The following is a 49,166-nucleotide window of genomic DNA, read 5'->3' as shown; positions in this document are numbered from 1 at the left end:
ACGCTTTACTCACCCGTCCGCCACTAACTCCGAAGAGTCCGTTCGACTTGCATGTGTTAAGCATACCGCCAGCGTTCATCCTGAGCCAGGATCAAACTCTCCATTTTGGCTCTCTAGATGTTTTTTTTGGCTTGAGTTTTATTTTCCCCTTGCCGAAACTTCTAGGAGTTGTTTTTTTCCTGTTGTTTCTTTTTGACTTGTGTCTTTTGACTTGTGTCTTTTGACTTGGGGGGTGCTAAAATTCTTTCAAACTATTGATTTTTCGAGGTTCAGCGCACTCGGTGTGGTGTGTTGCCTTCCGTTGCGCGCATTTACCAATATATCCACTTCTCCCTAGGTTGTCAACCCTTTTTTCTAAACTTTTTTTCTCGGCCTTCACTTCATGGGCTGCAATCCCCTCCGCATAAGCTTTTTAGCTGACAAAGTTTTTTTGAATTGGGGGTGGAATGGGGTGTGGGGTGGCTTCTCTGTCTGGGGATGTACATTGCTGGGGGGCTTACCCTTGGGGGGGTAAGATTGATCTTTAAGGCTTTTAAATATGAATGAGGATTTTATAGAATGACTGTTGCTACAGCAATTCCTACGTTTTGTCAAGGAATTCAGTTTTTTGCTGAAACGCTGCCGGGATTTAATGAGTATGGGAAGGAGGGGGCGATCGCACCGGGAGCCACAAAGGTCGATCCCACCCGCTTAGAGTCGGCTTATCAGACGATGTTAATGGCCGATGGGTTGCGCTATTTAACGTTACAAATTACAGCAAGTAAAGAGTCGGGACACCCCGGGGGCTTTGCCAGTGTGGCAGACGGAATTGCAGCTTTAGTGATGTTGGGTCACAAAAACATCATGACTGAAGTAGGGCATCATGCACCGGGATTTTATAGCACAGTCTTTTTAGATCGTTCTCTCGAAGACATGGGGATTACGACGGTTCAGGAATTGCGCGATCGCTTCCGAGAGACTCATGGGCTTCTAGGCCACCTCTCCGGGCAGATTCCGGGGCTTCTCAACCCGGCCGGACCATTAGGGCAAGGACAACATTTTGCGATGGCCGCCGCCAAACTCAACCCCGGAGTATTATTTCCCGTGACCATTGGGGATGGGGGTTTAGGAGAACCTTATATTATGAGCAGTTTTGGCCACTTCCACACGGCCTATCCCGATGTGACTAACTTCCTGCCCATTTTGGTCTGGAATGGCTATTCCCAAGAACATCACAGCATGGTTTCCACCAAAACCAATGATCAAATGCTGGAATATTGGGGAGGCAACGGCTTTGAAAATGTAATTTTAGTCGATGCCAAGGATTTTGATGATGCCAAACAACCGGGAGACTATGTAGATAGCACTAACTTCTCTCTGGAAAAACGCTTGGCCTTTGTGCAGGAAGTCCTGAAACGGACGGAGGAAGCGGCTCAATCTGCTCTCAATGGCAAGTTAACAGTTCTGATTATTAAACAACTCAAAGGGGCTGGAGTTCACAAACGAGGCGCCCAGTCTCATAACCTGTACCCCGGGGATACAGTGGAGCGGGATTATATTGTCAATGCCCTCAAAGAGCGGGCTTTAACTCCCGAAGCTTGGGAATTAGTCCGCACAAACTGTGTCCGGGCTGGGGGAGGTTCTGCTTCTAAAACTGTGGTGACGGAACAAGTGCGCCCCTTAGCGGATTTAGGGCAATTGCCCTTAGAAGAATATGCCGTCGGAGGTGATAAGAAAGTAGCCACTACTGCAATGGGGGCTTTAGTCGTTCATGTGGGACAAAAAGATCCCAGTTTTGTGGTGACTAATGCCGATGGGAATGCGGCCTCGGGGATTAATAACATTAATGTGGGCTTAAATATTGTCCACCCCACCACTGATGAAATCTATTATCAGCAACCTCAAGGTCAGGTGTATGAACCCTTGAGTGAGGATGCTTGTGCAGGTTTAGCGGTCGCTTTATCGTTAATGGGAGCGCGGACGTTGTGGTGTTCCTATGAATCCTTTGCTATCAACGGTTTACCCATTTGGCAGACGGTGACGCAGGCAATGGCTGAATTGCGCCGTCCCACTCCGTCTACTATTACCTTATTTACCGCCGGGGCGTTAGAACAGGGGCGCAATGGTTGGACGCACCAACGACCGGAGATTGAGAATTATTTTGCGGCGATGATGCGCAATGGCAATGTTTTCCCCTTATTCCCTTGTGATGCTAATAGTGTGCAAGTCTGCTATGAGTGGGCTTTAGAGACGAAGAATAAAGGGATTACTATTACAGCATCTAAGTCTCCTTTACCGATTCGGACGACGTTTGAACAGACGCGAGAAGGTTTGGTGAATGGGGGTGTTGTTTTACAAGAAACACCGGGCGAGCAAACGGTTGTGTTTGCTGTCATTGGGGATATGACGTTAATTCCGGTGCTGGAAGCGGTGGAACAATTGCAAGCACAAGGCATCGGTTCAAAGGTGGTGTCTATTATTAATCCTCGTCGTCTTTATCGTCCTTCTGATGTGGCCTGGGATGCTTGTTCAGAATCGGATGGCGATTTCCTCGGTGATGAAGGATTTGCTGAGTTATTCGGTGGGGATGTCTTACTGGGAGTCACGGGAGGCACCAGCGCCATGTTAGAACCTGTGATGTTGCGCAGTACCTCGAAGCGAGATGTTTTTGCTTGGAAACGTGGCGAAACAACGGCCAATGCAGGACAGATTATGGCGTTTAATGGTTTAACGGCTGAGAATTTTGTTAAGCGGGCTGTTGAGCTATTGGGACGTTAAATCTGCATCCCCGACTGAGTTTAATCGATTCCCCCACGCCTTGTGCTGGGGGATGATGGGTCAAAGATGAGTGAAACGATAAGCTAAATGGATTGAGTGAAAGCCTAAACACTAGATACAGTAAGCGTTTAGGTATTATGCGGATGGCGAGACTCGAACTCGCACGGGCTAGCCACACGCCCCTCAAGCGTGCGTGTCTACCAATTCCACCACATCCGCGTATATTCAATGCACAGTATATTCAATGCACATACAGGCGCATACATCTGTTACCGCGTATTGGGTTCTGCCGAATTAGAGGGAATGAAACCAGCATAACCAAGGTCTTATGATAACACATCTAAGCTGACGGGTCAAGAAAAAATTTTTGATCGGAGGGTGAACTAGAGGGCATCAAGTTAGATTTCTTCCTAGACGGTGACGCTTTTAACTCTTCAAGCTAGTTTATGGATGGGGTGAGCATGGCGATCGCACAATGACTAGCACATCACCTCAATCCCAGCGATATCAAAAGATATTAGCTTTATACAGAGATGAACGCCTTTCCTCCCCCCTGAACCCATTAAACCTCTTCCTAGGATACATCACCTCGGAAAGATTGCTATAGAATAGACCCAGATCCATCCCACTAAACAAAAACCTCAAAAACACTCTATGTTAGTCACCCAACAACCCGTTTTTAAACGCTTTTGGTATCCTGTTTTACCCCTCAATCAACTCAAGGATACCCCTCAAAGTTTTCAACTCTTAGGTCAAAAAATTGTACTCTGGTTAGATGAGGTTGGAAAACCTGTCGCTGCTGCCGATCAATGTTGTCATCGTTCCGCCCAACTCTCCCTAGGAAAAGTCGTGAATGGAAACATTGCTTGTCCCTATCATGGTTGGCAGTTTAATCGGACTGGAGCTTGTGTTAAAGTTCCTCAATTAACTGATGATGCTCCCATCCCCACTAAGTATCAAATTCCTACTTATTCCTGTCAAGAACGCTATGGTTATCTTTGGGTTTGTTTAGGCGATCCACTACAACCCATTCCCGAAATACCAGAAGCTAAAGATCCAAATTTTCGGTTAATTCATGAATTTTACGAACCTTGGAATGTCGCTGGAATAAGGGTTATGGAGAACGAACTAGACCTAGCTCATCCAAGTTTTGTTCACACTAGCACGTTTGGTAGTCCTGATCATACTATTCCTGAAGAATTAGAACTGACGGAAACAGACTATGGTTTGACAGGTCAAGCCATTCTAGGTGTAGTTAATCCAGAATTACAACAAAAAAACCTAAAAATGGGCGAAGGAAAAACCACTCGTTATTTTGAGTTAGATTGGTTTCTTCCCTTCACTTGTCGCTTGCGGATTCGCTATCCTAATGGCTTGGTTCATGTGATTGTTAATACAACTACTCCCATTAGTGATTCTTCCTCCCAAATTGTGCAGTTTTGCCTAAGAAATGACACAGAAGCAGATACATCTGCTGCTGATGTAATCGCCTTTGACCGTCAGGTAACATTAGAAGATAAACGCATTTTAGAAACCACGAATTATGATGTTCCTTTAGAGATGAGCCGAGAACAACATATGATGACCGATAAACCCGGTCTATTAATTCGGCGCAGATTTGCAACCTTGTTAAAAGAACATGGGGAAACTGAACAAACCCTACAAACTGTGTAGATAATTGCAGCGAATCCAGATTAGAGCAAAACGAAGAATAGAACATGGAAGTTATCCCAGCCATTGATTTACTCCAAGGTCGTTGTGTGCGTCTCTATCAAGGGGACTATAGCCAGTCCGAGGTTTTTAATGAAAATCCTGTTGAAGTGGCTCGACAGTGGGAACAGGAAGGGGCGACCCGCCTTCATTTGGTAGACTTAGATGGGGCAAAAGAGGGGAAGTCGGTTAATTTAGATGCGATCGCCTCTGTCACCCAAGCCATCTCGATTCCCGTGGAAGTGGGGGGTGGACTGCGGGACAAAGCCACCATTGAGCGCCTATTTGAGGTGGGAGTGCGCTATGCGATCGTCGGTACTATTGCCGTGGAAAACCCCGCCTTAGTCCAACAACTCTGTCACGATTTCCCCGACCAGATTATTGTGGGGATTGATGCACGCAACGGCAAAGTCGCCACTCGGGGATGGCTAGAAACCTCGGAAATCAACGCCACCGACCTCGCCCAACAAATGGCCGGTTTTGGCGCAAGTACGATTATTTACACCGATATCCACCGAGATGGTACTCTCATCGGCCCGAACATGGAAGCACTGCGAGAAATGGCTCAAGCGGTGGAGATTCCCGTTATTGCCTCGGGGGGAGTAAGTTCACTAACAGACCTCTTGAGTTTATTGGCTTTGGAGCCTTTAGGGGTCATCGGTGCAATTGTCGGTCGTGCCTTATACACTGGGGATGTGTCCCTCTCAGAAGCGGTGCGTGCTGTGGGTCAAGGTCGTTGGCAAGATGTCCCCCCAGACCCTCCTCGATTTGCTTAAAATGGGTGAGAGGAGGATGTTGGGAGCAGTTAATAGTTGTATAAATTATAACTATTAATGGTTAAGAGTTCTGCGTCCTGCCTCTTGTTGATTCCCTAGGCTAAAGATTATGACAGTTTCTACTCTCTCCCAACTGGAATATCCAGAAAGCGACGGACAACCCTTGGCTGATAATACATTACAATTCCGACTGATTGTCACCCTACAAGGGGGACTCGATGCCTTATTTCAAGATAATCCCAATGTTTTTGTCGCGGGGGACTTACTCTGGTATCCCGTAGAAGGAGAACCTTGGACTCGTGTTGCTCCTGATGTGTTAGTAGCCATTGGTCGTCCCAAAGGCGATCGCGGATCTTATCTACAATGGCGGGAGGATAACATCCCCCCCCAAGTCGTCTTTGAAATTGCCTCCCCCAGCAATACCCGTCAAGAATTAGAAGTGACAAAACACCACTTTTATCAACGCTACGGGGTAGAAGAATATTATCTGTTCTACCCTGAACAGGGGGAATTAAAGGGATGGCTGCGCTCCGGAGCAATTCTCGCTCCCATCCCCACTATGGACAACTGGATTAGTCCTCGACTCGGCATCCGTTTCACCGTAGTTGAGGAACAGTTAGTGGTGTATCACCCGACAGGAGAACGTTTCACCAGTTTTGTGGAATTAGTTGCTCAAAACCAACAAATCCGACAGGAAGCTGAACAAGCTAGACTACAGGCCGAACAAGCTAGACTACGGGCAGAACAAGCCGAACAAGCCCAACTTAACGCCATTTCCCAACTTTTAGACCGGGGAATGACTGTGGAACAAGTGGCTCAAGTGCTTTCCTTGCCTGTGGAGAGAGTGGCAAATTGGCGCGATCGCCAAAACTGAGGGGACTGAATCTTACCACAAAAAGGGGGTAAAAATAACACAATTTAATAGAAATTTACCCCGTTAAAGTAAGGCTTCAAAGTTTAGTAAAGTTTAGTATCAAACCCTTGGTTATTTGAGCGAAACTCGCTAGATTAATAAGTGAAGCTACTGAAGCTTCCCTGGCAGATAAAACAGCCAAACCCGAAGGATAACGCTAGTTCATGTACAAAGAGAGGTAAGAACGCTGTTTAATTTTATATCTGTCTCGTGTCAGTCCAAAAGCAGTAACTCCAAGCAAAGCTCCGATTTCCTTAATTAGTTTTATGGGGAGCAACACAAGAATAATTTTAGTTCTTTGTGACTCCGCACAGGCTCAACCCAGAAAAGGAGAGAAAGGCTTTCTAGATAGAGTTACTGCTTTTGCGTTGGGGAGATAACTCAGCAAAAATTTTGGGCGATCGCAGCAGCAGTGGGATAATTACCCCAGGAGTCTGGTACAACCCCACCAATCCCTGATTCTCTGGGATACCTTAGAACTGTGTCAAAGATGACAGACAAGCTTTTGTGAACTCTATAGTTTGAGAAATAGGCGGGAAAATTGTCCTACTACAAAACTATACTGTTGATTAACACAGATGGAAAGGGATGGTATTGCCCAATGTTGACCGCAGAACATAGGATAATCTACTCTACAGACTTCATGTTCTCTTGAACCCTAAATTTTGATTAATGTTTAATATTGTGCAGTTCCCTCTTTTGAGAAAAAGCCCTATTTTGAGCAATGGGATTATTGCCACCCTTGTAGTCATAATTGTTCTACTGTTCAACTTATGGTTTAAATTTGATGGCAATATTACAGGCTTTTTTCGCATTGGTAGTGAATTCCCCCTTTCTCCCTATCTCAACCCAGAAACCACTTTTATTTATCCCAACGAAGTAGGGCATGATGGACAACAATTCTTAACCATTGCCTTAGATCCAACCTTACAAAATTTGGATAGCATTAACGCATTAGACGCTCCTCATTATCGCTATCGACGCATTTTATATCCCCTGTTAGGCTATGTTTTTGGGTTAGGACAATCTCGCCTCATTCCTTGGGCAATGGTCATCTTAAATGGGATTTTAATTGTTTTATTAGTTCTCTTAATCAGTGTCACTCTACAAGCTTATAATTATTCACCACATTATGGCTTATGGGTGTTATCTATTCCCAGTGTTTGGATGGCTTTTGTTCTATCAACTGCCGATTTATTAAGTGGATTTTTATTGGTTTTATCGATTTATTTTTACCGCAAAAGTAGCCCAATTTTAACGTCAATTTCCATTGCGTACCTTTGTTTAACTCGGGAGAATTTACTAATTATTTGGCTGGCTTTTGTTTTATGTAGTATCTGGGAGCGTCGCTGGAGGCAATTGGTACATTTGGGTTGGTCATGGCTACCTATTGCCCTGTGGAGTTTTGTTATCTCTCGTCGTTCCGATTTTCCAGAATCCTCGGTTTTAGAACAAGTTTTTACCTATCCTTTGGGGGGAGTTTTGAATAAAATCAGCTTACTTTTCTCACAAGAGATAGTGGCTAAAACTCTATTTGAGTGGTATAATTTCATATTACTAATAGTAGTATTAAGCGCAACATTTTGGTTTTGTTTTCGGCAAATAAAATTTAATAAAATTGTTTTAATTTGCACAGCAATCTTAACGGGGCTATTCCTGATTAGTAGTGCCAAAATATTAGGATATTATTTGGACTATTTACGAGTTTATATGCCTGCTTACTTTTTGTTGCTTTTAACCCTAGAAGCTCATCAAATTAAAACAGGAATATTGGGGGCGGTAAGTTTATCGAGTATTGCCTTTCTTGTTTTGCATAATTAGGGTAAAAGATTATACTTAAATATACAAAAAATTGCCCAAAAGCCATCTTTCCAGCCAATTTTTTTACCCTCTTTATAGGTACGCCCATAATAGGAAATACCGACTTCGTAGATTATACAATTGAGTTTAGCTACTTTGGCGGTAATTTCTGGTTCAAAGCCAAAGCGATTTTCTTGGATTCTCAGAGACTGAATAATTTCCCGTCGAAATGCTTTATAACAAGTCTCCATGTCCGTTAGGTTTATATTGGTCAACATATTAGACAAAAGGGTTAAAAATTTATTCCCTACCATGTGCCAAAAATAAACAACTCGATGAGGTCTTCCCCCTTGAAAACGAGAGCCAAAAACCACATCTGCTTTGCCTTTAAGAATGGGTTCTATCATTAAGGGATATTCTTGGGGATCATATTCTAAATCGGCATCTTGAACAATGACAATTTCCCCTGTTGCGGCTGCAAATCCTGTGCGTAATGCTGCCCCTTTGCCTCGGTTTCTGGGGTGATAAATGACTTGATCAACGATGGATTCGATTTGAGATTCTAAAACTTGTCTCGTGCCATCAGTTGAACAATCATCGACAATGATAATTTCACAATCAACGGGGGATTTTTTGACGGCTTCGATGACTTGAGAAATTGTGCCAACTTCGTTATAACAAGGGATGATAACGGATAATTTCATGGGGCAGAGTCGTGATAGGGTAAAGGATAGCAAAAGTTATATAGCGTTCCCATTTGAGTTGTGTAATCTACAAGGGAAAGCAAAGGGAACACCGGATCTGGGAAGAGTATACAAGGGTTACAAGGAGCTTGAAGTATTATGAGAAACTTCTCTGAGAGTTCATCAATGATTTGGAAACGCTATAGTAAGGGGTGGTGCTTTAGGGGGAGGGGATCTTTTTTTGACCACAGTGCAAAAGTTATTCATCCCTAGTTGAAAGTATTGGTGATAAAAGTCTTGAAATCCAGCTTGAATAACTAGAGATTGTTTTAGTTTTTGTCGATTATAGTATCTTTTGTGATCACGAATTTCGGCTTCACTGACTAATTTTAAGCGATAGGCTAAAAATTCTAAAATGGGCTGGGACCAGAGGGAGGGAACAGTAAGTATTAGTTTTCCGTTAGGGATGAGAACGCGATAAATTTCTTGCAGAATAGCCTGTTCATGTTCGATGTGTTCTAGAACGGCTAACATGGTGACAATTTCAAAGCTTTGGTCAGGAAAGGGGAGTTGATGATCTAGTTTAAGTTGTAGGGTTTCAATATTACCTGTTTTGCGGGGTTCAACTTTAAAATCCACTCCAACCCCTTGTTTAATGTGATGAGAAATGGACTGTAAAAAACGTCCAGAGACTCCACAACCAATGTCTAATAGGGTGGAGTGGGGAGGAATATGTCGAAGGACTCGTTGAGCGCGAAATTGCCTTAAAAGGGGTTCGAGAAGAGGTTCTGTCATGGGCAAGAGGGAGGTTTAGATGTGTTGGTGGATAAAGTATTGTTCTGCTTGACTGGGGGTGAATTGGAGTAATGCGCGATCGCCTAATTCCAGAACTATACTAGGGGAAAAGGGCGTAACTTGCAGCGCAGCGATCGCCTGTTGTCCAATGGCACGACCTAACAACGGAGGCACAGAATTCCCCACCTGTCGGAATCCGTGCCACTTCGTCACATGAAACCCAAACCAATCGGGAAACGAATGTAAACGCGCTGCTTCCCGCACCGAAATCACCCGTTCATACTCCGGATGTAAAGGACGGGCTGAGGTATGTCTCCCCCGTTCCGAAGGAGTCCCCGCCCGCAGCGTACAACAGTATTCATCCCAGCCCAACTTGCGCAAACGACTAATCTCCTCCCGTTGCCCCGCAGGAGTTTGGCGGAAGCGTTCAATCGTGCTAGCCTCGTGTTGAGTGCGACGAAACCCCGTTAAGCAATGGGGATTCCAGCGACGGGGATAGGCCAAGTTTCCCCCATCCCCCTTACCCCGTAATCGTTCCCCATAGGGGCTTATCGTCTCATCTAACGCCCTTAATTCCTCCTGAGAGAGCCACAACTCATCACTCTGGTTGAGATGGGGAAAATCGTCTAAATTGGGTAAATCCTGCAACGCATCGCGCACCGTAGGGGGATTCTTTTGAGGAGGAGGATAACAAAATTTAACCGCCCCCTCTCGACGGCCCAACAAAAACAACCGTTTCCGAGTTTGAGGAACCCCAAAATCCACCGCATTGAGGATTCTAACCCGTTCGGTAATTTGATACCCAGCCCCTCTCAACTCCCGTTTTAACCGTCGTAACAGGGACTGGTTTTTGGGTTGTTTCAGTCCGGGGACATTTTCCAACACAAAATAACGCGGTTGCAACTCCCTCACCAAGCGACAAAATTCAAAGATCAACTGGTTGCGCTTATCCTTGGGATTGCGGGGGCCGATGATGGAAAATCCTTGACAAGGTGGCCCCCCAAAGATGAGATCAATTTGTTGGAACTGGGGGACTTGTTGCTGCACTAAATGGACAATATCTGCCCCGGAAATGGTGGTGATATCAGCACATAAAACCCGTGTCTGGGGGAAATTATAGGTATAAGCGGCGGCGTGAATGGGGTCTTTTTCCACGGCAACCACTACATCAAACCCCGCTTGTTCCATACCTAAAGAAAATCCCCCCACTCCGGCAAATAAATCCACCGCAATAGGTCGTCTGAAAGGAGACAAGGGAACAGTAGGGGCATTCATGAAGCAATACTTGAATAATAGACCTAATGATTTTTTAGCAGGGATTGACCAGAGTTAAGAGTTCGGAAAATCGCCCTCCTCCCCTTTCCGCAACTGCTCTGTTTCCTCTGGAGTCAGACAGGTATAGTATTCCCAGACATAATCCTCCCCTCCCTCAAAATTCATCCGTTCTTCCCAATCAAAGCGCCAATACGTCCCACAATGACGACAGCGCTGTAAATTTTGTCCGTGGGATGGCATCCAGCAAAGTTGCTGGACAATGGTTAAATGGGGGTTTGGGCAACAGTTTGGCTGTGGCTGCATGATCAATCCTTCCGGTTTAATGATTTCAGGGTTTCTCTAGCTTGCAATAACCGTTTCCTCTCTGATCTAGCCGCCTCGGGGCTAAAATCACATCCATTCTGGGAGGGGGTGGACAGTTCTAACTTTTTGTAGTATATTGTGTAATACGCAAGTTACACAATAGGTAAGAGGGTCATGAATCAGTATGAACGGGCAGGGGAAACCTGCTGACGCTAGATACAGAGCTATTTTCTCCCAAGATCACTAGATATAGGGCTGGTTTCAAAAAGGTCAAATTCCTTTACCTTTTTTTTCGCCAAGGTTTTAGCATAGAGGGGTGATTGAAATAGACTCTCCCTTAAATTCACTCCAGTCGGGCTGCTGGTTCAAACTCATTTGTGGGGCTAGTTTTCAGCACCTTCCGGCTATCCGAAATCTTACCTTGGCTTATGCGCTGGGTGGTGCGGATTGTATTGATGTGGCCGCCGATCCGGCCGTCATTGCCGCGACCCAAGAAGCCATAGGGGTGGCTTGTGCTTTGCAACAAGAAGCCCAAGCGCGGGGGTTTTTGTGGAAAACTAAACCATGGTTAATGGTGAGCTTGAATGATGGGGAAGATCCCCATTTTCGCAAGGCGGTGTTTGATCCCCAATCCTGTCCACCCCATTGTCCTCGCCCTTGCGAGGGGATTTGTCCGGCCGAGGCGATCGCCTTTGGGGAAAATCCGGGGGTGATAGAAGCCCTCTGTTATGGTTGCGGGCGGTGTTTGCCCGTTTGCCCAAGTCAGTTAATTACGGCCCAATCCTACGTTTCTACCCCAGAAATTGTGGTGCCGCTCCTGTTTGACCAGGGGATTGATGCCCTAGAAATTCATACCCAAACGGGTCATTTTGAGGGCTTCCAACGACTTTGGCAGGCGATCGCACCCTATCAAGACCAACTCAAGATATTAGCCATCAGTTGCCCCGATCATCAGGATCTCATCCCCTACCTCAAAACCCTTTATCACTGGGTTTCCCCCTTACCTTGTCCCCTGATTTGGCAAACCGACGGTCGGCCCATGAGTGGAGACATTGGCAAGGGCACCACTCGTGCTGCCGTGAAATTGGCCGCGAAAGTCTTGGCTGCCCACCTGCCCGGTTATGTCCAACTGGCCGGAGGCACGAATCAGCAAACTGTGGAAAAACTGCGACAGGCAAAACTCCTCAATTTTAACCCATCTCTGATATCCTCAGAGCAAACCATTGCGGGAGTCGCCTATGGCAGTTATGCCCGCACTCAACTGACTTCCCTCCTCCACCAACTGGAGGAACGCAGTCAGTCCCCTTGCGGTAAACCCCAACTAGAACACCATCCTGATTTACTCTGGCAAGCTGTCGCCCTTGCTCATCAGTTGGTTGCTCCCCTCAAAGGGAGTCCACCTGTGTCCCGTCAGGAGGGAGAAAATCCGGGAGTCGTGTTGTCCTAACCTTTCCCCATTCCCCCCTGTAACTTGAACGCACAAATCTGTTCCTAACCTCAAGGTGGTATGACAAATCCCCAAAAAATACAATCCTTTCCTGAACCTGTTTTTACATCAACGCCTACTGCTAAACCTCACGATTCAAAACTCTTGAAACGCACAGAAATCGCCGATAACTTAGACCAACTCCTAGAGATGTTGCCCCCCAGCATTGGGGAAAAACTCGCCCAACATCCCTCCCGCGATATTGTGATTGAAGTGGTGATGGACTTAGGCCGCTTGCCGGAAGTTCGTTTTCCCCACGGGGCCGAGTATCTCGCTGAAATGCCCATTACTCGCGAAGATTTAAAATATAGCATCAACCGGGTGGGTAGTTTTAGCGGAGACAATCGCGCTGGCATTGAGCGCACCTTGCACCGCATCAGCGCCATGCGTAACCGAAGCGGGGATATTATCGGCTTGACCTGCCGGGTCGGTCGTGCGGTTTATGGCACCATTGGCATGATTCGGGATTTGGTCGAAACGGGACAGTCTATCTTGCTCTTGGGTCGTCCGGGGGTGGGGAAAACCACGGTGTTGCGGGAGATTGCCCGGGTGCTGGCTGATGAGTTACATAAACGAGTGGTGATCATCGACACCTCTAACGAAATCGCCGGGGATGGGGATATTCCCCATCCGGCCATTGGTCGCGCTCGTCGGATGCAGGTGGCTCGGCCGGAGTTACAACATCAGGTGATGATTGAAGCGGTGGAAAATCATACCCCCCAAGTGATTGTCATTGATGAAATCGGGACGGAATTGGAGGCGCTGGCCGCTCGAACCATTGCGGAACGGGGGGTGCAGTTGGTGGGAACCGCTCACGGGAATCAAATTGAAAACCTGATTAAAAACCCCACCTTAGCTGACCTGATTGGGGGCATTCAAGCGGTAACACTGGGGGATGATGAAGCCCGACGACGGGGTTCTCAGAAGACGGTGTTAGAACGAAAAGCACCCCCCACCTTTGAAATTGCAGTGGAAATGCAGGAACGTCAGCGCTGGGTGGTTCATCCTAATGTATCGGATACGGTGGACTTGTTACTGCGGGGTCAGGAACCCTCGCCCCAAATTCGCACCCAAAGCGATTCGGGAGAGGTGGAAATTAGCCAAAAACCAGCGTTACAGCCTTTGCCCGGTCGTCAGGGGTTGAGTGTAGCACCTCCGGCACAACCGGGGGGCTGGCGGGCTTCTGGGCGGATGCGTCCGGTGCCGAGTGGGAAACCAACGGTGGTTAATGCGGAGTTTGAGCAGATGTTAGATCAAGCTTGGCAACAGCCGGATCTGGTGGAGGATAAGGTACGAACTCCCGGACCCAATGGGGAGGATTGGCCGGTGTATGTTTATCCCTATGGGGTGGGGCGATCGCAACTTGAACAGGTGGTGGAGTTGTTGAACTTGCCTGTGGTGTTAACCAAGGATATGAATAGTGCAGATATTGTGTTAGCGCTGCGATCGCAAATCAAAAACCATTCCAAACTGCGCCAAATCGCCAAAGCCCGCCAACTTCCCATTCATGCCGTCAAATCCAGCACCATCCCCCAAATTACCAAAGCCCTCCGTCGCGCTTTAGGGATGGATGATTTCAACAGTTCAGAAGCCCTCGATTTGCGCTTATTTAGCCATCAGGGCAGTGATGATGAGTTAGAAGCCCTAGAGGAAGCCCGGTTAGCTGTTGAGCAGATTGTCATTCCCAAAGGGCAACCTGTCGAATTATTACCCCGCTCCCCCAAAGTCCGTAAAATGCAGCACGAATTAGTAGAACACTATCGGCTACAATCCGACAGTTTTGGGGAAGAACCCAACCGTCGTTTACGGATTTACCCGGCTTGAATTGAGGGCGATTTAGGAGACAAAGGGCGAGACAATCTCGCCCTTTTGTTTGAGGTGTTCTGGAATAGGGAATCAGAGGAATGGTTCAATCCTCAATTCCTCCCCTGTTTTAAATACCAACGACAGGCCAGAGAACCGCCAATCAAGGCCCCCATAAAGATGACTGGGTTAGCCAGTCCTAACACCAATGCCACAATCCCCGGACCCGGACAATAGCCTGCAATGCCCCAACCAATGCCAAAAATCGCCGCCCCCATCAGTAACCGTCCGTCAATATCTCGCCGTGTAGGGAGTTCAAACCGTTCCGCCAAAAAGGGATGAGGACGAGGCAAAATAAAGCGAAATGTAATCAGAGTCACACCAACCGCACCCCCCAAAACAAAGACCAGGGTAGGATCCCAGTCTCCCATCAAGTCTAAAAATCCTAACACGCGATCGCGGTCAATCATTTGAGATAAACCCAAACCAAAACCAAACAAAATTCCCGATAGCACAACAATGACATTCTGTAGATTCTCTTTCATCAAAACCTCAAAGCCCTAAAACATGACGCATCATCCCAACCGTTGCGATCGCCGTCGCCATAAAGACTAACACCGCAACGAGCGATCGCAACGACAACCGCCCCAACCCACAAACCCCATGCCCACTCGTGCAACCATTCCCCAAACGAGTCCCAAACCCCACCAAAAAACCCCCCACCATCATCATCCAAGGCGCAAACTCCCCCCGAGGAGTCCCCTCACTCGCCCAACCATACTCATACAAAGCCCCCCCAATCACCATCCCCAACAAAAACAACCAGCGCCACCGCTCCCCTGCCGCCCCCGTCAGCACCCCATTCACCATCCCACTAATCCCCGCAATCCGCCCATTAAACCCCAACAACAGCGTCGCACTCAACCCAATTAAACCGCCCCCCACCAAAGCCGACACCCAAGGCACATCCGTTAGCATCAAACCCTAAACTCCTTCAACTCACATTCAACCACCCCCATTTTAAGGGATGACCCACCTTCACAAAATCATCACAACAACTCACTAGAATCCCCACTCAGTGCAGATGAGCCCATCCGAGATTTCCTCCCCTTCCCCTCAAGCCACCAAAAGCCCTTCCTGCAAACGCTCCAACCAAAACCGTTTCTCCAACCCAATAATCGTCAACGGATAGCTAAACAAATACCCCTGAGCCACCCCATACCCCTGTTGTCCACAAAATTGAAGTTGCTGTTCCGTCTCCACCCCCTCCAGAATCACCTCCAAATTCAGACGACGGCTTAAATCCAAAATCGACAGCAAAACCTCATAATTCTTCGCATCCATCGTTGAACTTTGAATAAAACAACGATCCACCTTCACCCCATTAAACGGGAAATGCAGCAACCAAAACAAATTAGAATAACCCCGCCCAAAATCATCTAAATAAATCTTAACCCCCAACTCCTGCACCTCCCGCATCACCCGAACCGCCTGTTGCACATCATGAATCATCACCCCTTCCGTTAATTCCAACACCAAAGAACATGGATCAATTCCCGTCTCTTCCAACACCTCAGCAATCATCCGAGGCAAATACTTATGATTAAAATGACTCGCCGAAAGATTCACCGCCACACTCATCCCAAATCCTAGCCGATGTAACTCATGGATATCCTGACAAGCTTTTTTCAGTACCAAACCATCAATTTCCGAAATGACCCCAGTTGTTTCCGCAAACGGCAGAAAAAACAAGGGAGCCAGTAACCCTAACTCCGGATGTTGCCAACGAACTAACGCTTCTACCCCCACAATCTTTTGTTGTAAAACATTAACCTGTGGCTGATAATAAGGAACAAACTCCTCCCGTAAAATGGCTTGCTCAATGCGTTGTAGGGAAAACATAAAAATATCCTCTTGACAAATCATAACGGCTTATTTTATTCTGTTACAACAAACACAAATCATTTTGTTTTTTCAGCAAGATTTCATATTTAATTTAGATTTAACCTTACCCAAAAACTTAGCCTTAAAATCTAGCGAGAAGATGTAGCCTTATCCCTCCGTTTTGTTGTAAAATCTTCTTTGTTGTAAAATCTTCCCCTCTGGAGACTCTCAAAACAGTCCATTAAACAAACGTCCATTAAACTAAACAAACTTTGATAACCCTCATGAATTGACATTCGATATCACCTCTAAAGGACAGCAAGGAAATAGCTTAGGAATTTCGACTACAAACTCCGTCCCATAACCCGGTTTAGACCGACAAAACAAAGCCCCTTGATGTTTTTCTACTATGATAGAATAAGCAATTGAAAGACCTAAACCAGTCCCTTTTCCCGGTGGCTTCGTCGTAAAAAATGGGTTAAACAAATGCTGTTGCGTGCCTTCATCAATACCAACCCCATTATCAATAATCCGAATCTGTACCCGGTCAACTAAATCCTCCGTAAAGATCCAGATCGTCGGTCTGATGATCTCAGGATCTAACACCGTGAAACTTTCCCCCACCCCAAACTCATCCAAGGCGTCAATTGCATTAGCCATCAAATTCATAAACACTTGATTTAATAACCCCGCATAACATTCAACATGGGGTAAATTGCCATAATTCTTAATGACCTGAATTGTCCCTTGATTATAGTTAGACTTTAAGCGATGGTTCAAAATCAACAGAGTCCCATCCAAACCCTCATGAATATCAACCCGTTTCTTTTCCGACTGATCCAAACGGGAAAAATTACGCAGCGACTTCACAATCTCCGTAATCCGTTCCGTCCCCATTTGCATACTAGACAACAGCTTAGGTAAATCTTCCTGCAAAAAATTAAACTCAATTTCTGCACAATACCCTTGAATCTCTGGATCTTGATCAAACCCTTTGGCTTTATACAAGTCCATTAACTTGAACAGATGCTCAATATACTCCATCGCGTAGGATAAATTGCCATGAATAAAACACACAGGATTATTAATTTCATGGGCAATTCCCGCCACCATTCCCCCCAGAGCCGACATTTTTTCCACCTGAATTAACTGCGCTTGGGTCTTCTGTAACTCCGCCAAGGCATTTTGTAATTGACTCGCTTTCTCCCGTTCTCTGGCCTGAGATAACCTCAATTCAGCCTCAATTTGTTTGCGATCAGAAATATCCCGAATAATCACAATCACTTCTTGAGTCCCACAGGGAACATAACGCGCCTCATAATATCGCCAAGCCTCTTGATGAGGTAATACATACTCACTATGTTGCACTTGCTGAGTTTCTAAAGCTTGGGTAATAAAATAGCGAGTTAAGGCCGCCAAATCCACAGACCAAATTTCCTCAACTGTTTTGCCGACTAAATCCCCATTAGAAGATGCTGCAACGTTTTGTTCTGAAGGAAAATATTCTAAACAAACACCCTCTCTATTAAAGTGAATTAAGGAATCAGGCATGGCGAGCAAGAGCTTTTGATATTTCGTCTCTTGCTCTTCTAACAACTTTTTCGCGGCGAGAATTTCACGAATATTCACTTTCTTGGCAGAGAGATTAGGTTTTTGAGCGTTGTTCTGATGGGAAGTGGGAACGCCAGAATTAGACTCTTGAACAGACTTTCGCTCTTTCAAGCTATCCTTCGATGACGTATCATGTTGTGGCGCATGGGAGAAGGGGGCGTTTTGCCAAAGTGGTTGGGGGCTAAACATAAAATCTCTCCGTGATTACGTCCTGTCTATTCCCAATGTACATAAATAAATTGTGTAGAGACATCGGAAAAACTAGGGAACTTTTATCCGTAGAAACACTTAAATTAATTTTCAGTATATTTACTGATATTGAATTTTAGTCAAAAAACCCGTTAAAGATCAACTCTTGAATTTATTGTTAAATCCCTTCAATTTACAACAAAAATGTTGTTTTACTCAACGACATTAAGTCAGAAATACGGATTGAAAGGAGTGATCAATATCACATAAAACTGATGATTTGAACAGTAGCCCTGAAAAAATATAGCACAATACCGGGATTTAGTAACAAATTACACCGTTTTTGATTTGACCCAAAAAAGAGCATCTATCTAGGGGGATAGATGCTCTTTTTCGTCAAAAATTAGAGGCTGAATTAACGACGTACAACGGGTTCAAAACTCGGAACAACTAATTCCTTATCTTGCTTCGTTAACTTGTTATACAGCTTCTCAGTGTTCGGGAAGTTGGCCGCAGGTAAGGTGGGGAAACGACGGTAGGGAACCACATCTTCCCCAAACAGTTGGAGATACTCCATCCCGTTGACCATTGCCCCGATAAAAGCGCGAATCCCGGAACTCGCCAGAATTTGATTATAGGTTTGAATCTCCTTCTGATTTAACGGCGCACGACCGAGGAAATGCTTGGTGCCTAACTCAATGACCTTAGTATTGGGATAGGGGGTGTAGAACTCTTTGATATACAACTCAGAACAGCCTAACCCTTCGATAAACTCTTTAACGGTGATCTCACCATTGCTCAGTTTACTTTCTAAGCCCGTGAACTGAGTTTGAATCACATAAGGAGCTAAATCCCGTTCAAAGATTTGGCGATAAGCGGCAGCAATCAGATTTTTCACCGCCACTTTATCACCGCGATCGGTCAACTTAAACAGCTTGGTTTGTTGACGTTGAACCGATACTCCTTGACCCACACGGGTGTTAATATCCGGGTTAGTCCGAGTTTCCGTAACTTGTCCCAACTCCACAAAACGAGGTGTAGTTTCAACGGTCACTTTGGTGGCATAATCAGCCCGTAACGCACCGGGACGAGCCATCCGTAACTGCATCCCGGCCGGAGTTAAATAACGCTCAAACGGAACGGTATCCTCACCAAAGGCTTCGGTATACTCTGGGCTATCGACTAAGGCATCAATCAGGGCATAGAAGCCTTTCTTGGCGCACAAATCGAAATAGCTGTTGATTTCCTGACGGCCATAGGTCGGACGACCCAGTAAACGACGGTGAATATATTCCACCGCTTTACAGACATAGAGAGAAGACCAGTAGAGATTGCGGAATACATCGGATTTCGCCAAAATCTTGACGAACTCCCGCACTGTAATGTCACCATTCTCTAGCTTGATTTCCGCTACTTTCTGGCGTTGTCCATCATAGACATCCCGCCCGAACACTTGACGATAAGCGGCCGAGATCAGTTTTTGGGTGGAGCTTTCTGAATACTTGACGCTGGCTCCGTTACTGCTGCCGGGAAGTTGGTCTAAGCGGAAAACTTTTGGTCCCAGGGTGCCGGGGAACTCTCCACGAGCGCGAGGGTTTCCGGTTTGGTTGTTGGTGGCCGGTCCTCGGTGGATGAGGATGCGGCGAGTATCTTTGCCAAAGGGGGCCGGACGAGTGTTCGGATTCCGGGTTTCTTTGGGGAAGATTGCCCCAAACTGGATTTCTAAGGGGTCGTTGCCTGCGCCGTAAACGTGCTGATCCGGTAGGGGTCGATTGTATTGGGCGAAGGTGGTAATAAACTGAGGAACTTTGCGGAAGGGTGCGCTGTAGTTAAACAGGTCTTGCTGCATCCCCCAGTTACGAGATTCTTGGGCTTCTTGACCCAAACCGCGCAGATAGGGAACGGTTTCCTCGCCGAAGTAATCGGAATATTCCTGAGAGTCCACCAGTGCATCTACTAAAGCGGAAAGTCCCCCTTGAGACACGATGGCAAAGTAGCTTTGGACTTCTTCTCTGGAAGAGGGGCCTCGACCGAGGATATGGCGGAATGCCAATTCTAGAGCGCGGCTGTTGATAAAGGGTTCAAAAAACTGTTTGCGATAGAGGGGGGATTTGGCCAAACGACGGACAAACTCTTTCATGGAGATGTCACCGTTTTTGACCTGAGACTCTAAGTAGGAGATGGATTGGCTATAAGCGCGGGTGATGTCCCGTTCAAAAATCTGCCGATAGGCGGCCTTGACCACGGACTGTTTCTCTAGGGCAGAGAGTCCGGGTTTCATGACAAATTTTTTCCGTCTTTCCGCAGCATTGAAGTAGCTTTGGGGCAGTTGCAGACCTTGCTGGTCGGCAGAGGGCCGTTGACGGAGTTTGTCGGAAGGACTGGGCGCTTGGAATTCGGTGACGAGGACATCAAAGTAATCGGTGACGATACTTTGAGCTTCTTCGTCGGCTTGGAAATACTTCCGGGCCGATACTTTCATTTCCTGTAAGGCGACGAGGGTGGCGGCGCTCGAACAGGCATTCTCGATCACTTCTCGCAGACCGCGCACGTTCACGGTGAGGATGTTGGGATCTCCGGCGACGATGGCGTAGGTGACATAACGCAACATCCAGGATAAGTCCCGCAGGGATTTCTGCATATTGCTCGGGCCATAACGAGCAATGTTAATGGGACGGAATCCTGCGGGGACGGCTACTTTATTGCCTGTGCTGAGGAAGATGGAACGGATTCCATCGAGAATCCCTCCCCCCCCACTTTCAACGTAGGTCACGGTGCCGAGGGTCATCCCTTTTTTTACGTCCAATCCTTCGCCAATGGCACTGGCGGTGACGGTTTCCGGTTTTGCGTCTACGGGGGGTTTTTCTAAGAATGCCATAGGCGAACCCCCGGTAAAGATCCGGTTAGCGGCTCTGGAGACAATCAGATCCGCATTTTTGGTGATGATTTGGGCAATCTCTATGCGTTTATTGCCGGATTCAAAAAAAGATTTTAATTCGCCTAGCTCTCGACCGTCGGGAAAGCGGTCTTGTTGTTCCGCTTGGGCGATCGTAGAGGTGGGAACGGTTTGATACAGTTGAGGACGCGCAACTGAACTTCCACCACTTGCCGTAATACTCATGGTTAGCTCAACTATCTCCTATCCAAGTTTGTTACAGTCTACAGGCTATTGGTACTTCGTTATCCCCTGAGTTGAATTCGGGGGATAGGTTCAGGATTAGTAGCCTACAGTCTGCTGATTAAAGGAATCTTTATCAGTTTTGGTCAGCTTTTAGATTAAACCGTTTCCGGCTTCCTTAGCGACATTGTTAAGAAGTGTGTAGGAATTCTCAACATAACTATAACTGGATGTGACTCCTGAAGGAGGGGAACTGGTGGCCGGGAGTTGGATGGGGGGGAGGGCTAGAGTTCCCATTCCATGATTTCCTGCAAGGCAGCGATCGCCTGTTGATCTGTCACCTTGGGCAACCGATTGGTAAAATACTGTTCTGTGATGCCCAATGAATCGGCTCTCCACTGCTCCATGCCGTCGAGGAGTTGGGGTTCGGAAGATACCCAAAACCAATCTCGATCCCAGAAGATGATGTCAGCTAAATCGGCGATCGCATCTTCCCAACATCTCAGATCCTTGCTCTTATACTTTTCCCCATAAAAAGGATTGATTGCAACCAAGGGTTCTTCATGAGGGTTATCCTTCTCATATTGCATCAAATCAGGCAATATGAGAGCATCAAATCCCTCCCAACACATCCTCCTGTAACGGTAAACATATTCTTCTTCCTCTATTTGATTTTGGCTTTCTAGACACTTTTCACCCTCCAACTCTTCCCAAACCATTTGCTCCAAATAACCAAAAGGATAGTAGGCCGCTGCCTCTAAAAGATGGTTCAACTCAGGCATTGGAACTTCAGGCTTTAACAGCGCATTTAAACAAAAATTAATCAAAAATATTTGCTGATTAAAACTGGCTTTATCAAAAAAAACATTCCCCGTAGAACCCCACAGATTAAAATCAGAAAGGTTATATTCCCAATCATTGTAGACTAAAGTAGACCTAAAAGAATCTTGCAAAAGACCTAAATAAAATCGGGATTCCACCTCATCCAGAACTCGATCTCCCGTCTTCATATGCCAAACCATTCTTACTTTTCTCCGACAAAACTTCAGTTCAAACACATCTCAGAGTTTTGTTCAATGAAATAGTCAAGGATTTCTGAACTAATTTAAGCACAACCCACCCCGTACAGCAGAAAACTATAATTTTTCCATCCCTATCACATATAACTAACCTGAGATCAAGAATAATTCTAATTTAGCTAATCCTTAAAAAACTAAGACCGTTCCCCAGTAACTCCCCTAGCCCACCCCTTACAATAAAATAGCAAATGGAACACACTAGAGGAGAATATAAGAATCAATGCTCCAAGAATATCGCCAACACGCCGCAGAACGCGCCCAACTAGGCATTCCCCCCCTCCCCCTCAACGCCCAACAAACCGCCCAACTCTGTGAACTGCTTAAAAACCCACCCGAAGCCGAAAAAGAAGAACTCTTGATGCTCCTACGGGACCGCGTACCCCCCGGAGTCGATGAAGCCGCCTACGTCAAAGCAGGCTTCCTCACCGCCATTGCTAAAGGAGAAATTGAATGTTCCCTCATCTCCCACCAAGGCGCAGTAGACCTCCTCGGGACCATGATAGGCGGCTATAATGTCCAATCATTAGTAGACCTCCTCAAATCCAGAGACAGCAACCTCGCCGCCGAAGCCGCCAACGCCCTCAGCAAAACCCTCTTAGTCTTTGATGCCTTCAACGAGGTTTTAGCCCTCTCCGACATCAACCCCCACGCCAAACAAGTCGTAGACGCTTGGGCCGAGGGAGATTGGTTCTTAAATAAACCCAAAGTCCCCGAAACCATCACCGTCACCGTCTTTAAAGTCCCCGGCGAAACCAACACCGACGACCTTTCCCCCGCCCCCCACGCCACCACCCGGCCAGACATTCCCCTCCACGCCCTCGCCATGCTGGAGTCGAAAATGCCCGACGGCCTCCAAACCATTGCCCAACTCAAAGCAAAAGGGCATCCCGTCGCCTATGTGGGGGACGTAGTAGGCACCGGTTCCTCCCGGAAATCCGCCATCAACTCCGTCCTTTGGCACATCGGCCATGATATCCCCTTCGTCCCCAACAAGCGGGCAGGCGGCTATATCTTGGGTGGAAAAATTGCCCCCATCTTCTTCAACACCGCCGAAGACTCCGGCGCCTTACCCATTGAATGTGATGTCACAAAACTAAACACCGGGGATATCATCACCATTCACCCCTACGAAGGCAAAATCACCAACGAAGCCGGAGAAACTATCTCCACCTTCCAACTCAAACCCGACACCATCCTAGATGAAGTTCGTGCCGGAGGACGCATTCCCCTCCTCATTGGTCGCGCCCTCACCGATAAAGCCCGACAAACATTAGGTCTTGAACCGACCTCCCTTTTTGTCCGGCCTTCCCTGCCAGAAGACACCGGCAAGGGCTTCACCCTCGCCCAGAAAATGGTCGGCAAAGCCTGCGGTTTAGAAGGCGTGCGCCCCGGTACATCCTGCGAACCTATCATGACCACCGTCGGTTCCCAAGACACCACCGGCCCCATGACACGGGATGAATTAAAAGAGTTAGCCTGTTTAGGGTTCAATGCAGACTTAACCCTGCAAACCTTCTGTCACACGGCGGCTTATCCCAAACCCGTAGACATCAAAACCCACAAAGAATTACCCGACTTCTTCTCCACCCGTGGCGGTGTGGCTCTGCGTCCGGGAGACGGCATCATCCACTCCTGGTTAAACCGGATGTTACTCCCCGATACCGTAGGCACTGGGGGCGACTCCCACACCCGTTTTCCCTTGGGGATTTCCTTCCCCGCCGGTTCGGGTTTAGTGGCCTTTGCGGCGGCTTTAGGGGTCATGCCTTTAGATATGCCAGAATCGGTATTAGTGAAGTTTACGGGTGAATTACAGCCCGGTGTGACGTTACGCGATATTGTAAACGCCATTCCTTGGGTGGCTATGCAGCAAGGGAAACTCACCGTCGGCAAAGAGAACAAAATCAACGTTTTCAACGGCCGCATCATGGAAATGGAAGGTTTACCCGATTTGAAGGTAGAACAGGCCTTTGAACTCACAGACGCGACCGCAGAACGCTCTTGTTCGGGCAGTACCATCAAGCTGAGTGAGGAAACGGTGGCGGAATATTTGCGTTCCAATATCGTGCTAATGAAAAACATGATTGCACGGGGGTATCAAGATGCTCGTACCCTGTTACGTCGCATTGCCAAAATGGAACAATGGTTAGCTAATCCTAGCTTAATGTCGGCAGACCCGGATGCGGAATATGTAGACACTATTGAGGTGAATTTAAATGAGATTAAAGAACCCATTGTGGCGGCTCCCAATGACCCGGATAATGTCAAGTTAATGAGTGAATGTGCGGGGGATAAGGTAGATGAGGTGTTTATTGGTTCATGTATGACTAATATTGGCCATTATCGCGCTGCGGCGAAGATTTTAGAAGGGGCTGGCCGTATTAAGTCGGTGTTATGGGTTTGTCCTCCCACTCGGATGGATGAACAACAGTTACGAGAAGAGGGAGTTTATGGCATTTTTGCGGCCGCAGGTGCGCGGACAGAGATGCCGGGATGTTCTCTGTGTATGGGGAATCAAGCACGGGTAGAAGATAATGCGACGGTGTTTTCTACTTCGACTCGCAACTTCAATAATCGTATGGGGAAAGGAGCGCGGGTTTACTTGGGTTCTGCGGAGTTGGCGGCCGTTTGTGCGTTGTTAGGTAAGATGCCAACGGTGGAGGAATATTTGGCTATTGTGGCGGAAAAAGTTGACCCGTTTAAGGGGGATTTATACCGCTATCTCAATTTCAATGAAATTGAAGGTTTTGAGAATTTTGGGCGGGTTGTCCCTGAGAGTGAGATGCCTAAGTTAGAGGAGGTTGGGGTATAGTGTAGTATAAGGGTGAGTCTTTTTAGGCTCACCTTGATCGTAAATCTTACTTAAACTTAATTTTTTTTAACTTAGAAGCAATCTCTAAACTTGTACCTGATCCCGCAAAACAATCAAGAATCAAATCATTATCATTAGAAGATGTTTGCATAATTCTTGCTAACAGATTAGGATTTTTTTCTGTAGGATAGCCTGTGATTTTAATATTTTGATTATGAGGATCTTTATAATCTAACCAAATATCTTGAACTGGAATACCTTACACTTGAAACCGGGTTTCCTCGACAGAAACCCGGTTATTCACATCGAAACCATTAGAAAGTTCAGAACTTAATGACCAATTCCGACATAGCGGAAACCAGCCGCTTCTGCGGCCTCGCGGTCTAAATAATTCCGACCATCGATGATGATTTTGGTATTAACCAAGGTGGCTAATTTGCCATAGTCCAGATGGGCGAATTGTTTCCAATCGGTCACTAACACCAGCGCATCACAACCATCGGCCAAGCGTTCTGGGTCTGTTTCTACAATGACATGGGATAGGCCGCTACTCATGCCGGATTGGGACACAATGGGGTCGTAGGCCTTGACTTTAGCCCCTAAACGGTTCAACTGTTCAATTAAGTCTAAAGCGGGTGCGTCACGCATATCGTCGGTGTCGGGTTTAAAGGTTAACCCTAACAGTCCCACGACTTTTCCTTTGAGGATTTTTAACTCGTGTTGTAGTTTCTCAATGATAATCAGCCGTTGCCGTTGGTTGACACTAACGGCTGCTTTGAGTAATTCGGCATCATAACCGTAGTCATCGGCTGTATGAATGAGGGCGGAAACGTCTTTGGGGAAACAAGATCCCCCCCAACCTAAGCCTGCTTGGAGGAATTTTGTCCCAATTCGGGAGTCTAAACCAATGCCTTTGGCCACTTGGGTGACATCGGCTCCGACGCGATCGCAAATATTGGCAATCTCATTGACAAAACTAATCTTGGTCGCGAGGAAGGAATTGGCTGCGTATTTAATCATCTCCGCCGAATTCAAATCCGTTAACACCAACGGAACCGGTGGTAAGTTTTGATCTTCAGCAAAGGTGCGATCTACCAAAGGCTGATAGAGTTGCTGCATCATTTCTAGGGCTTTTTTGCTGTTACTGCCCAAAACAATGCGGTCGGGGTTAAAGGTATCGTAAACCGCCGAACCTTCCCGCAGGAATTCTGGGTTACTCACCACATCAAACTGGGCTGTAATTTCCGTGGTTTCGTCACCACCTCCCCCAGCACCCACTAGGGTTTTTTGGCGTTCCGCGACCCCATCTAAAACAATCATCCGCACCCAATCCCCAGACCCGATGGGAACTGTAGACTTGTTGACAATGACCTTATAACCGTCGTTAAGATGGGTTCCAATGCCTCGCGCTACGGCTTCGACATAACGGGTGTCACTTTCTCCGTTAGGTAGGGCAGGAGTTCCCACAGCGATAAAGAGAATATCGCTATTTTGTACCCCATACTCTAAATCTACTGTAAATTCCAAACGTCCGGCGGTCATACAGGACTGCATCAATTCTGAAAGTCCGGGTTCATAGATGGGGGTTTGCCCAGCCTTCATGAGTTTGACCTTATCTTCATTGTTGTCTATACAAATCACATTATGGCCAATTTGAGAAAGACAGACACCCGTCACTAAACCGACATAGCCTGTACCGATGACACATACGCGCATAAGATTAATCCTCAAAAAAAGTGGGTAGAATTCGCAAGGTTGATTCCCCTAGAAGCTTAGGGCTAAAGCTTGTTTTTGGGTTAAAGGTCTTGGCTTAGGCGATCGCGAAAATAATCAATCGTCTGCTTTAAACCCTCTTGTAGATGCACCGTCGGCTCCCAGCCCAATAAATTTTTAGCACGAGTAATATCCGGCTGACGTTGTTTAGGGTCATCTTGGGGCAGAGGTTCATAGATTAATTCCGCATTGGGGTTAATCATGCCCTGAATCGCTTGGGCTAACTCCAAAATGGTGTATTCCCCCGGATTGCCGATATTCACCGGATCCGTATAATCACTATTCATCAGTCGGATAAACCCCTCAATCAAATCCGACACATAACAAAAACTACGAGTTTGGGAACCATCCCCATACACCGTCAGGGGTTTACCTTGTAGTGCCTGCACAATAAAATTACTCACCACCCGCCCATCATTAGGCAACATTCGCGGTCCATAGGTGTTGAAAATCCGCACCACCCGCACATCTACCCCATTTTGCCGATGATAGTCATAGGTCAGGGTTTCCGCCACCCGTTTCCCCTCATCATAACAAGCCCGAATACCATTACAGTTCACATTCCCCCGATAGTCCTCCGTTTGGGGGTGAACCGTGGGATCTCCATACACTTCCGAAGTTGAGGCTAAGAAAAAGCGCGCTTTCACCCGTTTAGCCAGTCCCAACATATTCAACGTCCCCATGACATTGGTTTTAATCGTCTTCACGGGGTTGTATTGATAGTGGACCGGAGAGGCCGGACAAGCTAAATGGTAAATCTGATCTACTTCTAAACGAATCGGTTCCGTAATATCATGGCGCACTAACTCAAAATAGGGATTGTCCAGCCAGTGTAAGATATTGCGTTTGCGACCCGTGTAAAAATTGTCCAAGCAAATGACTTCATGACCTGCTGCCATCAGGCGGTCGATGAGGTGGGATCCTAAAAAGCCAGCACCACCTGTAACAAGGATTCTCATAAGGTTGATTTTTGGGACTTTGAGTTTAATCTTAAGGCAATTTTGCCCCGGTCTACTATTTAGATTGGCTTCCCAGATGTAAAGTTTTTGTTAAGATGTGCATTGATAATTAATAATTGTTCGCCATTCCCCATGACCGATTCCCAGCAAAACTTACAACAACGCCCCCCCACAACTAGAACCCGACCCCGCCGTACAACCATAACAATAGGCGGCGGTTTGAATCCTTTTAATTTGGTCTAAGTTATTGAATTCGAGGAGCTTTTGAATCGTTAATTTTTGCCCCTTACTATCCCGTGCGGGTAAATTTTCCATCTGATTAAAATCGCAATCGTAAATATTGCCTAAATAATCGATTGATAATTCATGGCGACACATCAAATTACTCACGGTTTCTGGGTTGTAATTATCCTCTAGGAATTGCAGATAACCCTGGGTTAGTTGGCGGCGTTCTAAATATTGCTTTGTTCGTCCAATGGGTAAATTAGTAATGGTCAAAAGTTGATTAAAGTCAATGGCAAAATGTTCCTTTAAATACGCCTTATAATCCCGTTCTAACTTTTTCTGTTCGGGGGGTAATGTAAATTTATTTGATTTGGGGAGGGGAGGATTATAGACTAAATCAAGGATGAGATTGGGATGAATACCATAGCCTTGTTCATTCAAGCGTTTTAAGGCCTCAATAGATTTTTGATAAACCCCTGCCCCTCTTTGCCCGTCTACGTTCGCTTCTAAGTAGCAAGGCAGAGATGCCACCACTCGCACCTGATGTTCCGCAAAATATTCCGGCAGGTCTGTAAATTCAGGTTCAAAGAAAATCGTTAAATTCGACCGCACAATAATTTCTTTATGATATCGCCTTGCCTGTTCAACGAGAGGACGAAACCCATAGTTCATTTCTGGCGCACCTCCGGTTAAATCAACGGTTTGAATTTGGGGGAAGCGGGCAATGATTTCTAGGAGTTGTTGACAAATTTCTGGGGTGAGTTCTTCGGTGCGTTGGGGGCCGGCTTCAACATGGCAATGGGTACAGGCTAAATTGCAGCGTTTCCCGAGGTTAATTTGGAGAACGGTAATGGTGGATTTGGTGAGGGGAGAGGAGAGTTTTTGCTGAAAGGGGGTGATGGTTGTGAGAGATTGAATCATGGGGTTTTCTGCTAACAATTTCTGAGGGAGAAGCGATGACAACTTATTTTAACAAACAAGAAATATCTGAGTTTTTCCTGAGTGAGGATTAAACAGTTCCTGAAGCGCCCTTAACGCAGTGCTAGACGACGGAGGGCGAGATAACTACTGATTAAGCCAATTCCTCCCCCACCGCTTAATAAAATGAGGGGGAGGAGGGACATTTGCAGGGAGGTGAGGGTGAGTTGTTCGGTGAGAAACCGTAAAAATTCTTGTTCTGTAAAGAGGAATTGAGCGATTAAGGTTCTCAAGGTTGTGATGAGGATGAGGGATAGAATCCCCCCGGCTAATCCAAATAAAATACCTTGACAAATGAAGGGAATTATGATCCAGACTTTGGTTGCTCCGACCAGTTGCATAATTTCCAGTTCATTGCGTCGAGCAACGGCGATTAAGTGGAGGGTGGTGGTGACAACGGCGATCGCTGTAATCGATAAAATACTAATCAAAGACAGACTGACCCAGCTTAGACCCGCTTGTAATTGTTCAAACTGTTCTCGCGCCTCATTGATATAAACACAATAATCCACTTGAGGCAAGGTCGTTAAGCGTTCGACTAGATTAGGGACTGATTGGGGGGAATAGGCCGTTACTTTCAATTCATCGACTAGGGGATTGCCTTCCAGTTGTTGGGTGGCATAATCCGGGTCGGCCACGCGCAATTCATAAAGGAGAGACTGCCAAGCTTCCTCCTTGGAGACAACGCGCACCTCCTGAACGGTGGGAAACGCTTGTACTTGATCAATAACATCTTGACCGGATATATCAGGCTGAAGATAGACAGAAATTTCTAACTGACTGCCAAAATGGGCAAGGAGTGCATCGAGTTGCCAACTGGTTTGGAGAGAAAGACCAAACAGGAATAACGAGACGGTGACGGTACTAATGGCCGCCCAATTCATCCATCCCCCTCGTTGTAAACCCGAGAGGGTTTCGCGGCACAGATAACGGAGTTTGGTGAGAATTTGCAACATGAATGGTGGAACACAATGGGCTAATCGTACAAGACAAGGGCGGGAAATGACCAGAATTTTTGGTCAACTGCTCCCTGTGAACCAACCTCTCTCGCGAAGTAGCTGTTAAGATCGGAGAAGTTCTTAAAACACTGTCCCTGTCTGATAATTCTATGACTTCTGCTGTTCTGGTTGAAAAGAAAAAGTTAAAACAACCGCCTTTAGAGATTCACTATCTTGGCGATCGCGTCTTACGTCAACCCGCTAAACGAATTAGCCGGGTGGATGAGACGGTGCGGCAAATGGCGCGGGAAATGCTGCAAACTATGTATAGTTCCGATGGCATTGGTTTAGCGGCTCCTCAAGTGGCCATCCACAAACAGTTAATCGTCATCGACTGTGAACCGGACAATGCCGCCACCCCTCCCATCGTTCTCATTAACCCTCAAATTGTCGGAGCTAGTCCAGAAGTCTGTACGGCGGAAGAAGGGTGTTTGAGTATTCCGGGGGTGTATTTAGAGGTGGTGCGGCCCCAAGTGATTGAAGTGAGTTATAAAGACCAACAAGGTCGCCCCCAACGGATGAAAGCCAAGGGATTACTCTCTCGGGCGATTCAACACGAAATGGATCACCTGACGGGGGTTTTATTCGTGGATCGGGTTCAAAATGGGTTAGTCTTAGCAGAAGCATTGAATAAGCACCATTTTTCAATGCAAGCTGTTCGTCCCATTCAGTGAGGGGAAGGGAAATTTTATGGGCATGACACCGAAAAGCGGCGTTTTTTTGATGGGGTCTTGTATTTGTGCGATCGCCGCCGTAGGTTCTATCTTTGAACTAGCCTACGGACACCCCACCTATGGCGTGGCCGCCACCACCGCCATTTTAATCGCCAGCATTCCCCTAACCGGACTCTTTTTCTGGGTAGCGGTACAAGATACCAAAGCCAATCAAAATCAATAATCTACAACCAATAGTCTGAGGGGGGATTGGTTTCCCCACCCGTCTATACGGTGGGGTAGTTCATAAACACCTTAAAAACACCCCCCCCAACTTTGGCCTCAGCTGAGTTGGGGGTTCTGCGTACTTCTAGAATCAGCACCGGGAGACTGTCACGACTTTAGGGTTAACAGGCCCTTTTCCACTTGCAGGGGTAGGACATTCAATAAATCGGTTTGAGCGCAATACTTGATATCATCAAGCAGGTCTAAACGTAACAGCCGTTGACCGTGACTAGCTTGGCAAAATAACTCCACTAACTGATCTTGCCATTGACGATATAGACTGACGGCCCCTAATACTTCGTCATTGCCAACGATGGCGGGGTTTTGTTCATAAAAAGGCAGTGCGATCGCCCCCGCGCAGACCGTATCCTCTAAAGAATAGGCCCCTTCCCAACCCGATCCCACTAACCAAACCGTCTCCGGCTGATGTTGGCTCAAATAGTCTACAACAGCCTGACGGTTCACCTGCGCCCCCGTTAACACAACAGGCGCATTTTCCACCCGTTGTAAGGTTCGGGTGCCATTAGTGGTACTAATAAACAACCGTTTCCCTTGCACTTGTTCCGGGGTACACAACAGGGGCGAATTTCCCATATCGCAGCCTTCCACCTGTTTACCGCCCCTTTCTCCAGCCCGAATGCGCCGATCTGCCGCCCAGGCCTCACTCACTGTCATTAACTGGTTAATATCACTAAAAGCTTGTACCGCTTCAGCACCTGCATTCAAGGCAGTTGCAATCGTGGTTGTGGCACGCAAGACATCAATCACAACAGCACAATCGGGATTGTGATCGGTGGGGGTTAATTCAGGGGTATGGTAAACGAAAAGTTTCACGTTGCTCTGGTTGTTGGATATGGTGTTTTGGAGTGACGAGCTATGATTTTATCATAATTGAAGAAGGCAAACTTAATTTACCGAAAATAACCCCGATGAACTATGAGCAAATTACTCCTCGTGAACTACAACCTAACGCCTATCTCCCCAGTGGGGAGATAGCTCTACAGGGTGAATCGCCGCAACGCTCTGAATATTTTCTTAAGTCTTATCGATGTGAACTTCATTGACAATGTTCACGACTTGTTGAATCGCAATCGCCTGTTGATTTGCCGTTAGAGAAATTTGTTCATTATTGACAACAATTTTCTCAATAGAATTCAAAACTCCGGTAAAAGCTGAGGCGGTTTGTTCCACAACCTGCACATTCTCCGTAACGGTTTGAATTCCTTGTTCTGTCACCGTTGAAGTCTTTTGAACAGCGTTTTGAATTTGGGACACTAAAAGATTAATGGTTTCAGCATAGGTTTTACTTTGATCAGCCAGTTTGCGAATCTCACTGGCGACTACTCCAAAACCTCGACCATATTCTCCAGCATTCACCGCTTCAATGGCAGCATTTAACGCGAGCATATTGGTTTGATTCGCCAAGTCTTTGACCAAGCCAGAAATATCTGCAATTTGACTAGCTTTTTGTTGAGTATTCACAATTTCTAAACCAATTGCTGTAACGTTTTCTTCTAACTGGGTCATCACCTGTTGACTATGGGCAACGGTTACAGTTCCTTTCTGACAAAGATTTAAGGCTTTTTGTGCTTGCTGATCGGCGGCGGTTGCTTGTTGAGCGGTACTATTAGAAGAAGCCGCTAACTCATTCATAGAGGTTGTAATTTTAGTAAAGGTTTTTTGCAGTTGAAGGGCTAAACTTTCCTGTTGTTGTACTTTAAGTTCAAGCTCATCCAAAGTCTGTTTTAAGGATGCTTCGGCTTGACTTCGACGTAAATCAATATGGCTCATTGTGAGAGAGTTCCACCAAATTAAAACCGCAAAAATAATGATGTTTAAAATTCCTAAAATGGAAATTCCCATTTCGGGGCTATAAACATCTTGACGAAAGCCAACTAAAACCAGCCAGCAGAGGGTAGGGGGAAAAAGAATAGCCGTAGGTAGGAGGCGTTGAGCGATAATACTTCCGGCATGATCTCCTGTAATTACAGTCATGATTCCCTGATTATATGTGCCGATAAGACCAATGCAGATCCCAATAAAAGAAAGTTAAATGCACTGTTAGGAGCCATACGTCCGGGGGTAGCTGTTGCTACAGCATCGAAAGATTCTTTGAAAAACAGTTCATCAATCCCGAAATTGACCTGAAAACCATATTGCTTGAGAGTGAGTAAACCAATTAATAATACAATCACAGCGCAAATTAAAGCATTAGGACTCCACTGGGATGATTTTTGTTGTTGATGCCAGAAAAATAAAGAAGCCCCCCCAAAAATAAAACCAATGGCGGTGTTGGCTTTCATAGTGACTAAACCGGGGAGAACACTTTTTAGGAGGGGAATGCCAAATATCCAGCCAACAATGACGAAACCCCCAATGAGCATGACGATCAAACTGGCGACCCAAGAAAGGGACTGAAAACGGGATCTGCTGCATTGATAGGGGTGCAAGTTTGGGGAAAATTGCTGATAGTTATTCATGGAATACTTGAAGTCAATAAAACTAGGTCTATGCTATTGATTGGGAGTAGAATTAAATGTTGTTTTAACTACCAAGATGTTGGTTGAGGAGAAAATTCAGCGCTTTTTCTGATGCCCGAGGTACTATGAGGGACGGATTTAGTGGTAGAATCTCCGTTATCCCTTTCGACTATCCCCCCGTGGCACAGGTGTTTAATCGGCGGAAAAAACGGCAATCCTTGGGTTCTTCCGCTCTCCTGAAAATTGAACGTTCCCTATTACAGGCTTTGGCTTCTCGTCAGTCCCGTTTATTGGCGCTGTGGATGATGAGCGGTTTGGCGTTGGTGTTCCTGTTGGTGTGGAACTGGAAACTGACGCTGGCGACGGGAACGGGAGGAGGTGTGATGTGGTTGGTGTTTGTGGGACAGGGGTGGGATTGGTCGAAGTATTGGTTACGGGTGCAAAGGTTTTTAAACAGTCCTCAGCGTCCTTTAGCGATTGCGGTGGGGAGTGGAGGACTGGCGGCGGTGGGGACTTATCTGGTGGCTTCGATTTGGGTAGATACGGAGAATCGTTGGTTGGCTACGGGTGCGATCGCACAAGGTCTAGGAACATTACTCACCCTGGGTTTATTGGGGTGGCAGATGACCCACCAGAAAACCCAAAGTCATGAAGGCCGTTATGAGCGATTATTGCAGGAATTGACCCAGCCCGATCCCCTGAAACGGTTGATCGGGGTGCGACAATTAACCCGACTGAGTGAACAGTTAGACAACACGCAAAAACGGCAACTGATGGAATATTTTCAACTGTTGTTATTACGGGAAGAAGATCCCACAGTACGTCAAGGGATTTTAGATGGACTGCAACAGTGGCACTTTTCCCCGGTGAAGGCTCAACCTCTCTCTCCCCTACAAATGCCGTTACAGTTTAAAGCGTCTCGTCCCCTCAGTGGTCTAGAAATCTCGGGGGGTGAAGTGTTGGAGCAACAACAAGGGAATGCGCGCTAATAGTCGTCCTGTTACCAGTTCACAAACGACGGTTTACAGTGCTTTAGAAAAGGTGGTGCAGAAGCATCTGGCCCATCGGTTTCGCAAACCTATCCCGGATTATCAACGGGAGATTTTTCAGCAGGCGATCGCACAAATTCCCCCCCAGACTCCCCTGATTCTGGATTCGGGGTGTGGTGTGGGAGAAAGTACCCGTCACCTCGCTCAACAGTTCCCCCACTGCTTCATTTTAGGGGTAGATCAATCTTTACACCGTTTGAGCAAAAGTGACCCCCAAGGGGAGAATTATCGTCTGATTCGCGCCGATTTAGTGGATTTTTGGCGTTTAATGGCCGAGGCATCCATCCCCCTAACTCGTCATTATCTCTTGTATCCCAATCCCTACCCTAAACCTGTCCATTTTAAGCGGCGCTGGCATGGCCACCCCGTCTTTCCCACCCTGTTACAACTGGGGGGAGTGTTGGAATTGCGCAGTAACTGGCGGATTTATGTCGCTGAATTTGCGCAAGCGTTCCAGTTGGCCACTGGGACTCCCGGACAATGGGAAATGTTCACCCCCTCCTCACCCCTGACTCCCTTTGAGCGCAAATATTATGAAAGTGGTCATCAACTTTGGCGTTTTTGGGGGTTGATCTCCTCATCCCACCCAGTTAAAGATTATGGTGGGAGAATCCCCGAAGGGAGCAGATAATGTGTAGTATCTTGTTGGGTTGCGCTGTCGCTTCACCCAACCTACAGATTGCTCAACAATTATCAATGATTAATTATCAATTCTTTTGTTGGGTTGCGCTGTCGCTTCACCCAACCTACAAATCGCTCAACAATTATCAATGATTAATTACTAATTATTGATGATTAAAATAATAGAGAAGATGCAATCTATCACATTAGATAATGGTGAAACCTTAGCCTATCGGGAATCTGGACAAGGGGAGCGAGTATTATTATTGATTCATGGTAACTTGTCCTCCTCTCAGTATTGGGATGTGCTGATGGAACAATTACCGGAGGATTATCATGTTTTTGCGCCAGACTTGCGCGGTTTTGGCAATTCGTCCTACCATCACCCTATTGAGTCTATTTCAGATTTCGCCGAGGATCTACAAGCTTTTATCCGCCAACTTCAGCTAAAACGGCCGATGATCCTAGGGTGGTCTTTGGGGGGTGCGATCGCCTTACAATTAGCCTGTGATACCCCTCAACTCCTCAGTCGTTTAATCTTACTCGCTTCTGTCAATCCCCAAGGATTCCCCCTGCCCAAACGGGATATCTATGGCCGACCCATTCCCGGAGAATTTTTCCAAACCAAAACCGAACTTGCACAAGATCCCCTTGTCATCCTGCCCATTTTAAAGGCTTTTGAAACCCAAGACCAAAGCTTTTTTAAATCCCTTTGGAATCAAGTCGTTTACACCCAAAACAAACCCGATGCTCAACAGTATCGTCGTTACCTCAGAGCCACCTTAAAACAACGGAACTATTTAGATGTAATTTACGCGCTCAGTTGTTTTAACTTATCCTCTCACCATAATGGTGTAGTGCCAGGAACAGGCGCAATTAAAAGGCTAAAATCTCCCACTTTAATTATACATGGAGATCGAGATTATGTCATCCCTAAAAGTAAGGCATTAGAAGGGGTAAAAATGCTAGAAAATCAGCCTAAGTTAGTGATCCTGAAAAAGGCAGGACATTCGCCATTAGTAGATAATTTAGAGGGTTTAGTTACTGAAATTAAAGCCTTTTGGGATAGCTAAGATTTGCTCAGTGGGGGTTAATTAGGGCTTGCTGAATAACTTCGGGAGTCGGGAGTCGGGGAGAGGGGGAGCAGGGGAGCAGGGGGGCAGGGGAGCAGGGGAGCAGGGGAGCAGGGGAGCAGGGGAGAGGGGGAACAATTATCAATTACCTATTCCCCATTCCCTATTCCCTATTCCCTTGTGGATTACAAAACTCAAATGGAAACGCTATAGTATAGAATAGGTTTACTCCAGATTTGGGGCGGCAAATTCCCGATTATTTTCGCCCAACATTTTTGACCTAAAATTTATTGGACTTCTGACTATGACTAACAGTTTATCTCAGGCTAACATTTTATTTCATCTCGCCATTCCCATTAATAATATTGAACAGGCCAAAACTTTTTATGTGGAAGGTTTAGGCTGTGAAGTGGGTAGAGAATCCCCTCAAGCGATGATTTTAAACTTCCACGGCCATCAAGTAGTTGCCCACATGACTAAAGAGCCTTTAACACGACAAAAGGGTATTTATCCCCGCCATTTTGGCTTAATTTTTACCCAAGAACAGGATTGGGAAAATTTGTTAAGTCGAGTGCAAGAGAAACACCTGACCTTTTATCAAGAACCGAAACGGCGGTTTCCGGGGGAGTTAACAGAACATCGCACGTTCTTTTTAGAAGACCCCTTTTATAATTACCTCGAATTTAAGTATTATTGCCATTATGAGGCCATCTTTGGCGGTCGGGAATTAGCGGCTGTGGGCGATCGCTAAACCCATCTCAGTTTACGGCTGAATAAGATCCTGTAAGCGGAATTGGGCGATTTTGAGGATTTGTGCGATCGCCTCCTGCCGCTCCTCCTCCAGAGAACACCCCAGACGCAAGCGCAACTGATCCCGAATTTCCCCCGCCGTTTTCCCCTTAACAGCCATGACAAACGGGAAACCAAACCGTTGTTTATAGGCCCCATTGAGACGATGAAACTCCTCAAACTCAGTCACTGTCAGTTGATCCAGTCCTGCCGATTTTTGTTCCAGCGTTGAGAATTGCCCGATTTTAGCTTTCGTGCCTAAGTCGGGATGAGCGCGAATCAGTGCCAGTTGCGCCTCAGTGTTGAGATTAGCCACCCCTTGGGTCATTTTGGCGTAAAGATCGGCAAAGTCGAGAAAAGGGCGTTCTTGAGCCACCTGCTCCATCAATTCCGGTGTATTTTCAAAAATATGCCCCACTGTAGCCATAAACGCCTCATGCTCCATTGAGTTGAGTTCAGCAATTGAAAGCAAGGTGATTCCTCCTGACTAACGACAAAAAGAAACGGGGTTGACTTCATGCTCTCCTGAGCGACAAAAAGAAACGGGGTTGCGTTCATCCTCTCCTGAGTGCCTCCAAACCCTCTCAAAAACCCGGTTTCTGACCTCAAGCTTGAAACCGGGTGTCTTGACAGCCTCCCTGAAATCGGCTTTCTTTCCCTTTTAGCTGACCGCAGAGAAGCCCCGCATCGTACCCGTAGGGTCGATCTCGGGAGTCGTCACTCTAAACCCAAGTTTCCCCGTAAGCTTTTAAAACTAAGAGTTTCGGTCAAGCGGATATAGAGATGCTTAAAGGTAGAGCGCACCACCCGAGGCAGACCAAAATCAATGGGAACAAGGTTTTTCGGTAACTTCCAATCCGTCACCACCAGATCCTCCGGTTGTAGCAGGGGAAACTCAATTTCCGAGAGATCCGGACAAACCCCTAACCGTTGGGAGGCCGCCACCGTGGGAATCTGTTGGGGATCGGCCTGCAACAAAGCCACCCAAGTGCGGTCAAGGGCAAAAACATCATCGGATGCCCCTAAAATGCCTAGAAAGCGCGGATCTCCCCCACTCGGGCCGTTTCCTTCATGGCCGATAATGCCATCCATAATCGTTAACTGAGGTTGGATCGCTCGGGCGGTTTCTACCAGCATTTCCCCAAAGCGGTTGGCATCTTTTCCCGCTTCCATGTGCCACCAGGCTTTCATTTTCCCCGGCACACAACCAAAGAGATTTTTAACCCCCAAGGTCAAAGTGAGTTGAACATGGGATTTTACTTTGGGCAGATTAATCACTACATCGGCCTCTAGGGCTTCTTTCGACAGACGCAAATGGGAAAAACTGTCATTGTCAATGGTGCAGCGTTGGCCATGAAATTCCACAATCGGAATATCGAGTTGTTCTAAATAGGGTAAATAGCCATTATTGGCCGCTACCCCCTTAGCACTGCCAAAAGCGGGACTATCCCCTAAAAAGGGTTTTCCCCCTGCTTCTTGAACCAGTTGGGCGACACAGAACACGATTTCCGGGCGAGTGATACATTCCCGTTGGGGTTGACTGCCTGTAAGAAGGTTGGGTTTGAGGAGAACGCGATCGCCTGATTTCACAAAAGCCCCCATCCCACCCCAAGGGGCTAGCAATTCCTCAATGGACTGACGAAGAGCGGCGAGATCGTAAGATTCCCCACGAATTAAACTAACAGTAGACATCGAACTTTATACTTTGCTTGTAAAATTTCTCTTAAGCTATCACGGTTTTTCGAGAAGCGGAGGAGAACCGTCCGTATAACTACTTACTTCGCTTACCAAATTCTAAAATTTGGTTCCCCTCTCGACAGACCTCGTTAAAATAACAAATAAGTCAACTAGAGGTGCAGAAGGCTGGATGAACTTTGATTTTGAACGGGATCACCAACGCTGCTTAGATAAGCTGATCTGGGCAACTCGCCAGCTTAACATCAACACGACGGAACGGGATCTTTCCAAGATCGCCGAGTTGATTGTTCAGGCCATGACTGGACGCTGGCGTTCTTTCCATACCCCAGATCATATTTTTGAGGTGGGGGGGTCAGACAACCCGATTGAGGTACTGGCGGCTTTGTTCCATGATCTGGTGTATGTGCAAGTGGATCAAAGTGTTCATTTTAACCTCACGTTTTATATCACGCCTTTTGTGCGAGAGTTTCGAGAAAATCTATATATTCGCGATCGCGAAGACCTAGGCAACGACCCCATGTTTGACCTAGTGATGGAGGTCTTTGGGTTTACTCCCAGTCAACAGCTATCCCCCTTTGGCGGACAAAATGAGTTCCTCAGTGCTTTAGTCGCCGTTAAAGTCCTAGAGTCTTTTATTCCCCCGTCCCTGATTTTACAAATCATCGCCTGTATTGAGGCCACCATTCCCTTCCGTCCCCATAAAGATGGAGTGAGTCCGGCCGCCCGTCTTCATGAACGACTGATTGCAGTCAACGAGTCCTTTCAGCTGGGGCTATCTCCCGAGGAATTGGTGGAGGCTGTCCGTCAATCTGTCCGCATGGCGAATCGAGACGTGGGGAGTTTTGCCAATCCAAATCCCAAAATCTTTCTTGATGGCACTTGGGACCTCTTACCGGAAACGAATCACAATCTCCGGTTTACCAACTCCTACACCGTGAATCAATATCGGGTAGCTCTGCAAAAAATGGAAGGGTTTATGAACTTCCTCAAACCAGATTTAGTATTCCAAGATTATGCAGGAGAACCCAACGCGGAAACCTATCAAAGTCTACTCACTAGAGCCGGGAAAAACTTAGAAACGGCTCGTTTATATTTAGGGAGTAAATTATTCACCATTGCCCTATTAGAGGCTTTATCCCAACGCTTTGGACGCAATATTCCCCTCTCTACCATCATGGGTGAGTTAAACCCGGAAGGGTTAAATGTCGGGAAATTGGAGGATTTTTTACCCGATATTTCCAATAATTACCCGCCCCAAAATAGTTTAGAAGAAGATGTTTTTGAACTGTTGGAAAAAGGGCGTTATAGCGCCTCGTCCTATGATTTAAAAAACTCGCCTTTAACAACCTTAATGGTTAAAATCATGGGGTTTGAACGGATTCAACAGTTACATGATAACGCCAAAGAGTTTTTTGAGGGTAAGCTCGATGGAGAGTCTTTCTTAGCCGTTTGTGACCCGATGGTAGTGGAAATTATTACCAATAGCTTGATTAAGCTATTTGATAATCGCAAAGCGGCTTTAATGCGGGCGAGTTGAGGGAGGTGGGGAATAGGTAATAGGTAATGGGGAATAGGTAATAGGTAATAGGTAATGGGGAATAGGGAGCAATTATCAATTAACAATTATTAATAATTAATTATCAATTATTAATTTCCATATGTTACTGTTTACTGACTAATAAGGGGCAGTTCAAAAACTAGCAATGTCGTTTATTCACTGTATTAACCCAGATTGTCCTGCCCCCTATCCCCAACCTCAACATCACAAGTTTTGTCAACGTTGTGGTACTTCCTTATGCTTACAAAATCGTTATATCCCCCTAGAACGCTTGGGAGCAGGGGGGTTTTCGGCCATTTATACCGTTTGGGATCTCGAACAACAAGAAGAAAAGGTCTTAAAGGTCTTGACAGTTGTTTCTGACAAAGCTCTACAGTTATTTGCTCAGGAAGCGTTAGTTTTACGAACTCTACGACATCCGGGGGTTCCCTTAGTGGAAACTCACAATAGTTTTTTTGAAATCCGCACCCCAAAGCGGGGGATTTACTGCTTGGTGATGGAAAAAATCAAGGGGAAAAATTTGGAGGAGTTTCTCCAAGAATATTATCCCGGAGGTTGTCCTGAAACGTTAGTTTATCATTGGTTAGGGCAAGCTCTGTCTATTTTGGAGGAGTTGCACAAACGCCACATTGTCCACCGGGATATTAAACCCTCTAATTTAATGTTACAAACAGCCGGGAGTGGTGTGGGTGGGGGAATTCCTTTGGTGTTAATTGACTTTGGGGGGGCGAAACAAATGGACTCGGCCCCAAGTTCCACCCGCTTATTTTCCTCGGGGTATAGTCCCCCAGAACAGGTGATCGGGGGTGGGGTGGAATCGACGGCGGATATTTATGCCCTTGGACGCACGATGATCCATTTGTTAACTGGGAAATATCCAACAAATATGGAAGATATTAATACGGGGGAGTTGAATTGGCGACCTTTTGCCCGGGTTTCTCCAGCTTTTGCCGATTTATTGGATGATATGGTGCGTTTAGACCCTAAATTACGCCCCCAAAATGTGCGACGGGTGAAAAAACGCTGGCGGAAGTTGTCGGAGGTGAAACAACAGGCCCGGAGTGAGGCGATCGCCCGTTGGTTGGAATCAGTCCAGAATAACCTTGTGTGGGGCTTACACTGGGGACAGGATACCCTTGCCCAGATGGGTCATTGGAGTTGGGAGTTTGTAAAATATCTGGGGCAGGCGAGTTTCCATACACTCACGGAAATGGTGTCTGGGGGGATTGGGGCGGTTTTTGGCTCTTCTATCGGTTTTATGATTCTCCAAGTCCCTAGCTTGAGGGATTGGCTGCTGTATCAGATTAACGACGAATTCTTAGGCCGTTTGCAGGGCTTAGAGTTAAAAGTAGAGGCCGGGATTTTGGTTTGTGCGATCGCCGGATTGGGGACAGGATGGGGATTAGCCAAAGCCGGTCGTTTTGGACAACGGGGTTATGCTTTGTTTTGTGCGATCGCCGGATTTTTAGGCTATGGCCTCGCTTGGATTCTCTATCAGTCCCTAACCGTCTCCGACCTCTACCGTTTCCTAACATTAATTGGCGTTTCCGCCACCATCCTCACCCTTAGTTTAGGCTTAACCCGTCACCACTGGCTACATTTAACCATCGTTCTTTTAGCCACTGGGGGCATCTTTGGCAGTCTAACCTACCTCAATCAAATTGAATTCTTTATCACAATTCTAGAGTTTTCAGACCTCATTCAAACCGTCGCCTTTTTCTCCCTCATCGGAATGTCCATCGGTTTCGCATTGGGTCTAAGTCACTACATCTTTTTACCCCTACTTCATTGGTTCACACGGGAATCCATTAATCGTTAATGAGGGCTTGCGGAATCTCGTCAAGATCCAAGTCGATCAAGTAGCATAGTTTCTGGAGAACTTTAGATCCCCCTTCCCCCACAAAACCCATTCCTGGTCTTGTCAATGACTGATGTAGCGCCCTTAATTGAACTCAAACAGGTCAGCAAAGCCTTCGGTCAGGCTTTGATCTTAGATGCCGTAGACCTTTCAATCTATAATGGTGAGGCCCTTGTGATTATTGGCCCATCGGGTACAGGCAAATCCACCATTTTACGGATCATTGCCGGATTGTTAGCCCCCGACGCTGGAGAAGTCTATATCAAAGGGCAACGTCGGGAAGGATTAGCCGAAGATGGCAACGATCCTATTACCATTAGTATGGTCTTCCAACAAGCCGCCCTATTTGATTCTCTGACCGTTGAGGAAAATGTGGGGTTCAGTTTGTTTCAACATTCCAACTTAGACCGCCAGACCATCCGCCATCTGGTAGAGGAAAAACTAAAAACCGTGGGATTAGAAGGTATTGCCGATCGTTATCCCGCCCAATTATCCGGGGGGATGCGCAAACGAGTTAGTTTTGCCCGGGCTATTATGTCCAATCCAGCCGATCCCACCACAAATCCGGAAATTATCCTTTATGATGAACCCACGGCAGGCTTAGATCCCATTGCCTCAACCGTGATTGAAGACTTGGTGCGTCAACTTCAGTGTGTGGATGGAAAGTGTGGGAGTTACGTCATGGTGACACACCAAGAAAGCACAATTCGCCGCACGGCTGATCGGGTGGTGTTTTTGTATGGTGGAAAGGTGCAGTGGGAAGGACGAGTAGAAGACATCGACCGGACAGAGAACCCCCTCGTCCGCCAATTTTTTAGCGCCAGTACCCAAGGCCCCATCCGTGTTATCAACTAATTAGGCTGTGCAGGAGGTTTTATGAGATTCATCCGAAACATTGCACCCACCCGACTAATGCGGGAAGGGGCTTTGGGACTATTTATCCTACTGGGTTTAATTGCCTTTGGGGGGTTTTCCCTATGGTTGCGTCGTCTCACCATTGGTCAAGAGAGTTACCGGGTGAATGTGCGGTTTGATAATTCCAATGGGATGAATATTGGGGGGGCGGTGCGTTATCGGGGGGTGAAGGTGGGTAGTATTACTAGGATTGTGCCAACGACAAACGGCATTTCTGTCACGCTGGAAATTGCGCCCACGGATTTACGCATTCCCAAGGATGTGTTAATTGAAGCCAATCAATCGGGTTTAATTAGTGAAACCATTATTGATATTTCCCCTCGGTCCGTTTTGGTCAATGCCGAGGAGTTGGAGAAGCCCCTCAGTCGTCGTTGCAATGCGGCGCTGATTATTTGTCATGATGACGAGATGGAGGGGGTGATTGGGGTGAGTTTGGATGATGCTATGCGCAGTATGATACAAATTGGCGATAGTTTGACTAATCCTGAACTATTGGGCAATGTGACGGAATTAACGGCAAATGCCAGTAAAGCGGCGGAAGAGGTGGCTAAGTTGGGGAATGAGTTAACGTTGCTTTCTCGGGCAGTGCGGGGGGAAATCCGGGGGTTTTCGGGGGCGGCCCAGAGTGTGGCTAATGTGGCGGAGTCTACCACAGACCAAGTGAATCGTACTATGCGGGAGTATCAATTAACGGCGGTTCAACTCAATCGTTTAGTGGAGAGTCTGAATGGGGCGGTGGTGGATAATCGGGCGAGTGTGTCGCAAACTTTGAGTAGTATTAGCCAAACGAGCGATCGCCTCAGTGAGTTGGCTGGAACACTCAATACTACTGTAGCTACGGTGCAAGGACGCTTTGATAATGTGCAGATTGAACAACTGGTTCAAAATTTAGAGCAGTTAACGGCTAATTCGGCGGAAGCTTCGGCCAATTTACGGGATATGACTCAGGCGTTTAATGATCCCGCCAATATTCTGGCACTGCAACGCACCTTAGATTCAGCCCGGGCTACTTTTGAAAATGCCCAAAAAATTACCTCTGATTTGGATGAGTTAACGGGAAATCCTGAGTTTCGCCAGAATTTGTTACGCTTGGTCAATGGGTTAAGTGGTTTGGTGTCTTCGACGGAACAGTTAGAGCAGCAAATCCGCACGGCCCAAGAATTAGAACCAGTGAAGGAGGCCTTAGAACAAGCCCAATTGATGACCGCCCCAAAATCGCCTCCTGTGCAGTCTTCTCAACCCCCAGAACCTACGTTAGTCACGCCCCGCCTCTCCCGCCCGACTCCCTCAGCCCAGCCTTCTCCTGACGCTCCTAGGCCTCTCCCAGTTGGTCCGGTAATTCAAGGGCGACGGGCTAACCCCTAGGAAGGGTCTGCTTGGGGAATCGGGAGCAGGGGAGAGGGGGAGCCGGGAATAATTGTCAATTGTCAATTATCAATTCTCACTTCTCTATTCGCGGGGGAGTCGGGGAATTAAGAATTATTGCCTCTTGCCCCTTGCCACCTCAAAACTGATCAAAGGGTAGGTCTTGCTCTGGGGGGGTTAATTGCAATAACACCCGCTCAACAGCCGCTTGTAAATCGGCCCGTTCCGGACTAATAGAAAGGGCTTCCCGATAGGCAACTAGGGCGGCCTCATAGCGTCTGAGGGCGGCGAGCGCCTCCCCTTTGGCAAACCAGGCTAGGGTAGATTGGGGGTTAAGGGCAAGGGCTTGATCGGCGGCGCGAATGGCTCCGGCATAGTCCCTCAGATGCCAGAGGATCACACTCCGATTCGCCCAAGCGACATCACTCTGGGGGTCAATACTCAGGGCTTGATCGTAGGCTATCAAGGCTTCGTTGTAGCGTTGGAGGGAAAGGAAGACGCGACCGCGATTGAGCCAAGCTTGGACGTAACGAGGGTTGAGGGCTATGGCGCGGTCGTAGGAGGCGAGGCTCTCATTGTAGCGTCCGAGGTACCAGTAGGGAACGCCTCGGTTGTTCCAAGCTTCGGCAAAGTCGGGCTGAAACCCGACGGCCCGGTTGGCTGTGGCGATCGCATCTTCATAACGTCCCAGTTGAGTTAGGGTGATGGTCAGTTGATCCCAAGCTTCGGCTACCCCCAATTTATCCCAACTGCCATCCCCGGCCAAGGCTTGTTCACAGGCCTTGAGAGCGGCCTCATAGCGTTGTAACTTATTGAGGGCCGTGCATTGTTTGACTAGGGCTAGGGTGTAATCTGGCTTAATATTAACGGCCTGGGTGAAGGAAAGCAGGGCTTCGGGGTAGTTTTTTTGCTGGGCTAATAACATCCCCTGTTGCGCCCAGAGGATGGGATTGCGGGGACTCCGTTTGAGCGCTTGGTCTAGGGATGCGATCGCCTGTACATCCCCTTGGAGTTGCTCAAAGGCCAGAGCGCGATTGCCCCAAGCTAGACTTTCGTTGAGGGTTCCCCAGTTTTCATTTCGGGCTAAGGCCGCATCACAGGAGGTTAGGGCTTCTAGAGGGCGTTGGAGTTGAGAGAGGGCTTCACACTGACGGGCAAGGGCGAGGGAATATTCCGGTTCAATGACCAGCGCCCGTTCATAGGACACCACAGCATCCTCATGACGACCTAAGCGGGTGAGACTCTCCCCCCGGAAAAACCAAGCCTCAGCAGGGTTAGTATTGCGCCAATGGGCATCAGCCAGCAGGGCATCCTCACAAGCGTCTACAGCCTCCTCATCCCGATTTAGCCCGGCAAAACCCAGACAGCGCCAAGTTTGCGCCTCGGAATAGTTCGCCCGAAACCGGATAGCATTTTCCGCCGAGGCCACCCCTTCAGCGTAACGGTTCAGACGCAACAAGACATAACTCCGATCTGACCAGATATCAGGGTCTTTAGGTTCAATTAAAATGGCCTCATCACAAGCTTCTAGGGCTTCGGTAAAGGCTTCTGCTTTAGTCTGGAGGCGGCATAAGTTCGCCCAGTAGTCAAAATCTTCTAATTCCCGAAAAGGCTGTTGTAATCTGATTCTGGGGGGTAAAGCTAGAACCGCTTGTGAGGCCGCACACCAGACCATGACGGTTAAAATAAATTGGGTTAAAGGCGATCTCTTCGAGACGCTACGCGAACGCATTTTTATCACCAACTCCTCCACTACACACCATTTGCTGTTAATTTATGCCATTGTCTAATGTTTGCCCCGGAAAAATAGCATTAGAATACGATGCAACTGACACACCCATCCAAATTAAACCCTAAAACTTCCCTATGATGCTCCGTTTTCTTCCTCTTCTCACTCTATGCAGCTTTCTCTGTGGAGTCTATCCTGCTTTTGGCTACAATCGAAACCACCTCACCCAACTCAACGAAACCCGGGATTGTCGAGGGTGTAATCTAGAAGGGGTGGAATTGCGCGATCGCTATCTCCAAAGCGCCGACCTCCGAGACGTAAACCTAAGCAACGCCGACCTCCGAGGCACCGACCTCCGCAACGCCATCCTCCGCAACGCCAACCTCCAAAACACCGACCTCCGACACGCCGACCTTCGAGGAGCCGACCTCCGCAACGCCAACCTCGACCGCGTAGACCTCCGAGGCGTAAAACTCGACCGTCACACCCTCATCGCCCCCAAATGGTTAGAAGTCTGGGAAGTCGTCAACCGTCCCATCCCCGACCCCTCCGCCCCCCCACCCCAACCCCTCAACCTCAACAGTCGAGACTTCCGCAACGCCAACCTCCGAGGCGCTGACCTCACCAACGCCGAACTCACCTCCATTAACCTCGCAGGCGCCGACCTACAAGGCGCCCGTCTCACCAACAGCAGCCTCCGTCTCGCCCGACTCTCTCAAGCCAACCTCGCCCTAGCCGACATCCAAAACACCGACCTCACCCGCACCAGTCTACAACAGTCCAGTTTCTTCGCCAGCGATCTCCGCAACGCCAACCTCAGCCGCGCCAACCTCACCAGCACCAACCTCACCAACAGTTTATTTACAGGCGCAACCCTCGACAGCGTAAGATTTAGCCCCAATACAGCATTTCGCCGCGCTAACTTCAACGAAACCACCATTCTGGATAGCAATCTAAACACCGATGATTTAATTGTCACCCCCTTCCGAGAAAGTCGGGTCAATAATCCCGCCCTACCCAGTATTTCTTTAGAAGGAGTAAACCTCAGTGAAGCAGACCTCAGTGAACGGCAATTCATCAATGCCAATTTGCGCCATGCCAATCTACGACGGAGTAACTTAACCAACGCCTATTTTGAAAATACAGACCTCACCGGAGCAGATTTACAATCCGCCAATTTAAGGGGGGCAGTTCTACGCAATGTTATCTTAGATGGGGCTAATTTACGCGATGCCGATTTAAGCGAAACCGGACTAATTAATGTTACCTTTTGCGGTACAACCTTACCCGATGGTAACATAGAACGCTGTAGAAATCAACCCTAAAAAACATGAAATAACGAATAACTAACTGAGAAATATAAGCAAAATATAATGATTTCAACACAGCTGAACTATCCGTGATAAAAGCCAAAAAAAACCTAAGAGTTTGATAAAAATTAATTAACAAGGAGACTTAAAATAATGCCAGACTGTCCCGTATGTCAAACCCAATATACCGAAGGACAAAACCATTGCCATGTGTGTGGATGGTATTTACAGGATTCCGTTCCCACCACCCCCAGCGTGGTTCTATTTAGCCAAAAAATACCAGAACCCTATCAATCTCAAGTAAAAGCTTGGGCAAAATATGTCTGGAAAGAACAACAGAAGTATCTATCAGAACTTTCTAAATTAAAATCCCAAATTAAAACGATTAAGCAAGAACGAGAACAAACAAAATATCAACTTGAAAAACTAACGGATGCTTACCATAATATTCAAAGTTTAGCCCCCAGTTTAGACAGTCTCCCAGAACTCCCTAGTAGTCCTGAATCCTCCTTAGAACAAGTCCCTCCCTTCCTGGAAGGCGAACATCCTGTTTTGGGACAAGACGAACTGATTCAGTTATTTTATGAGTGGACAAAGACACAAAATGAGCAAGAATTTATTAAAGAACAATTAGGGCAAGCGAGACAAGATTATCAGACCATTAATGAGCAATTAAAACATTTCAGTGTTATTGAACACGAATTAAATGCCTTGTCAGATGAACGAGTAAAAATTCAAGTCAAGTTGAAGCACATTGAAGAGGAATTACAGCAAGAAAAACAGGAACGTTTAAATCTGACGGATTTAATACAACAAAAAGAACATGAGATTCACTCCCTGCGAGGACTTGTCGAGCAATATCAAGAACAACTTCCCCAAGTGCCTTTATTTCTAAGTCAGCTTGAGTCTGTCGATGAACTGTATCAGTTGATACAAGCGCCGACGGAATTATGGGTAAAGAGTCAGTTAAAATCACAGGAAGCGTCTATTTTAAGTTACTGGGAAACCCAAGTTTCTGCGTTACGGGAAGAATTCACCCCCCTTGTTACACAAATGGAAGAAGTCACTACATCTCAGCAACAACTGGTGACGACAGTAGATAACATCCAAAGTGAGTTCACCACTCAACAGCAACAACTGGATAACATCCAACAAGAAGTCAATCCTCTTGTTACACAAATAGGAGAAGTTACCACATCTCACCGACAACTGGTGACGACAGTAGATAACATCCAACAAGAAGTCAATCCTCTTGTTACACAAATGGAAGAAGTCACTACATCTCAGCAACAACTGGTGACGACAGTAGATAACATCCAAAGTGAGTTCACCACTCAACAGCAACAACTGGATAACATCCAACAAGAAATCAATCCTCTTGTTACACAAATGGAAGAAGTCACTACATCTCAGCAACAACTGGTGACGACAGTAGATAACATCCAAAGTGAGTTCACCACTCAACAGCAACAACTGGATAACATCCAACAAGAAATCAATCCTCTTGTTACACAAATGGAAGAAGTCACTACATCTCAGCAACAACTGGTGACGACAGTAGATAACATCCAAAGTGAGTTCACCACTCAACAGCAACAACTGGAGAACATCCAACAAGAAATCAATCCTCTTGTTACACAAATAGGAGAAGTCACTACATCTCAGCAACAACTGGTGACGACAGTGGATAACATCCAAAGTGAGTTCACCACTCAACAGCAACAACTGGAGAACATCCAACAAGAAATCAATCCTCTTGTTACACAAATGGAAGAAGTCACTACATCTCAGCAACAACTGGTGACGACAGTAGATAACATCCAAAGTGAGTTCACCACTCAACAGCAACAACTGGAGAA

At 46.9% G+C, this 49,166-nt stretch carries 40 protein-coding genes, 1 tRNA gene, 1 rRNA gene and 1 pseudogene; 20 read left to right on the top strand and 23 right to left on the bottom strand.

Annotated elements, in window-relative coordinates; translation table 11 throughout:
* Positions 1-107: ribosomal RNA gene (locus K4A83_RS06325) — 16S ribosomal RNA — on the bottom strand; the annotation flags it as partial.
* Between the two features lie 451 nt (positions 108-558).
* Here K4A83_RS06325 and K4A83_RS06320 point away from each other — a divergent pair.
* Positions 559-2,757, top strand: a complete 2,199-nt coding sequence (locus tag K4A83_RS06320; protein ID WP_265263601.1) for a phosphoketolase family protein — start codon at positions 559-561, stop codon at positions 2,755-2,757.
* Between the two features lie 138 nt (positions 2,758-2,895).
* Here K4A83_RS06320 and K4A83_RS06315 read toward each other — a convergent pair.
* Positions 2,896-2,976 (bottom strand) — tRNA-Leu (locus K4A83_RS06315).
* Positions 2,977-3,411: 435 nt separating this feature from the next.
* On the opposite strand from K4A83_RS06315, the gene K4A83_RS06310 reads away from it, so the two are divergent.
* The 4 genes from K4A83_RS06310 (at position 3,412) to K4A83_RS06295 (ending at position 7,977) form a co-directional block, all read left to right on the top strand.
* Positions 3,412-4,431: an aromatic ring-hydroxylating dioxygenase subunit alpha gene (locus tag K4A83_RS06310; RefSeq protein WP_265263600.1), complete on the top strand. Its 1,020-nt coding sequence runs from the start codon at positions 3,412-3,414 to the stop codon at positions 4,429-4,431.
* A 44-nt stretch (positions 4,432-4,475) separates the two neighbouring features.
* Complete coding sequence (gene hisA / locus K4A83_RS06305) at positions 4,476-5,243, top strand: 1-(5-phosphoribosyl)-5-[(5-phosphoribosylamino)methylideneamino]imidazole-4-carboxamide isomerase (protein ID WP_265263599.1); 768 nt, start codon at positions 4,476-4,478, stop codon at positions 5,241-5,243.
* A 109-nt stretch (positions 5,244-5,352) separates the two neighbouring features.
* Positions 5,353-6,117, top strand: coding sequence for a Uma2 family endonuclease (locus tag K4A83_RS06300; protein ID WP_265263598.1), 765 nt, complete (start codon positions 5,353-5,355; stop codon positions 6,115-6,117).
* Positions 6,118-6,840: 723 nt separating this feature from the next.
* Positions 6,841-7,977: an AZOBR_p60025 family cell surface glycopolymer formation protein gene (locus tag K4A83_RS06295; protein WP_265263597.1), complete on the top strand. Its 1,137-nt coding sequence runs from the start codon at positions 6,841-6,843 to the stop codon at positions 7,975-7,977.
* Here K4A83_RS06295 and K4A83_RS06290 read toward each other — a convergent pair.
* The 4 genes from K4A83_RS06290 to K4A83_RS06275 form a co-directional block, all read right to left on the bottom strand.
* Positions 7,974-8,660, bottom strand: a complete 687-nt coding sequence (locus K4A83_RS06290) for a glycosyltransferase family 2 protein (protein ID WP_265263596.1) — start codon at positions 8,658-8,660, stop codon at positions 7,974-7,976. The two genes, K4A83_RS06295 and K4A83_RS06290, sit on opposite strands and share 4 nt — an antisense overlap.
* 162 nt (positions 8,661-8,822) lie before the next feature.
* Complete coding sequence (locus K4A83_RS06285; protein ID WP_265263595.1) at positions 8,823-9,434, bottom strand: class I SAM-dependent methyltransferase; 612 nt, start codon at positions 9,432-9,434, stop codon at positions 8,823-8,825.
* 15 nt (positions 9,435-9,449) lie between these two features.
* Entirely contained in the window at positions 9,450-10,709 is a 1,260-nt protein-coding gene (locus tag K4A83_RS06280; RefSeq protein WP_265263594.1) for a DNA cytosine methyltransferase, read from the bottom strand.
* Positions 10,710-10,763: 54 nt separating this feature from the next.
* Positions 10,764-11,012, bottom strand: coding sequence for a hypothetical protein (locus K4A83_RS06275; protein WP_265263593.1), 249 nt, complete (start codon positions 11,010-11,012; stop codon positions 10,764-10,766).
* Between the two features lie 316 nt (positions 11,013-11,328).
* Here K4A83_RS06275 and ldpA point away from each other — a divergent pair, with 316 nt between their 5' ends.
* On the top strand, positions 11,329-12,459 hold the full coding sequence (gene ldpA, locus K4A83_RS06270) for a circadian clock protein LdpA (protein WP_407809896.1): 1,131 nt from the start codon (positions 11,329-11,331) through the stop codon (positions 12,457-12,459).
* A gap of 189 nt (positions 12,460-12,648) precedes the next feature.
* Complete coding sequence (locus K4A83_RS06265) at positions 12,649-14,322, top strand: R3H domain-containing nucleic acid-binding protein (protein WP_407809900.1); 1,674 nt, start codon at positions 12,649-12,651, stop codon at positions 14,320-14,322.
* Between the two features lie 92 nt (positions 14,323-14,414).
* Here the strand turns inward: K4A83_RS06265 and K4A83_RS06260 are convergent, their stop codons facing one another.
* From K4A83_RS06260 to K4A83_RS06235, 6 genes are all read right to left on the bottom strand, one after another.
* Positions 14,415-14,846, bottom strand: a complete 432-nt coding sequence (locus K4A83_RS06260; RefSeq protein ID WP_265263590.1) for a DUF6691 family protein — start codon at positions 14,844-14,846, stop codon at positions 14,415-14,417.
* A gap of 7 nt (positions 14,847-14,853) precedes the next feature.
* On the bottom strand, positions 14,854-15,279 hold the full coding sequence (locus tag K4A83_RS06255; RefSeq protein ID WP_265263589.1) for a YeeE/YedE family protein: 426 nt from the start codon (positions 15,277-15,279) through the stop codon (positions 14,854-14,856).
* Positions 15,280-15,417: 138 nt separating this feature from the next.
* Positions 15,418-16,203: an EAL domain-containing protein gene (locus K4A83_RS06250; protein WP_265263588.1), complete on the bottom strand. Its 786-nt coding sequence runs from the start codon at positions 16,201-16,203 to the stop codon at positions 15,418-15,420.
* Between the two features lie 264 nt (positions 16,204-16,467).
* On the bottom strand, positions 16,468-17,985 hold the full coding sequence (locus K4A83_RS06245) for a sensor histidine kinase (RefSeq protein WP_265263587.1): 1,518 nt from the start codon (positions 17,983-17,985) through the stop codon (positions 16,468-16,470).
* 415 nt (positions 17,986-18,400) lie between these two features.
* A complete protein-coding gene (locus K4A83_RS06240) occupies positions 18,401-21,106 on the bottom strand; it encodes a phycobilisome rod-core linker polypeptide (RefSeq protein ID WP_265263586.1) in 2,706 nt (901 codons plus the stop codon).
* A 281-nt stretch (positions 21,107-21,387) separates the two neighbouring features.
* The gene (locus K4A83_RS06235; protein ID WP_265263585.1) at positions 21,388-22,125 is read right to left on the bottom strand and encodes a hypothetical protein; all 738 of its coding nucleotides are present in this window, start codon (positions 22,123-22,125) and stop codon (positions 21,388-21,390) included.
* Between the two features lie 277 nt (positions 22,126-22,402).
* On the opposite strand from K4A83_RS06235, the gene acnB reads away from it, so the two are divergent.
* Positions 22,403-24,991 (top strand): bifunctional aconitate hydratase 2/2-methylisocitrate dehydratase, encoded by a 2,589-nt coding sequence (gene acnB / locus K4A83_RS06230; protein WP_265263584.1) that lies wholly within the window; start codon positions 22,403-22,405, stop codon positions 24,989-24,991.
* 67 nt (positions 24,992-25,058) lie between these two features.
* Here acnB and K4A83_RS06225 read toward each other — a convergent pair.
* From K4A83_RS06225 to K4A83_RS06205, 5 genes and pseudogenes are all read right to left on the bottom strand, one after another.
* Positions 25,059-25,250: pseudogene (locus K4A83_RS06225) on the bottom strand (DNA methyltransferase); the annotation flags it as partial.
* Between the two features lie 71 nt (positions 25,251-25,321).
* Complete coding sequence (locus tag K4A83_RS06220) at positions 25,322-26,707, bottom strand: UDP-glucose dehydrogenase family protein (RefSeq protein WP_265263583.1); 1,386 nt, start codon at positions 26,705-26,707, stop codon at positions 25,322-25,324.
* An 80-nt stretch (positions 26,708-26,787) separates the two neighbouring features.
* Positions 26,788-27,723 (bottom strand): UDP-glucuronic acid decarboxylase family protein, encoded by a 936-nt coding sequence (locus tag K4A83_RS06215; protein WP_265263582.1) that lies wholly within the window; start codon positions 27,721-27,723, stop codon positions 26,788-26,790.
* 153 nt (positions 27,724-27,876) lie between these two features.
* The gene (gene arsS / locus K4A83_RS06210; protein ID WP_265263581.1) at positions 27,877-28,869 is read right to left on the bottom strand and encodes an arsenosugar biosynthesis radical SAM (seleno)protein ArsS; all 993 of its coding nucleotides are present in this window, start codon (positions 28,867-28,869) and stop codon (positions 27,877-27,879) included.
* A gap of 110 nt (positions 28,870-28,979) precedes the next feature.
* Positions 28,980-29,882: a cell division protein FtsX gene (locus K4A83_RS06205; protein ID WP_265263580.1), complete on the bottom strand. Its 903-nt coding sequence runs from the start codon at positions 29,880-29,882 to the stop codon at positions 28,980-28,982.
* A 152-nt stretch (positions 29,883-30,034) separates the two neighbouring features.
* Here K4A83_RS06205 and def point away from each other — a divergent pair, with 152 nt between their 5' ends.
* Together def and K4A83_RS06195 are read left to right on the top strand one after the other, a co-directional pair.
* Positions 30,035-30,598, top strand: a complete 564-nt coding sequence (gene def / locus K4A83_RS06200; protein WP_265263579.1) for a peptide deformylase — start codon at positions 30,035-30,037, stop codon at positions 30,596-30,598.
* A gap of 22 nt (positions 30,599-30,620) precedes the next feature.
* Entirely contained in the window at positions 30,621-30,821 is a 201-nt protein-coding gene (locus K4A83_RS06195; RefSeq protein WP_265263578.1) for a hypothetical protein, read from the top strand.
* A 149-nt stretch (positions 30,822-30,970) separates the two neighbouring features.
* Here K4A83_RS06195 and K4A83_RS06190 read toward each other — a convergent pair whose 3' ends face one another.
* The 3 genes from K4A83_RS06190 to K4A83_RS06180 form a co-directional block, all read right to left on the bottom strand.
* The gene (locus tag K4A83_RS06190) at positions 30,971-31,696 is read right to left on the bottom strand and encodes a 2-phosphosulfolactate phosphatase family protein (RefSeq protein ID WP_265263577.1); all 726 of its coding nucleotides are present in this window, start codon (positions 31,694-31,696) and stop codon (positions 30,971-30,973) included.
* A 201-nt stretch (positions 31,697-31,897) separates the two neighbouring features.
* Positions 31,898-32,857, bottom strand: coding sequence for a methyl-accepting chemotaxis protein (locus K4A83_RS06185; protein ID WP_265263576.1), 960 nt, complete (start codon positions 32,855-32,857; stop codon positions 31,898-31,900).
* Entirely contained in the window at positions 32,854-33,342 is a 489-nt protein-coding gene (locus K4A83_RS06180; protein ID WP_265263575.1) for a hypothetical protein, read from the bottom strand. The genes K4A83_RS06185 and K4A83_RS06180 overlap by 4 nt, the downstream gene beginning before the upstream one ends.
* A 125-nt stretch (positions 33,343-33,467) precedes the next feature.
* Here K4A83_RS06180 and K4A83_RS06175 point away from each other — a divergent pair, with 125 nt between their 5' ends.
* The 4 genes from K4A83_RS06175 (at position 33,468) to K4A83_RS06160 (ending at position 36,836) form a co-directional block, all read left to right on the top strand.
* Complete coding sequence (locus K4A83_RS06175) at positions 33,468-34,331, top strand: hypothetical protein (RefSeq protein ID WP_265263574.1); 864 nt, start codon at positions 33,468-33,470, stop codon at positions 34,329-34,331.
* Positions 34,321-35,022 carry a tRNA (guanine(46)-N(7))-methyltransferase TrmB gene (trmB, locus tag K4A83_RS06170; RefSeq protein WP_265263573.1) on the top strand — a complete coding sequence of 234 codons (702 nt, stop codon included), beginning with the start codon at positions 34,321-34,323 and terminating at the stop codon, positions 35,020-35,022. The genes K4A83_RS06175 and trmB overlap by 11 nt, the downstream gene beginning before the upstream one ends.
* Positions 35,023-35,203: 181 nt before the next feature.
* On the top strand, positions 35,204-36,085 hold the full coding sequence (gene phaZ / locus K4A83_RS06165) for an intracellular short-chain-length polyhydroxyalkanoate depolymerase (RefSeq protein ID WP_265263572.1): 882 nt from the start codon (positions 35,204-35,206) through the stop codon (positions 36,083-36,085).
* Positions 36,086-36,389: 304 nt separating this feature from the next.
* Complete coding sequence (locus tag K4A83_RS06160) at positions 36,390-36,836, top strand: VOC family protein (protein WP_265263571.1); 447 nt, start codon at positions 36,390-36,392, stop codon at positions 36,834-36,836.
* Between the two features lie 12 nt (positions 36,837-36,848).
* Here the strand turns inward: K4A83_RS06160 and uraD are convergent, their stop codons facing one another.
* On the bottom strand, positions 36,849-37,346 hold the full coding sequence (uraD, locus tag K4A83_RS06155) for a 2-oxo-4-hydroxy-4-carboxy-5-ureidoimidazoline decarboxylase (RefSeq protein WP_265263570.1): 498 nt from the start codon (positions 37,344-37,346) through the stop codon (positions 36,849-36,851).
* Between the two features lie 245 nt (positions 37,347-37,591).
* Positions 37,592-38,566: a DUF362 domain-containing protein gene (locus tag K4A83_RS06150; protein ID WP_265263568.1), complete on the bottom strand. Its 975-nt coding sequence runs from the start codon at positions 38,564-38,566 to the stop codon at positions 37,592-37,594.
* A 175-nt stretch (positions 38,567-38,741) separates the two neighbouring features.
* On the opposite strand from K4A83_RS06150, the gene K4A83_RS06145 reads away from it, so the two are divergent.
* The 4 genes from K4A83_RS06145 (at position 38,742) to K4A83_RS06130 (ending at position 44,268) form a co-directional block, all read left to right on the top strand.
* The gene (locus tag K4A83_RS06145; RefSeq protein WP_265263567.1) at positions 38,742-40,109 is read left to right on the top strand and encodes a hypothetical protein; all 1,368 of its coding nucleotides are present in this window, start codon (positions 38,742-38,744) and stop codon (positions 40,107-40,109) included.
* A 166-nt stretch (positions 40,110-40,275) separates the two neighbouring features.
* Positions 40,276-41,949, top strand: a complete 1,674-nt coding sequence (locus K4A83_RS06140) for a serine/threonine protein kinase (RefSeq protein WP_265263566.1) — start codon at positions 40,276-40,278, stop codon at positions 41,947-41,949.
* 105 nt (positions 41,950-42,054) lie between these two features.
* Positions 42,055-42,843, top strand: a complete 789-nt coding sequence (locus K4A83_RS06135; protein ID WP_265263565.1) for an ABC transporter ATP-binding protein — start codon at positions 42,055-42,057, stop codon at positions 42,841-42,843.
* A gap of 21 nt (positions 42,844-42,864) precedes the next feature.
* Positions 42,865-44,268 carry an MlaD family protein gene (locus K4A83_RS06130; RefSeq protein ID WP_265263563.1) on the top strand — a complete coding sequence of 468 codons (1,404 nt, stop codon included), beginning with the start codon at positions 42,865-42,867 and terminating at the stop codon, positions 44,266-44,268.
* A 139-nt stretch (positions 44,269-44,407) separates the two neighbouring features.
* On the opposite strand, the gene K4A83_RS06125 is transcribed toward K4A83_RS06130, so the two are convergent.
* Positions 44,408-46,000 (bottom strand): tetratricopeptide repeat protein, encoded by a 1,593-nt coding sequence (locus tag K4A83_RS06125; RefSeq protein WP_265263562.1) that lies wholly within the window; start codon positions 45,998-46,000, stop codon positions 44,408-44,410.
* Between the two features lie 134 nt (positions 46,001-46,134).
* On the opposite strand from K4A83_RS06125, the gene K4A83_RS06120 reads away from it, so the two are divergent.
* Positions 46,135-47,322, top strand: coding sequence for a pentapeptide repeat-containing protein (locus tag K4A83_RS06120; RefSeq protein ID WP_265263561.1), 1,188 nt, complete (start codon positions 46,135-46,137; stop codon positions 47,320-47,322).
* A 138-nt stretch (positions 47,323-47,460) separates the two neighbouring features.
* Positions 47,461-49,166 (top strand): coiled-coil domain-containing protein (locus K4A83_RS06115; protein ID WP_265263560.1); only part of this gene is annotated, 1,706 nt, incomplete at its 3' end.

Origin of the sequence: Spirulina subsalsa FACHB-351, assembly GCF_026130165.1 — a bacterium.
In the GTDB taxonomy this organism is placed as follows: Bacteria; Cyanobacteriota; Cyanobacteriia; order Cyanobacteriales; family Spirulinaceae; genus Spirulina_A; species Spirulina_A subsalsa_A.
The sequence above is the reverse complement of the archived record's forward strand: the minus strand, read 5'-3'. Positions and strand labels throughout refer to the sequence as shown.

Coding starts and splice junctions, on each gene's coding strand:
- K4A83_RS06185 (WP_265263576.1), bottom strand. CDS start 32,857: ATGACTGTAATTACAGGAGATCATGCCGGAAGTATTATCGCTCAACGC.
- K4A83_RS06290 (WP_265263596.1), bottom strand. CDS start 8,660: ATGAAATTATCCGTTATCATCCCTTGTTATAACGAAGTTGGCACAATT.
- K4A83_RS06195 (WP_265263578.1), top strand. CDS start 30,621: ATGACACCGAAAAGCGGCGTTTTTTTGATGGGGTCTTGTATTTGTGCG.
- K4A83_RS06250 (WP_265263588.1), bottom strand. CDS start 16,203: ATGTTTTCCCTACAACGCATTGAGCAAGCCATTTTACGGGAGGAGTTT.
- def (WP_265263579.1), top strand. CDS start 30,035: ATGACTTCTGCTGTTCTGGTTGAAAAGAAAAAGTTAAAACAACCGCCT.
- K4A83_RS06180 (WP_265263575.1), bottom strand. CDS start 33,342: ATGAATAACTATCAGCAATTTTCCCCAAACTTGCACCCCTATCAATGC.
- K4A83_RS06140 (WP_265263566.1), top strand. CDS start 40,276: ATGTCGTTTATTCACTGTATTAACCCAGATTGTCCTGCCCCCTATCCC.
- K4A83_RS06285 (WP_265263595.1), bottom strand. CDS start 9,434: ATGACAGAACCTCTTCTCGAACCCCTTTTAAGGCAATTTCGCGCTCAA.
- K4A83_RS06125 (WP_265263562.1), bottom strand. CDS start 46,000: ATGCGTTCGCGTAGCGTCTCGAAGAGATCGCCTTTAACCCAATTTATT.
- K4A83_RS06135 (WP_265263565.1), top strand. CDS start 42,055: ATGACTGATGTAGCGCCCTTAATTGAACTCAAACAGGTCAGCAAAGCC.
- K4A83_RS06265 (WP_407809900.1), top strand. CDS start 12,649: ATGTTGCCCCCCAGCATTGGGGAAAAACTCGCCCAACATCCCTCCCGC.
- acnB (WP_265263584.1), top strand. CDS start 22,403: ATGCTCCAAGAATATCGCCAACACGCCGCAGAACGCGCCCAACTAGGC.
- K4A83_RS06220 (WP_265263583.1), bottom strand. CDS start 26,707: ATGCGCGTATGTGTCATCGGTACAGGCTATGTCGGTTTAGTGACGGGT.
- K4A83_RS06300 (WP_265263598.1), top strand. CDS start 5,353: ATGACAGTTTCTACTCTCTCCCAACTGGAATATCCAGAAAGCGACGGA.
- K4A83_RS06215 (WP_265263582.1), bottom strand. CDS start 27,723: ATGAGAATCCTTGTTACAGGTGGTGCTGGCTTTTTAGGATCCCACCTC.
- K4A83_RS06240 (WP_265263586.1), bottom strand. CDS start 21,106: ATGAGTATTACGGCAAGTGGTGGAAGTTCAGTTGCGCGTCCTCAACTG.
- trmB (WP_265263573.1), top strand. CDS start 34,321: ATGCGCGCTAATAGTCGTCCTGTTACCAGTTCACAAACGACGGTTTAC.
- K4A83_RS06150 (WP_265263568.1), bottom strand. CDS start 38,566: ATGTCTACTGTTAGTTTAATTCGTGGGGAATCTTACGATCTCGCCGCT.
- K4A83_RS06310 (WP_265263600.1), top strand. CDS start 3,412: ATGTTAGTCACCCAACAACCCGTTTTTAAACGCTTTTGGTATCCTGTT.
- K4A83_RS06205 (WP_265263580.1), bottom strand. CDS start 29,882: ATGTTGCAAATTCTCACCAAACTCCGTTATCTGTGCCGCGAAACCCTC.
- K4A83_RS06320 (WP_265263601.1), top strand. CDS start 559: ATGACTGTTGCTACAGCAATTCCTACGTTTTGTCAAGGAATTCAGTTT.
- K4A83_RS06175 (WP_265263574.1), top strand. CDS start 33,468: ATGAGGGACGGATTTAGTGGTAGAATCTCCGTTATCCCTTTCGACTAT.
- arsS (WP_265263581.1), bottom strand. CDS start 28,869: ATGATTCAATCTCTCACAACCATCACCCCCTTTCAGCAAAAACTCTCC.
- K4A83_RS06160 (WP_265263571.1), top strand. CDS start 36,390: ATGACTAACAGTTTATCTCAGGCTAACATTTTATTTCATCTCGCCATT.
- K4A83_RS06245 (WP_265263587.1), bottom strand. CDS start 17,985: ATGTTTAGCCCCCAACCACTTTGGCAAAACGCCCCCTTCTCCCATGCG.
- K4A83_RS06280 (WP_265263594.1), bottom strand. CDS start 10,709: ATGAATGCCCCTACTGTTCCCTTGTCTCCTTTCAGACGACCTATTGCG.
- K4A83_RS06255 (WP_265263589.1), bottom strand. CDS start 15,279: ATGCTAACGGATGTGCCTTGGGTGTCGGCTTTGGTGGGGGGCGGTTTA.
- K4A83_RS06235 (WP_265263585.1), bottom strand. CDS start 22,125: ATGGTTTGGCATATGAAGACGGGAGATCGAGTTCTGGATGAGGTGGAA.
- K4A83_RS06145 (WP_265263567.1), top strand. CDS start 38,742: ATGAACTTTGATTTTGAACGGGATCACCAACGCTGCTTAGATAAGCTG.
- K4A83_RS06260 (WP_265263590.1), bottom strand. CDS start 14,846: ATGAAAGAGAATCTACAGAATGTCATTGTTGTGCTATCGGGAATTTTG.
- phaZ (WP_265263572.1), top strand. CDS start 35,204: ATGCAATCTATCACATTAGATAATGGTGAAACCTTAGCCTATCGGGAA.
- K4A83_RS06120 (WP_265263561.1), top strand. CDS start 46,135: ATGATGCTCCGTTTTCTTCCTCTTCTCACTCTATGCAGCTTTCTCTGT.
- K4A83_RS06275 (WP_265263593.1), bottom strand. CDS start 11,012: ATGCAGCCACAGCCAAACTGTTGCCCAAACCCCCATTTAACCATTGTC.
- K4A83_RS06130 (WP_265263563.1), top strand. CDS start 42,865: ATGAGATTCATCCGAAACATTGCACCCACCCGACTAATGCGGGAAGGG.
- hisA (WP_265263599.1), top strand. CDS start 4,476: ATGGAAGTTATCCCAGCCATTGATTTACTCCAAGGTCGTTGTGTGCGT.